Raw genomic sequence first — 57,671 nt, 5'->3', positions numbered from 1 at the left:
ACTGGAAGCCTATCACGACACACCGACTTTTCTAACCGAAGCGTTGACGTTGGAGGCCAAGAAGGTCGTGAGCGAAACCGTGGAAACTGGCAAGCCGTTTTACTTGTACTTCGCTCATTACGCCGTGCATGCTCCGTTTGATTCCGATCCGCGCTTTGCCGATCGTTACAAGGATTCCGGTAAGCCTGCCAACGCTCAGGCGTTTGCGACTCTGATTGAGGGGATGGACAAGAGCCTCAATGACATGCTGGATCATTTGGACAAGATTGGCGAAGCTGAAAACACACTGGTCCTGTTTCTTGGTGACAACGGCAGCGATGCCCCGCTGGGAAATCAGCACACCGTTGCTTGTGCAGCGCCCTTGCGTGGCAAAAAGGGAGCTCATTACGAAGGCGGAATGCGCGTTCCCTTCATCGCCGCTTGGGCCAAACGCAATGATGACAACCCGTTGCAAAAGCAGTTGCAGATTCCTGCGAATGTCATTCAAGACCAGGTCGCGTCGGTTTGCGATTTGTTTCCCACCATCGCGCAGGTTACCGGCACCAAGATGCCAGCCGGTCACGTCATCGATGGCAAGCCTCTCCAGACTTTGTTAACCGGTCAAGCCGATAGCAGTCGTGATGAGCAATTCTTGATGCACTATCCTCACGGCGTCCATCGCAGCAACTATTACACGGTTTGGCGAAACGGGGATTGGAAAGCGATTTATCACGCCCTGCCGAGTGAAAAGTCCACCGGGGGCAGCATTCAATCGACCAGCCACTATCAGCTGTTTCACTTGAAAGACGACCCGTTCGAATCCAATGACTTGGCCAAGAAGCAGCCTGAAGTGCTCAAGCGGATGATTGGCGAGATGGCCGAGCAGTTGAAGGCTCACCAGGCGGTCTACCCAGTAGACGCCGCCGGCAAGGAACTGCCACCTGTGTTGCCTGAATAAGGCTGGCTATGAGAAGCTGACCCGCACCGTGGTTGGGCCGCCGGATGCTGATTCGACGGTCAATCGGTAGCCCACCAGTGCGGCGCGACCCTTCATCGAGCGGATGCCGAAGTGTCCGCTGGGAACACTCGCAGGATCAAAGCCGTCACCGTCGTCAACGATCACTAAATGATCGTGATGACAGCGCACCGCAATGCAGCTTGCGTTGCCATGCCGAAGAGCGTTGCGTATCGCTTCGATGATGATCCGGTACGTGGCCGCGGCTTGATCGCGATCCCACGAGGAGTCGCAGACCGGGCTGTCCTCGGCAAAGTGCCAAATCAATTCGCACTGTGATTCGCAAATGCGTTCGGCTGCGTCTTTGATCGCCGCGACAAAGGGCCAACGCTCTAACTCGGGCGGATAGATTTGCGTCAACATCTGGCGACCGTACTGCAACGCGTCGCGCAAGAAGTCTTGAGCGTGCCGGATCTGGGTCGCTGCTTTCGCGTCCGCCTGAGCGATGGCGTCAACATTCAGAGACGAGAGATTTGCCGAAGCCGCAAAGATCAGCGGCAGGAGAGCGTCATGAATTTCATGGCCGATCTGACTGCGTTCCAGATCAATCATGCGGTTGACATCTAGGCCTGACGCTTCAGGCTCACAGGGCTGGTAGGAGCTCCGCTCGGGGCCTGCTTTGTAGGAGCTCCGCTCGGGGTCTGCCTGATTCGCTCTCGGGGAGCTTTCCTCGGGCAGAGCGTCGCCGTCCATTCCAGCGCCGTTCATCTCAACCGAACCAGCCTTTCTTGTTGAAGCTCTTCACGGCTGCTGCTTCGTCGGTCTGGATGTCAAACATCTTGTTCAGATTGGTGATCCGAAACACTTCCATCATGTTTGGCGAGATGTCCGAGAACTTCAGCGTCACGCCGGCACCCTTGCAAGCTTTGTGAAGTTGCAGGAGCTTCGTCACCATGGGTGAGGACATGAAGGAGACACCGCGAAAGGAGCAGAGCAACTTTTTGTCGGTTGCCTGCGCGATGACCTTCTGAAGCTCGTCTCCGATCTGCTCGATTCGTTGACTGTCTAGGATTTTGGTGTCGGTAAATCCAACCACCAAAATTTCGCCGATTTTTTCCGCAGTGATCGCCGACATGAACGCTCAGTAGATTTAGGAATAGAGAGATGGGGAAACGATGGTGTTGCTGCAAGCTCGCAAGGACAGTCCCCTTGAACAGGCAAAGGGACTCTCACCGCCAGAATTTGGATTCACCAGACGGTGAATCGCTGGTGGGTTCGTTGCCATAATTTTAGCAAGTTTTGCGTGGCCATGTTGACGCTTGACGCGACTTGTCGGCAGGATTTGTGTCAAAAACGCTGGATTGAGCCGGCTAGAAAAAATGGCGCGGCCTTACGGTTTAGAAAGGCCCGTGTTGGCGGGGCTGACCACATCCGGGTGGCATCGAAATGAAAACCCTTCGGCACATGCGGGCTGGTCCGCGCTGCGCCACATGCTGGCGAATCCGCCCTGGCAATGCTAGCCCTAGGGGTGCTGATAGACCGCCGTCGCCTGAACCTCGACCACCTTTAAGTCGGGGTTGAACGTCGCTTTGCCTTCAACCAGAACAGCGTCACCTTTCTTGACGCCCAGGGCCGTTCTGGGGTCGCCACTGCGGACGGTGCCTGAGGAGTCGGTGAAGTTGACGATCACTTTTGGGGCTCGAGCCACAGACATCGCGCAAAAGGGGCAGTTGTCCGCGTGGTCGGGGTCACCGTCAGCGTGTGAAGCGTCCGGCATCTGACTCATCATGAACGTCATCTGCCCCGGTTGGAAGACCTCTGCATCCGCACCGCTGTCGATGCGTCCAGAGACCAGCACGACCTCAGGAAGCGACTCCGAATCCTTGACTTCGGTCGCATTCAAGACCGACAGGTCTGATTCGGGCGCGGCGGGCAAGGAGACGGTGCTGGCAGGAACGGCTGATTTCGTTTCGCCTTGGCAGCCGGTCAGAAACAGCGCCAATGCGAGCGTCGCGAGTGAAAGACCAGAAGTTTTCATCACATCACCTGTGTTATGACTGTCGATCAAGAAACGATTCATCATGAATGTGAAAACGGTCGGCCATCAAACGAGGACCGACCGATTGCAGGTTCACTCGATGGCGCGGCTTTATTCAGCGGCTGGGCCATCCTTCTTATCGGAGCTTTCTGCCAGTTTCTTCAGTTCGGCGAAGGCTTCCTCGGCGGGCTGCTTGGCTTTGTCCCAGGCCGCTTGGATGTCTTCCATGGGTTTGCCGTCATGAGCCAGGGAGTGGAGTTCGTCGAAGGCTTCGCGGAATTTGTCCAAGGCATCCTTGGTGGCTTCGCCTTCAGCTTCGGCCAGTTTGTCGCTCATCTCGTATCCACCATGAATGACCGCTGCCATGTGGTGAATCACGTCGTCGGCCAGCTTGCCATCTTTGGCAGCGATGGCGTCGCCGAGTTGGGTTTTCATGGACTCCAGTTCTGGGAGTGCTTCGGCCAGCGTTGCATACTCGTGCGTATGTTCTGCGTGCCCTTCCTCTTGGTGGCCTTCTTGCTCGGTGGAGCCTGATTTGTCAGCGTCCGTTGGGCCGCCATTCTTGCAACCGGGCATGCCTGTCAAGCAAACTGCCACAGCGAGCGTGCAGACAGCGGTAAGGAAACGTCGAGTCATGGGTTGGGTCTCCGTGGAAGGACGCTGGTGTCCGGAGTGAGTGGGTTCGGTGGGGCGGCGGTATTGGCCGTCGGTGGCAATGAACGTCCGTGCCATTGATCACCTGAACGCCCTGACGCTGGGCCGTTCCGTCCGGCGGGCATTCGGCTGACGTCAATGTGTACGTCGGGCAAACGCAATGGTTCGGCGCCATGCACGTGCATCGCGTGAAGTTCGGCAAAAACAAGGGCAGACCGTCAATCGCCTGCCGTCATGCAGGCTATCGATTGCGATTGTTGCGGCGTCGATCGGATTCCTTGAGCAGGATTTTTCTTAGCCGAATGCTCTCGGGGGTGACTTCGACCAATTCATCGTCCTCGATGTATTCCAGGGCCGCTTCGAGTGACATTTGGCGTGGCGGTTTGAGGATCACGTTTTCATCGCTGCCCGAAGCACGCATGTTGGTCAGCTTCTTTTCTCGACAGGGGTTCACGTTCATGTCGTTGTCGCGCGCGTTCTCGCCGACCAGCATGCCTTCGTAAACGTCGGTGCCCGGAGCGACAAACAGATCGCTGCGATCTTGTAAGCCAAACAAGGCAAAGGGCATAACCTTGCCGGCAACCATTGAAATCAGCACACCATTGCCACGGCCGGGGACATCCGGCTCGACCGGGCGGTATTCGGCAAAGCGATGGTGAATGACTGCCGTGCCTCGTGTCGCATTCAGCAGTCGGGTTCGCAATCCGATCAAGCCACGTGAGGGAATGATGAACTGCAGCAAGCTGTACTCGCCCCGCTGTGTCATTTCTAGCAAGCTGCCGCGACGCAGTCCAACGAGCTCCATGACAGGGCCCATCGATTCGGTGGGCACTTCAACTCGCAAGCCTTCAAAAGGCTCGTGGGGTTTGCCGTCGATGTCACGATTGATCACGCGCGGCTTGCCGATGCTAAGCTCATAGCCTTCGCGACGCATGGTTTCAATCAGAACTGCCAAGTGCAGGATCCCACGGCCCTTGACGGCATACGATTCGGTGCCAGGAATGGTTTCAACACGCAACGCAACATTGCGTTCCAGTTCTTTTTCCAGGCGGCCTTTGATTTGTCGCGTCGTGACATACTTGCCTTCGCGGCCAGCAAACGGAGACGAGTTGACGGCAAACACCATTTCCAGCGTTGGCTCGTCAACCGAGGGCCGTTCAAAGGCGTTGTTCGCCGCGACCAAGGAGACAGTGTCCCCGATTTCGACGTTCTCTAAGCCTTCCAGGGCAATGATGTCTCCGGCCTTGGCATGTTCTGCCGGGGCGCGTCCCAGTTTGTCAAACATGTACAGGCCCGAGATCTTCTGTTTGACAGGGCCATCTTTCTGATGCAACTCAATCGTTTGACCGGCACTGATGTCGCCGGATTGAATCCGTCCCACAGCGATTCGGCCAACGTACTCGCTCCAGTCCAATGTCGTGACCAGCATACGCAAGGGCGCGTCGGTGTCCACGACCGGTCCGGGCAGATGGTCGACCAAGAGGTCCATCAGTGGACGCATGTCTTCGCCAGGCGAATCGGGGTCAGTGGTCGCGTACCCAGATTTGCCACTGGTGAACACATACGCCACTTCGTCCAGTTGATCTTCACCACCAAGTTCCGCCAGCAGCTCCAACGCCTCGTCCAAGGCTTCATGGGAGCGAGCGTCGGGGCGATCAATTTTGTTGACCACGATGATGGGTTTGACGCCCGCAGCAAGCGCTTTTTCCAACACGTAACGCGTTTGTGGCATCGGACCTTCAGCCGCATCGACCAACACCAAACAACCGTCAGCCATGGTCAACACACGCTCAACTTCACCGCCAAAGTCCGCGTGACCCGGGGTGTCAATCAAGTTGATCTTGGTGTCGCGATAAGGGATCGCAATGTTCTTGGCCAGAATCGTGATCCCACGCTCTCGCTCCAAGTCATTCGAATCCAGAATGCAGTCGCCCTGCAATTCGGTGTCGCGGAATTGACCGCTTTGACGCAGCAGGCAATCAACCATTGTGGTTTTGCCATGGTCGACGTGAGCAATGATGACAACGTTGCGGATGTCGTTGCGACGTTCAGTTTCAGTAGTGATGCTCACGGGACTTGATTCTTCATAGCGTGTTACGGTGGTGACCAAGAAAAACTCGGACGTTGAGATGCGTCAAAGCCTAGCGAACTCGCACGTTTTTGTGCAGTGCGACTGGCGGGTTAGGAACGATTAAGAAATGGACTCGTTTCGCTGTGGAACCTGTGTGTTAGGCCTTTCGGTCGCCGCCTGGACCGCCACGCGAGTTGAGCATCATTCCCCGCTTACCTCCGCCTGGACCAGAGTCCGATTCGCTGTTGACTGAATCGGGTTTCAGTGACCGGACCGATGACTGACTTAACGAAGGCTTGCAGGCGTCGATTGTCACCGTGAAAGACCTAGCAGGTCCAGCAAGACTGTCGTCCGGGTTGTGCCGACGCTCGCTCGTTGGTGACCGATCGCAGTCAGGTAACCATCTCGATCTGTCGTTCAGGCGAGTCACCGAAAGCTGGCCTCAGTCGCTCGATGACGGCGGCACTTTTCACGGCGTTACGATTCCTAGATCTTGCATCGTCGGGCGCAGCATCTGGTAGGTTCCCATTGACCCTTTCGTCGTAACGCGAGGTTTGAATGGAAAGTCCGCATTCGGACGATGACTGGCCTGGAACATGGCGAGCCACTAACGGTGGTTTACAGGGGCTCCGTTTTCCCTAGTCGAGAATGATTGGATAGGATTTGCCGTAGTCTGCCGCCTGCCGTTGCCAGTTTGGGTCTGCTATGTAATATTTCCCTGCGAAACGTTGTGAGCAGTTCGCGATGCCCGCGGAAAGTTTTCGGCTGATGGAGCACCAAACCCGACCGCGGGCTTGTTGTCCGCCTTGCCTTGTGAAAAAATTCACAAAGTAGAGCCGGTTTGTTGTGGCGTCGTGTGGTTGTTGGGTGTTGCCCAATGGGCTGGTTTACAGTTGTATTGTTGTGGCTTGGTGTCGGGGGATCGGTCGAAAATTTCGCCGTCGATCCCGTCCGCTGCGACCAGCATGGCCAATGATTTGATGTTCACGACGCGACAGCGAAAGCCGCCGTGGCCGCCTGCTCGCTGGGCCGTGCCAGGTGCTTGCAAAGCCAGGCACTTGCAAAGCCAGGCTGCAATAAAGAAATGGGGTGAACGAAGTGTTCGTTCTGTCCCACCTTTCATACACAATCAATTCTTGTCCGTTCTATGATCACGATTAAAAAAGGGCTGGATCTGCCGATTCTGGGCACCCCCGCTCAGCATATCGAAGTCGCCCGACCGGTAACCAAAGTCGCGTTACTGGGTGATGATTACGTCGGGATGAAACCGACGATGCTGGTCGCCGAGGGCGACACGGTCAAGCTTGGTCAGCCACTGTTTACTGACAAGAAAACCGCTGGTGTGACGTTCACTTCGCCGGCTGCCGGCAAAGTGGTCGACGTCATTCGCGGAGCCAAACGGAAGTTTGAAGCGATCGTCATTGAAGTGAATCCTGATGCGGGTGAATCCGACCAGGTGACTTTTAACGTGGGCGACCTGGCTTCATTCGACCGCGAAAGGACGGCGGAGTTGCTTTCCGAGAGCGGTCTATGGACCTCGCTTCGCACACGTCCTTACGGCAAGGTACCTGCCGTTGGTTCGGTGCCCAGTTCGATCTTCGTGCAAGCGATCGACACCAACCCTTTGGCAGCTTGCCCGGTGGTTGCGATGGCTGATCGCCGCGAAGAGTTCCGCATTGGTTTGTCGGTTTTGACGAAGTTGACCGATGGGCTGGTTCACGTTTGTAAGCAGAGTGGAGCAGAGATTCCTGGTGACGCCGTTGATGGGGTGAAAGTCACTGAGTTCGGCGGTCCTCACCCAGCCGGTTTGGTCGGCACTCACATTCACCAGTTGGATCCCGTCGGACCGCACAAGACGGTTTGGTACTTGGGCTACCAAGATGTGATCGCGATTGGCGCGTTGTTTAACACGGGACGTTTGGACGTTCGCCGAGTGATTTCGCTGGCCGGTCCATTGGTTGGCAAGCCTCGTTTGCTGGAGACACGCGTCGGTGCCAGCGTTGATGAATTGATTGCGGGCGAATACGACGAATCGGTCAAGATTCGGTCCATCAGCGGATCGGTTTTTCACGGCCGCATTGCGACGGAACCCCACAATTTCTTGGGTCGTTATCACAGCCAGATTTCAATCATCGAAGAAGGGGACGAGCGTGAATTCCTGGGCTGGCAGAAGCCCGGATTTGACAAGTTTAGCGTCACCCGCGTGTTTGCCTCGGCGATGTTCCCCGGACAGAAGTTTGCTTTCAGCAGCACGACCGCTGGCAGCAAGCGAGCGATGGTGCCCTTGGGGACTTACGAAAAAGTCATGCCGTTGGACATCATGCCAACGCAGCTGTTGCGTGCATTGATTGTTCGCGATACCGATCAAGCTCAAGACTTGGGCGCTTTGGAGTTAGAAGAAGAAGATTTGGCACTGTGCACGTTTGTTTGCCCTGGCAAGTACGAGTACGGATCATTGCTTCGCGAAAACTTGACCACCATTGAACGCGACGGTTGATCGTCGCCTTGCATTTTGCGTTGGTCGCCTGCACGTGGCGTCTTGATCGCAAACCGACCATTCAAATGTTTGCCGCCGATGGGTGGCAGCAAAATCACTGACAGGAACCGTTTAACCGGCAATCTGACCAATGAAAGCACTTCGCGCTGCTCTGGACAAAGTCCATCCGCTGTTCGCCAAAGGCGGACCGCTGCAGATCGCGTACCCGATGTACGAGGCGTTAGATACGTTTTTGTACACGCCGGGAGAGGTCGCACATGGGAACACCCATGTGCGAGACAACATCGATTTGAAGCGGATGATGATCACCGTGGTGATGGCGCTCGTGCCAGCCACTTTATTCGGCATGTGGAATGTTGGGCACCAAGCCAACTTGACGATTGAAAAAGTCAAGGCGGCCAACGAGGTCTACCAGGGTGATTGGCACAACGCCATTCACAACTGGGTGGGCTTCACCAACGATGCGGCCAGCATTGGCGACTGCATGGCATTGGGATTGATTTACTTCCTGCCGATCTACATCGTGACGATGTTTGTCGGCGGTCACATTGAATTAGTCTTCAGTATGCTGCGTGGCCACGAGATCAATGAAGGCTTCTTGGTCACCGGCTTGCTGTTTCCGCTGACATTGCCGCCCACGATCCCGCTTTGGCAAGTCGCCTTGGGGATCGCCTTTGGCGTCATCATTGCCAAGGAGGTCTTCGGTGGAACCGGCAGGAACTTCCTCAATGTGGCCTTATCCGCGCGGGCCTTCCTGTACTTTGGTTACTCCAGCGAAATCAGCGGAAACCAAGTCTGGACGGCTGTCGATGGATTCAGCGGCGCCACCGCCCTGGGGCAGATGGCAAACGCGCAGGCGGTCGGCGAGGGTGGCGGATTTGCAGTCAAATCGCTTACCAACATCAGCCATGCTTTTGGAACCGCTGATCCGATCACTTGGACCAGTTCAATCTCCTGGATGGATGCCTTTGTCGGCAATATTCAGGGCTGTATCGGCGAGACCAGCGCGTTGATGTGCCTGGTCGGTGCTGGCATCTTGATCGCCGCCGGAATCGGATCCTGGCGAGTCATGCTGGGCGTGTTGCTTGGTGTGACCGGGACCGCACTGCTGTTAAACGGTGTCACCACCGGTGTCAGTAACCCAATGACGCACATTCCGTTCTACTGGCACTATGTGACGGGTGGATTGGCGTTCGGACTGGTCTTCATGGCGACTGATCCGGTCAGTGCCTCGATGACTGACAAAGGAAAATGGATCTATGGCGGGCTGATCGGTTTCATGACCGTACTGATTCGTTGTATCAACCCGGCGTATCCAGAGGGCATCATGTTGGCCATTTTGTTTGGCAACGTCTTCGCTCCATTGATCGACTATTTCGTCGTTGCCGTCAACGTTCGCAGGAGGAAAGCACGTTATGTCACAACGTGAATCTAATGCACAGACTTTTGTTGTTGCGACCGTGCTATGCGTGGTTTGCTCGCTGTTCGTCAGCGGCGCTGCGGTGGCACTGAAAGAACGTCAAGCGGCCAACGCGCTGCTCGACCAGCAAAAGAATATCCTTGATGCCGCCGGTCTGGCAAAAGGCCAGTACGGTGTCACTGCCAGTGGTTTGACCACTGATCAGATCAAAGACTTGTTTAAGCAAGTCACACCGTACATCGTCGATTTAGACACAGGCGAGTTCGTGACGGATGTCAACGGACTGGATGTCGACAACTACGATCCCCGTGAAGCAGTCAATTCGCCTGACTTACGCGAAGACATCGTGAACCCCGAGTTCAATCCGGGTGAAAAGTTTCGCGAAAAGTACGCCAAGGTGTACGTCGTCAGCGATGCGAAGACGAAAGAGTTTCAGCAGATCGTGTTGCCTGTCTACGGGAAAGGCCTGTGGTCGACCCTGTACGGCTACTTGGCTCTGAAGAAGGATCTCAACACGATCCAGGGTTTGACCTTCTACAAGCATGGTGAGACTCCAGGCTTGGGCGGCGAAGTGGACAACCCAAGCTGGAAACTGCAGTGGGAAGGCAAAACACTGTACAACCCCGAAGGCGTGCCAGCTGCTGGTCTCGCCAAGGGAACTGCCCCCCTGGGCAATAAGTATGAGGTCGATGGCCTGACTGGGGCCACGATCACAAGCCGCGGTGTCACCAATTTGATCCGCTACTGGGCCAGCGATGACGCTTACAAGCTGTTCCTGACCCACATTAAAGAACATGGAATCGACACGCCAAAAGCGGGGTCTTAAGTCATGGCTGAACAAACAACAAAGAAAGTCCTGGTCGAACCGCTGGTCGACAACAACCCCATCGCGTTGCAGATCCTTGGGATTTGTAGTGCGTTAGCGGTCACGACCAAGATGGAAACGTCGGTCGTGATGTCGATCGCTGTGATCGCGGTCACCGCCTTCAGTAACTTGGCGGTCAGTGCCATTCGGACCTATATCCCCAGCAGCATTCGGATCATCGTTCAGATGACCGTGATCGCATCGCTGGTGATCGTGGTCGACCAGTTTTTGAAAGCGTTCCTGTACGACATCTCGAAACAACTGTCGGTCTTCGTCGGTTTGATCATCACAAACTGTATCGTGATGGGGCGAGCGGAAGGTTTTGCGATGAAGAACAAACCCGGAATCAGTTTCTGGGACGGTGTTGGCAACGGGATGGGCTACGGCTTCGTTCTGCTGTTCGTCGCGTTCTTCCGCGAACTGCTCGGCAATGGATCGATCTTCGGTGCAACCGTGTTCAAGTTAACCAAAGATGGTGGCTGGTATGAGCCAAATAACTTGATGCTATTGCCCCCCAGTGCGTTCTTCTTGATCGGAATTCTGATCTGGTTGATTCGCAGTTTCAAACCCGAACAGAACGAAGAAGCCTAAGGAAGAAGTCATGGAATTGATCATTCAAGATCACTTAAGCATCTTTATGAAGGCTGTCTTCGTAGAGAACCTCGCGCTGGCGTTCTTCTTGGGAATGTGTACATTCCTGGCCATTAGTAAGGACGTCAAGACAGCCCTCGGTCTGGGCGTCGCGGTCATCGCGATCGAAGCCATCACGGTACCAGCGAACCAGCTGATCAGCAGTCTGTTCCTGAAGAAAGGAGCCATGACGTGGGTCAATGACTTGCTCAAAGTTCCCACTGACATGGTTAATTTCGCCGAAGTTGATCTCAGCTTCCTCGCGTTCATCAGCTTCATTGGTGTGATTGCGGCGATGGTTCAGATCTTGGAAATGTTTTTGGATAAGTTCGTTCCCACGCTGTACAACACGCTGGGGATCTTCTTGCCTCTGATCACGGTGAACTGTGCCATTTTGGGTGCTTCGCTGTTCATGCAGGAACGAACGATGACCTTTCCACAGTCCTGCACCTACGGATTGGGATGCGGTGTTGGCTGGGCACTGGCGATCGTGGCCTTGGCCGGTATCCGCGAGAAGATGAAATACAGTGATGTACCACCGGGACTTCGCGGTTTAGGCATTACCTTCATCACTGTCGGCTTGATGGCTTTGGCGTTCATGTCCTTCAGCGGCATTCAGCTTTAAGCCCGGCGGTTGGATTCGTCTGGCTTTTGATGTTACCCGGCTTTTGTTTCTCAGAGCACTGAACTTGGCGTCGCTGTTAAAGCCTGTTCAGTCACCTAAAATGCGACAGCTAACCTAGCGATTTAACATGCAAACGATCATTCTTGGCATTGTCATGTTCACCCTTGTCATTCTGGCATTGGTGGCAGTGATTTTGTGGGCCAAAAAGTTGCTGGTCGCCTCAGGGCCAGTCAAGATCACGATCAACAACCAAAAAGAAGTTGAAGTGCCTGCCGGTGGCAAGCTGTTGGGAGCCCTGGCAGATGCCGGTGTGTTCGTCTCCAGTGCTTGCGGCGGCGGCGGTACCTGTGCCCAGTGCAAAGTCAAAGTCCTTGACGGTGGCGGCGAGATTCTGGCAACCGAAACCGGTCACATCAACAAGAAGGAAGCCGCCGAAGGCGAGCGACTTTCCTGTCAGGTGGCGGTCAAGCAAGACATGGAAGTTGAGGTTCCGGCGGAAGCATTTGACACCAAGAAATGGGAATGCACCGTCCGAAGTAACGAAAACGTCGCGACCTTCATTAAAGAGTTCGTGCTCGAACTCCCCGAAGGCGAAGAGGTTGACTTCAAAGCCGGTGGTTACATTCAAATCGAATGCCCACCGCACACCGTCAACTACAAAGACTTTGAGATCCAGGAAGAGTATCACGAAGATTGGGATCGGTTCGACATCTGGCGATTTGTCTCCAAGGTCGACGAACCCGTCGTGCGTGCTTACTCCATGGCAAACTACCCCGGCGAAAAAGGCATCATCATGCTGAACGTGCGTGTTGCCACGCCACCGCCGCGGAATCCAGAGTTTCCACCCGGCAAGATGAGTAGCTTTATCTTCAGCTTAAAGCCTGGCGATCATGCAACCATTAGCGGCCCGTACGGTGAGTTCTTCATCAAGGAAACGGACGCCGAAATGGTTTACATCGGTGGTGGTGCCGGGATGGCTCCGCTACGCAGCCATATCTTTGAACTGTTCAAACGCCAGAAGACCGATCGTAAGGTCAGTTACTGGTACGGTGGACGGAGCATGCGAGAATTGTTCTACGTTGATCACTTCCGTGGCATCGAAGAAGAGTTCCCGAACTTCAAGTTCAACATCGCGTTGTCTGATCCCATGCCGGAAGACAACTGGGAAGGTTACGTCGGCTTCATTCACCAAGTCTTGCTGGACAATTACTTGAGCAAGCACCCCGCACCCGAGGACATCGAATACTACATCTGTGGTCCACCGATGATGAACCAAGCCGTGTTCAAAATGCTCGATGACCTGGGTGTTGAACCTGAGAATATCGCATACGATGACTTTGGTGGCTGATCCGGCCTTTAGGTTTTAATCATGCACAGCTCACTCATGCGGTCGACTTTCGGGTCGACCGTTGCTGTTTTAGCACTGCTCGTTTTCCGTCCGCCAGCTGACGCACAGCCGCAGCCCGCCCTCGGTACGGACAGTCAGTCGATTCGCCAATTCGACGGCCAGACAATGGGCACGACATATATGGTCAAAGTCGTTGGCGGCGAATCCGTTGACGATGAAACCATTCGGCTTTCGGTCGACGCGGAACTGCGTGCCGTCAATGACGAGATGTCGACGTACCTGCCGTCTTCTTTGTTGTCCAAATTCAATCAATCAAAGTCCACCGATTGGATTGATGTCAACGCCAACGTGGTCGACGTGGTGCGCTATGCTCAGCAGGTGTCCAAGGCAACCGATGGAGCGTTTGATGTGACCGTTGGTCCGTTGGTCAACGCCTGGCATTTTGGTCCAGACGAAAAGACAAATCAGATTCCCAGCGATGAAGCCATCGCCACACTGCTGCAACAAGTGGGCTATGAAAAGCTTTCCTATCGCGAGGATCCGCCGGCATTGAAAAAGTCGGTGGCTGAATTGCAAGTCGACCTCTCTTCGATTGCCAAAGGCCATGGAGTGGATCGTGTCGTGGATCGGTTGGCGGGACTGGGCCTCGAAAACGTCTTTGTCGAAATTGGCGGCGAAGTCCGAACGTCTGGATCGAAACCGGACAAGCCTTGGGCTGTTGGGATTCAAATGCCCGACGCTGCGTCCAACACGGTGCTGATCGCGCATGCGATGAAGCCAGAGAGTTCGCAAACCTCGATGGCGACTTCCGGTGATTATCGGATTTTCTACGTCGTGGATGGCAAGCGATATTCGCACACCATTGACCCCAGGACTGGACGACCGGTTGAACACAGCATGGCTTCGGTCACCGTGGTTGCCGAAAACTGTATGGCGGCCGACGCGTGGGCGACGGCGATTAACGTCGTCGGCCCCGATCAGGCAATTCAACTGGCTCAAACGAACGAACTGGGTGTCCTGACGGTGTGGCGTGAGGGCGATGATTACCTGTCGGCCGGAACCGGGACACTGGCCCAGTATGCCAAGGAAGTCGAGCCCAGTGCTGCCGGTGTTGCGAACGCCGATGAGGGGCAATCGTTCTTGTCCCAGATGATCCCCGTCGCCATTCTAACGGTTTGCGTCGTCGCGATTTTGCTGTTGGGAATGTCGGTTGGCGTGTTGTTTGGGCGTCGAGCGATCAGCGGTTCCTGTGGAGGTTTGGCCAGCAAGACGAACCCCGACGGCAGCAGCAGCTGTTCCCTGTGCAGCAGTCCTTCGGACGCCTGCAAAGAACTGCGTGACAAAATGGCCGAAAAGCAGAACGCCTCTTAAACAGGGCAACTGATTTCACAGCCAAGGTCGCGAAGCGCACCTTGGAGCAGTGGGCCGAATCAACCTCCCAGCGGCCTCGGTGTTCTCCATTCGGATTCAGGCAAACCGCTCAGAGAGCAGACGCCATCCTCTGCACAGGCGTTCGCCACAGGTTGCTCTACCAAACGTTGTCAGTGGCGCTGGCTCATTCAGCCAGCCCTCACTTGCCAAGGCCCCGTCTCATCGGTTGGGCGCACGTTGGGGCTTCACAGCGTGAACGTCATGCTGCTTGATCTGGCAGCGACGCCTAAGGTTTTCGTTCCGTTGACTCGATGACTTCATCAACCAGGAGCAGCGGTGAATAGTCCACTCCGCGCAAGATCACCGCTTGGTCTTGAGAATTGCCAAGACGATCGCGACTCATGACCAGTCGAAATTCAGCTCGGCGGGCGGAGCCTAGCTGTGGCTCCCTGGTGCCAGACTTGCCAGATCTCAATTGGCCGCGTCTGATCGCGATCATCCGCAACAGGCCGCCCCGGAGCCCGCGGAAGTGGTCGCGATAGCTTGGTTTCGCTCCACCGATGCGAGCAAGATTGAGGCCTAGAGTGACATCCAGGCGTTGTAGTGCGGCGAGTGCGTGTGTTCTCGCTGAATCACTTTCAGGCTTGTCGAGCTCAGCTTTAAGAGCCTCAAGCGCGGTCAGTCGAATGGAGGGAGCGGTTGGTAAGCGTTCGATCAATTGATTGGAGTCACCGTATGATAGCGATTTTCCGTAGTGCTCCAAAGTCCTGTGATCCGCCCGATCTAAAGCCATTGCGCTCACGACTGCCGTTTTGAGGAAGTTCGTGTCCAGCAGTTTGCTTTCTAGAACATCCAGGTCATCGGGCGTCCATTGGTTGATCGTCAACATCTTCCGAATCAGATTTAACGGAACCTGTATCGTACCGTTGATCACCAAGTGATCTGAAGTGGCCAATTCGATGGCTTGCTTCACGTTGCCACGGTCCATGCATTCGATGCACAGCAACTCTGGATCGAGACGGGCCAGCGGGTGCTGCAGAATCGAATCTGGCCTGCCGGTCGATTGGTCAGACGGCAGTGCACCGAGCTTGGCAATGTAATCTTTCAGTTCCTGTTTTACCTGGGAATTGCCATAGATGTAGCCAAACCAGCGATCCTTGGGATGGTACTCGCTAGAGAACTGCTCCATTGCGTGTCGATACTGAAGGTGTAACTCTGGCGCTGTCGTGATGACTGCGGTGTTTGTCGTGTCCCGTTTCCAGCGTATCTTGAAAGGGACGTTGCCGGGATGACTTGCTGGTGTCAGTTGGCGTTGGCGCACTTGTTTGATTTGCTTTGCGCGGACACGTTCAACATCCGGATGATGGTAGATGTCATTGGCAGCGCGGGCGACTTGCGCGGCCCGGATCTGCCACTGAATCGCAGCGATCGCCAGCAACGCCAGGCAGCCAATCGCAGGCGCTATGATTACGGCAAGGACGGTCCAGTCAGGTTTTGTCCATCGATTGAGCATCGTGATTGCCTCGCAAGGATGCGAACGGTCGGCAGGAGTGCCGTGATCGCAGAGGATGTGATTGCGAATGAAGGGGACGAATGATCTAGGGAGCGACACGTGTTGCCGGGCTAAGCGATTCCCATTGGCCGCCCCATAGCGATGACAGTCTCAAGAAGTCGGTGTCTTGGGAAGTCGTTCGTTCAGGGTTGGGCTGGAACGGTTGGTTGTTCTCCGCGGCGGTGATTTTCTGCAGCAGCTCCTTGTACATGAATTGCTGTAAACGGGGCTGGACCCAGTGGATCAGTTCAGCGGGGTAATTTTCTAGCGAAGGCGTCGGAAACAATCGGTCTCGTCCACCCAGGAACTGGTCCTGTCCCCCCAGTGATCTGTGGAACTGGCAATACAGCGCGTGCTTCCTGGCCTGAGCACGACTGCGGCGAGTGCCGATCGCTTCAACGAGTTCCGCGATCTCTTGGGTTTGGCGGCGCGAATCAAATTCAGGCTCCTGTAACGCCAACACCCAGAGCGCAGATAAGGCATCGGCGTCTGCCTGCGATTGCAACATGTCCGACCGACGCAAGCCGCCGATCATGCGGCCCGAGCCAACGACCCAAGGCTTCAGTTCGTCCCAGTTTTGATCAGCGGGTGCTGACAAGTATGCGGTGATCTTGTGTCCGCAAATGTCCAGCCACGACTGCACCAGGCTTGTCCGGGAAGTATTGGGCTGTGCGTAGGAGAAGGTTGAACTGCGGTACAGGCCTGAATCACTCAGCAGCGCGTGGTCGTTGGGAATCTGCAAGTCCGCGCGCAGGGCGTAGGCCGAAACTCTATCGCCTCTGGGAGCGCCGTTGAGTGAATCTTGGTCGGAATCACGTGGCTCCATCACGCTCATCGGCACCAGCTGTTTGTGCGATCGACGGCGCCTGAATTCACGCTGGCCGTTTTCAATGAAGCTTAACCGTTCGGCGTCTGTCATCCTGGGAGCAGACCTTACAGCGTTGATCGCAAAACCCGTCGGAACAAGGAAGATCAGGACGGCAAAGCTGCAGAGCAGAACCGTGCTAAGTTGGCGATCACCACCGTCCATGAATCGCCGCATCATCATGGCCGTTGCCAGGTACGGGAGGACAGCGAGCAGTCCAACCACCACAAACGGCGTGCCGACTTGAGGCATGAAGATCAGGCTAATGGTCAACAGGAATGCGATGATCGGTCCGCCAATCGAACTGATGAACAGGTTGCTGCTAAACTGGCTGAACCATTGGCACATGCCATAGGCCGTCAACACTAGCCCAAGCATTGCAATCGGCGATGCCGAGGCACCCCACTGCGCTGGGGACGAGGCGTACCAAAGACTGTAGCCTAAAAATAACGTGCAGATGATCGCCATCGGCACCGCGTGAATCGCTGCATAGGCTTGCAGGGGCGACACACCACGCTGGGAAAGGAAGCGGATGCTTTGCCGTCCGCTCGTGCCTTGGAACGAGAGCGAAGCGAGGCCAAAGAATGAGAGTCCCGCGATCATGACGGCGAAAGCGCGTGCCCCTTGCGCTGACGAATACTGAAGCAGGATGGCCAGTCCTAACGCGCCGACCACGATCGCATATTTCAAGCGGGCGCCCCAAATGATCTGCCAGACCATGGCGACAAAGCTTGAGCCGAAACGAGGGGTGGCGGCAACGGTGGTCGCGTGTGGAACCGCCGCAGCGTTCTCGCTGGCCAACCCGAATCGGGGCGCACCCAAGGGATTCAGAGCGCGGACGCCCAGTCCGTACATCAGTCCCGTCGCGATGACGGTCGCCCCAATCAGCATCGCTAGCAATGAAGTCGCTGAAGGCTCCTGTCCTTCGTTCGGATCAAAGATCGCCTGAGTGATCGCCCAGACAACAATCGGAAAGAAGATCGCGGCAATCAGTGCCACCAACGTCAGCACTTGATCGCGGATCCACCAGCCCACAAAGTATCCCGACGTCAACAGATACAGCGAACCGACTAGCAGAAGTTGAACAACGTTGGATCGATACAGATCCGCGACGAATGACTCGGTGGTCTGCATCGCGCTTTGCTGAACCCGTTCCGTAAACGTTACACCAGTCAAGGCCGCCATCGTCAGGCTGATGATCCAGATCGCGACCAGAGAGATCAAACCCACCAGCCATTTCGTGGTAATGATGCGGTTCGCACTGATTGGCAAGGTTCGCAGCCAATACATGCTCTTGGTGGACCATTCCTGGCTGACCAGCATGGGCCCCGCGCCGATGGCAAACAACATGGGCATCAGTAGGATCAAGTGTCCCGAAAAGTTCGGCGGTTGGGATGTCGCCAGCAACTCGACCACTTGCTGAAACACAATCATCGCTAGCGTCAGCGAGACCAGTAAAACGAGCAGCGGTTTCAGTTGGCGAATCTCCTTCCAAATCAACCAGTGATTCGCTGAGTGACCCGCTGGGGAAACCGCTGCACGGGGCGTGGAAACTTTGGGCGTGAGTGGCACGTCGGTGGCCATGGTGTGACCTGTGTGTGAGTGATGACGGCAGTGCAAGAAACGCAAACGGGACGGGGATACGAGGCACTAGCGACTGCTCGCCCACAGTGCGTCGTGTGTTTCTGTGTCCCCTAATTCCTGCTCATCGTAAGGCTTGGTGTGTTGGCCGAACGATGGGCCATCGTCCGTGGTGCAGGCAACAAAGATCTCTTCCAGCGTCGCTTGCCGATGATTGACCGAGACGACGCCCGAGAGGTCGCGCAGTTGGGCCATGTCGTTGGGCTGAGAGTCCTGGAGATACATTTGCACCGACCGGCCAGAGCGTTCTTCAGAGAGTACCTCGGCGCCGCTGGAAAACGTTGGAATCGTTCGCAACGGGTCGTCCAGATTGATCGTCACCTGCTGGATGCTCGCGCGAATCGTATCCAGTGCACCCACGAGGCGAATCTTTCCTTGGTGCAAGATTGCGATGTGATCGGCGACCCGTTCGACTTCATTGATCTGGTGGCTCGAAAGGAGAACCGTTCGTCCGGTGGCGGCCCGGTCAATCATGGACTCTAGAAAATTTCGACGCACCTTGGGGTCCAGGCCAGACGTTGGTTCGTCCATGATCAACAGTTCCGGGTCATGAGCCAACGCCAGCGACAAAGCAACCTTCGCACGCTGTCCCTTTGATAAGTGCTTGACCTTTTGGTCCATCTGAATCTGGTATCGCTTGCACAGGTCTTCGTAAGTGGGCCAGAATGAGTTTTCATAGAATGATCCCGCAAAGCCACCGATCTGAGAAACCGTCATCCAGTCATACAGCGGTGGGGAGTCGCTGACATAACCGATGCGGCGACGGATCTGCTGGGCGTCCCGTGTTGGATCCAGTCCACAGGCTCGGCACGTTCCCGACGTCGGTTTTTGAAACCCCGTCAGAATCCGAATCATGGTCGTTTTGCCTGCACCGTTTTCACCCAACAAGGCAAACACGGTCCCAGCGGGGATGGTCAAGTCAACGCCTCGCAACGCATGGCAGCGCCGAAATCGCATGGTCAGTTGGCTGATGTCGATGATCGGATCCATGAGCTTGTCTCCCGGTTATGAATAGAAAAGACTGGGCTTGGTGGAAAAAGGCAAAAAAGGGACGGCTTGCGGAGTTAGTCAGCGGACTGACCGTTCGTTGAGTCCGCGGATGATTGCAACGCAGTCGGTGTGCGCTGCGCCAGATCATCGAGATGCGATTGCACGTAGCTTTCGATCTGAGTGCGGCTGAGGCCAGCGTTCCAGGCTTCGGTCATGATCGCACCGATCCGTTCGTTGACCACCATTTCGCGATCCTTGCGGCAATGCTTGGGCGCTTGCTCGCAGACCACCATGCCGCGTCCTCGCAACGCTTCGATCACTCCGTCGGTTTGCAATTGATTGAAAGCACGGGAAACCGTGTTTGGATTCAAAGCCACCTGCTGGCTAAGCATTCGAACGCTGGGCAAGAGTTGTCCGGGCCTTAACGTTCCAGACGCAATCGCGAACTTGATTTGTCTGACGAGTTGCAAATAAATCGCCGTATCGCTGTGGACATCGATCGAAAAGTACATGGCATTGCCTGTCGGTGTTCTGGAGTACCAGTGTGCTAGGTGCGTAGTACACCAGCCAGGTGAGTCAGGTCAAGCTTTTTTTCAAAAAATTGGTCGCCTCCCCAAAGCCGTTGCATTGCCGCGCTAGTCCCCAATGGAATCCCGCACCTTTCAACGTCGGGTGCGTGCAAGCACGGCAACCTACAGGCTGCGTTTAACTTGGTGCGTGCGGGCACCCCGCAGGGCGGTGATGGAATACAATGTGTTTCCTCCCCATCACGCTTCTTTTACTGGAACTGTGTCGCCACTGTCTGCTATGCGGTCTCTACCTTTCTACCCCAAGCCTTTTGATGCTTCGAAGTTTGTTTATTGTTTGTTTCGGGTTCCTGCTTCAGGTGACGTTGATCAACGTTGTTTCTGCGCAGGCTGCTGAGGTTCAAAGCGGTGCAGCGACTCAATCCGCCAAAGCGAAGAATGTCTTGTTCATTGTCTGTGACGACTTGAACACGCATGTGCAGCCGGCTGGCTATTCTCCGATCACCACGCCAACCTTGTCGGGGCTGGCTGCCCAATCGCTGACGTTTACGCATGCGTTTTGCCAGTATCCCGTTTGCGGCCCCTCCCGAGCGTCAATGCTATCCGGGCTGTACCCGCAGTCTTCCGGTGTACTGAATAATACGGACGATATTCGTCGTCAGCGTCCCGGGACGGTCACTCTGCCACAGCACTTTAAAGAGCACGGTTACTGGACCGGCTGTGTTGGCAAGGTCTTTCACAGCCCCAGGCATGAACATGGCAATGTGGCTTGGAACGAGTTTCATCGTTTTAGCAATGATGAATTGCCCGTGGTGACGCAAGCGCGGCTAGCCTTTGAAGCAGACAATGGTTCGGTCGAAGACCCCAAGAACCGCCGCCGATGGCGCGAGATCCAGAAACAGGTGGCGGCCAAGCTAGACGCTCAAACACCGCCAGGTTACGGGCCCAGCGGGTTGCAGGACGATCAGCACAAGGACGGCAAGAATGCGCGGCAGGTTGCCAAATGGTTGACCGACGATGCCTTTGGTGACAAGCCATTCTTCATTGCCTGCGGGATTCAAAAGCCGCACGTGCCGTTTCTGGCGCCCCAGAAATACTTCGACATGTACCCACCGGAAAAGATTGAATACACAGCGGATCGTAGAAATTTGTGGGACAGTCTTCCCAAGTCGGCGATCAGCAAACGCTATGAAGCGTTCGGGTTTGAGCTGGGCGTCGAAAACGATGCGCTGCGACGCGAGTACATGCAGGCCTATCACGCGTGCATCTCTTTCATTGATGCACAGTTGAGCATCGTCGTCAACGCTTTAAAAGACAGTGGTCACTGGGAGGATACGATCATTGTGTTTACCAGTGATCATGGTTATCACTTGGGCGATCACTTTTTGTGGGGCAAGGTGACCTTGTTTGACATTGGTGCCAAGGTGCCGTTTATCATTCGAGTGCCCGGGTCCACTCAGGGCGGGACCAAGAGTCAAGCGATGGTAGAGTTGATCGATGTTTATCCGACGCTCAGTGATTTGGCCGGGTTGCCATTGCCAGCGCATTTGCAAGGCCGTTCGCTGCGTCCCCTGCTTGCCGATCCAGTGCGGACGGGGCAAACGAAGTTCGCCTACAGTGTTGTCAGTCGCGGTCCAAAGCTCGGTTACGCGATCCGCAATCAGCGTTGGCGGTATGCCAAGTGGCCCGATGGCGAGGAGTTGTATCATCTGACGCGTGATCCAATGGAAAAGCACAATCTGGCCGGCAAAGAGCATGTCAGCGAGCGTCTGTTGGAGATGCGTGAAGTCCTGGCACAGCGGCAAAGGGAAGCTGCCGCGCGGCGCAATCAAACGCAGTCGGTTCAGCCGTAACCGTTTCCCAAGCTCGCAAAACACGACTCCGAGTCGTACACCCCTATCCTGTTTCTCATCGAATTTCGCCATGGTTGATCCAATGACAAAGCTATTCTCCTGCATCGCTACGGGGTTGCTTCTGCTGATGAATTCATGGTGCTCTGCTCAGCAACAGGGTCCCGGCATGCGCTCGATTCCTCACTGGGGAATGGCCTTTGATTTGGCTGGCGACTGTGAGTTCATTGCGGAAAGCGGCAAGTTATCCATCGTTGTGCCTGGCTCTGCGAAGCCACATGGGCTGAGTCCCAGTTTAGGCAGCGATAAGGCACCGCGTGTTTTGCAGAGCGTTCGGGGTGACTTTACCGTGACGGTACGCGTTGACGGCACGTTCGAACCGACGAAGGAATCGACACAGCGTGCGCGGATCGGATACAACGGTGCGGGGCTATTGGTGATGGCAGATGAACGCAATTTTGTGCGAATTGAGCGTGCCGGTTTACATCGCCCCAATGGCAGCGAGGCTGACTTCATCAATTTTGAAATGCACGTTGATGGAAAACTGCAGCGTTATGGTTTGCCAAAAGATTTCCCAACCGATGGCAGCAAGCCCACTTGGCTGAGGCTTGAACGAAAGGGCGATGTGATGCTCGGATCGATGAGCCATGACTTAGAGACCTGGCATGCAGGAGAGCCCAAGAAGCTAATCGCCGAGGCATGGCGAAACGAAGAGGCCTTAGTGGGCGTCGTGGCCATCAGCAATTCGCGAATTCCGTTTCGTCCGAGCTACTCAAGCTTGTTGATTAAACGGGACAATCGATCGGTCGTGCAAGACCCCAGTGTCAAGCCGGTCGCAAAGCCAGCAAGTCCGGGGTCTCGGCTGCGATTTATAGATCGCTTGCGTTTGAGAGTCCGTCGCTAGTTTAGGCTTGTTGATTGAGCGTCCTCGGTGTGCGTGTCAACTTCATCGGTGCGTGCAATCACGGCACCCTGCGAACTGGCAACTCAGCCTGCGGGATGATTAGCAGTGCTCTGCCAGAGCCTTTGCTGTCAGGCTGACGTCTTGCGAATGGCTGATCAACTGTTGCGGCGTTCCGGAGGCAACAATTGATCCTCCCTTGTCGCCGCCGCCGGGGCCAAGGTCGATGATGTGATCTGCAGAGAGCATTAGTAAGGGATTGTGTTCGATCACGATCAGTGAATGGCCGTCGTGAATCAGCGCGTCCATGCAGTCGACCAGTCGCACCAAGTCATCGTCATGCAGTCCGGTCGTTGGTTCATCCATCACAAACAGCGTTCGCTTGCGTGAGCTGGATGCCAAGAACTCCGCCAGCTTCAATCGTTGTCCCTCGCCACTGGATAATGTGGAAGCGGACTGGCCGAGGCTAAGGTAGCCCAGCCCGACGTCCAGCATGCGCTGCAGTTTTGTTTGCACTTTTTCCGCGCCGCGAAAAAATTCGAACGCTTCGGCGGCACTCATGTTCAGCGCGTCGGCAATCGATCGGTCACGATAAGTGGCTTTCAGGATGTCGCCTCGATACCGAGTGCCGCGGCATTCAGGGCAGCGCATTTGCACGTCGGCCAGGAAGTGCATGTCGACTTGCAGCACACCGGCACCTTCGCATTCGGGGCACTGGCCCTTGGCATTGTTAAAGGTAAAGTGGCTGGCGGTCAGCCCGCGTCGTTGGGCTTCACCGGTTGCGGCAAAGACCTTGCGAATCGGATCAAAGACCTTCAGGAACGTTGCCGGGCAGCTGCGCGGTGAGCGGCTGATGGGCGATTGATCAACGGCGATGCATTGTTGAATCTGCCCGACTCCGGTGAGCGATTGGTAGGGCAGGCAGGGCAGGGTGGTTTGTTTCTTGCGAGTCTGAATCGCGGGCAGCAGGGTGTCCACGACCAGTGAGCTCTTGCCGCTTCCCGAAACACCAGAGACCACACAGAGCACGCCCAGTGGGAATGCCACATCGACCGACTGAAGGTTGTGGCCGCTGGCGCCTTTGAGTACCAATTCGGCAGTGGATTCACGCGGCGAGTGTGACCGCAGCGTTTGTCCGCGATCGCGTCGCAAGTACATGCCGGTCAGGCTAGTCTTGCTCTTGGCGATCTGCTTGGGAGTGCCTTGAAAGACGACCTCACCGCCACCGACTCCCGCACCTGGCCCAATTTCTACCACCTGATCGGCCGCGCGAAGCATCTGCTCGTTGTGTTCGACAACGATCACGGTATTGCCACGATCACGCAAACCATGAACGCAGTCGATCAGCGGAGTCACATCACTGGGGTGGAGTCCAGCGGTGGGCTCGTCAAGAACGTACAACATATTGACCAGGCTGCCGCCGAGCGCGGCCGTTAACGCCACCCGCTGAGTCTCACCGCCAGAGAGCGTTCGCAACGGTCGTTCAAGTTGCAGGTACCCCAGGCCAACCGACTGCAGGTAGCCCAGTCGATCGCGGATCTGCCGCAATGGTTCAGCTGCGATTTGTTGCTCGCGCGATTCGATCTCCGTGCGATCCAGAAAGCTGGCCGCTTGGTCCGCTGTCATCGCAAACAGGTCGGCAATGGTTTTGCCTTGCAAGCGATACGCCAACACACTTGGCTTGTAGCGTTTGCCATCACAGACGTCACAGGTTCGGTAGCTGCGATAGCGAGACGCAAAGACACGCACGTGCATCTTGTATTTTTTGCGATCAAGCCACTTGAAGAAACCGCTTAGCCCGCCGAACTGACGTGCGGGTACACCCTCGTGGATGAGTTGAAGGTGTTTCTTTTTGAGCTTGCGATACGGGATGTCAACGGGGATGTCGTAATCATCGGCCAGTTCCAGCAGTTCTTCGCGTTCATGGGAATAGGACGGCGTGTTCCATGGTTCGATGGCGCCTTCTGCAAGCGTTTTGTCCTTGTTCGGGACGATCAAATCCATGTCAAAGTCAATCAATTCACCAAAGCCTTCGCACTGAAAGCAGGCACCGAGTGGATGATTGAAGTTAAACAAGCGCGGCACGGCATCCGGGTAATCCAAATCGCAAGCGTCACAGCGCCGTTGTTCGCTGATGATTTGCTGTTGCCAGGTTTGATCATCGATCGAGACCAAGCGATCGCCCTGATTGACTTCGGCGTCCTTGCTATCGTTCTCATCGAGTTCAGTTCGATTGCCGCCAATTCGATGGTCTTCAGTCAGGCCGCTCGGTGACAGTGAAAGGATCGTGGCGCGTCCGTGCCCTTCGCCCATCGCGGTCTCCAGGGATTCCGTCAATCGCGCCAAGTCCGTGCTGGCGGAAACGCGATCGACAATCACGGTTGCTTCGACGCCCTCGCGCTTGATTGCTCCAGCGAGCGTCTTTCGATCCGAGTCAGTCAGGTGATACGTTCGCTGGCCGAGAATGAGTCGCTGATAGCCGTCTTGCTGCAAGCCCAACAGGATCTCGCCGCCAGCGGTTCGGTCGGGCAACCAAATCGGAAATCCAATCATGTGCCGCGAGCCACGCCCTTGTAGCTGCGCGGCGACTTCGGAGGGATCGTCTGCCCGGACCAGTCGCCCGCAACGGTAACAGGACAGGGTCGCCGCTTTGGCGTATAGCAAACGCAGGTGGTCTGCGATCTCGGTCGCTGTGCCAACTGTGCTGCGATTGGTTTTCGAGCCGCCTTGTCGCGTGACAGCGATCGCCGGTGGGATGCCCGTGATGGAATCGCAGTCAGGTTTATCCAGCCGCGCCAGGAATTGCCGTGTGTATGCCGTGAAGCTTTCGATGTACGCGCGCTGGCCTTCAGCGTACAGCGTGTCCAGAGCCAGCGAAGTCTTGCCGCTGCCGGACAGACCACACAGGGCGATCATCTTGCCGCGCGGTAAGTCCAGGTCGATCGACTTTAAATTGTGCACTCTGCACCCGCGGACCGAAATCGTGTCTTGCGCAGTCAGTGCGGTGCTCTTGGTTGCAGATCTCTTGCGTGCCACTGCCGGGTGTCCGTCTTCAGGAAATGGATGGTCGCGTCAGTGTAAGGCGACGTGGTGGCTGGCACCATGAACCCTTGGGGGGCTAGACGCTGTTTTTTGATCCAGGCGTGGTTTCATCAGTCCGTCATGGCCCTTTGGGTCGCTCTCTGTCGAATTCGCCGTTGGCGATTGGGCCGCTGGTCTCCGCTCGTGGTCAAGCGGCAAATGCCTGGGCACCATCGCTGCTGGCTGTCTGTTAATCCCCCGAACCGACAAAAAACGCCTAGAGTTACGGTCGAGTTGTTTCTCTGCCTGTCGCAGGAACCCGAAAGTCGAGCTAAAATGAACCGCGGAGTCCACACGCGGCAAACACTTGTTGGCCGGGAATCACCACAGTGAGCCGGTGCAAATGTCGATCCTGGTTCAGTGCTCAAGCCAAAACACGGCGGAATCGTCGCGGTCAGGCTGCGGGTCGTGGCGTCCCCAAAGGTCGATCCAATGCAGATCGTTCCGCTTGCGGTTGCCAGTGTGTCTTCCAATCAATCGAATTCGCGTGTGCAGATGGATGCTGCCAAGCGATCGATCTCGTCTCATCAAAGTTGTCTAACCAGCGAAAAAGGCCCTCCATATGAGCCAAGTCAGTCAAGACTATCCAGACCTACTGTTGCGACGCGGTACCATCAGCCTGGATCAGCTCTCCGAAGCCGAAGGCGTTGCCAGAGAGCAGGGCCTTGACGTCGGTGAAATCTTGGTGCAGATGGAATATGCCTCGCCCGAGCAGGTGACCTCGGCGATGGCCGAGTTTCACAAAATCCCCTTTGTTGACCTTCGCGAGCACCGAATTCCCGACGAAGTCATCGAATTGGTCCCCGAAGCGGTCGCGCGCGAAAACCTAGTGCTGCCCTTTAGCAACGAAGACGGCGCACTGCAGATTCTGATCTCCAACCCCTTCGATCTGGAGACCATCGAAAAGCTGCGATTCATCCTGAACCGGAAAATCGAAACCGCACTGGCCCCCAAAGAGGCGATTCAGGGGGCGATTCACCATTATTACGGGCAGATTGAAGGTGAATCGGCTGACTCGATCCTGCAAGAATTCACCGACACCGCCATCGACTTCACCGAAACCTCCGGGATGGAAACCGAGGAAGCGGACGATAACGACGACTCGGCAGCGCCCGTGATTCGGCTGGTCAACCTGATGATCCAAGAAGCCGTTCAGTTGCGGGCCAGTGACATTCACGTCGAGCCGTTTGAAGATCGCATTCGAATTCGCTATCGAATTGATGGCGTCTGTGTGGAGCGGGAAAGTGCCCCCCGGCGGATGCTCTCCGCATTGATCGCCCGCATCAAGATTCTGTCCAAGATCGACATCTCCGAAAAACGACGCCCCACTGATGGGCGGATCAAAATCACCGTCGGTGACAAGCAGCTTGACCTTCGCGTCAGCATCATTCCCACCAACCACGGCCAGTCCTGTGTGATGCGGGTCCTGGATAAAGACAACATCAAAGTGGGGGTGAGGCAGCTCGGTTTGAGTCAACGCGATTACCGAACCTTCAACTCGCTCATTCGTCGGCCCAACGGGATCATTTTGGTCACCGGGCCCACGGGGTCTGGAAAGACCACCACGCTGTATGCGGCGATGAACTCGCTGAACCGGCCCGACCGCAAGATCATTACGGCCGAGGACCCCGTTGAATATTACCTGCCGGGGATCAACCAGGTCGAAGTTCGGCACAGCATCGGACTGGACTTCGCGCTGATTATTCGAAGTATGTTGCGGCAAGCCCCAAATATCATCCTCGTCGGCGAAATGCGAGATGAGGAGACAGCTTCGATGGGAATCCAGGCGTCTTTGACAGGACACCTGGTATTCAGTACACTACACACGAACGATGCGCCCAGTGCTGTGAGCAGGATGGTGGATATTGGAGTGCCCGGTTACATGGTCGCCAGCTCGGTGATCGCGATCCTGGCTCAGCGTTTGGTGCGGACGATTTGCCCTCGCTGCAAGGTTCGCTACCAGCCCTCCGAAGCGGTGATTGCCGATTCGCAAATGCCGCCGGAGATGGTTGAGCAAGCAGAATTCTCGCGCGGCAAAGGCTGCCCGTATTGTGCTCGCAGTGGCTACCGCGGACGGATCGGGATTTACGAGTTGATGATCATCAATGGCAAGATTCGCGAACTGATGTTCGCCGGCGCCGATACCAACACGCTGCGAGTTGAGGCGATAAAATCCGGGATGTCGACGCTTTATGCCGATGGCATGCTGAAGGTGATCCGTGGCGTGACAACCTTTGACGAGGTGAACCGGGTGGCCAAGCGAACCGAGCAAGAAGAGCTGGCGATGAATCACTTGGTCAAAGATTTGGACTCGCTCTAAGCCCGTCGCATCGCTTGGCTGCGCGGCTTGTGTGGGATCTGCCGCTGGCAGCAAACAGGCTGGCCTTGCCGGCGGAGCGAGTCGGATTGGCTGTTGTCCTGCACCGCGGGGCAAAGGCCGAAGGGACCGAGTTCAAACCGGGCCAGCCAGCGAGCGTTTGCAGGCCTGGCAGAGGGGGGTAAGTGATTGTGTGGCGGATCGATTGGGTCCGTTTTTTGAAGTTTTCCAGCAGCCGTGTGATAATGGCTGCACCGGGAGCCAGATCGGCTCTCCTTTTCCTCTTCTTTTCATCACCAATGGCCTACTGTACATCCTCCGGTATCGGTCTAGCCCGAAGCGGTCCGATTCAGCCACCTCGCTGTGTACCTCGCTGGCGACCTCAGCCTGTATTTCAGCGGAGTGTTAATGCGGTGCTACCGTTTTGCAGCGGCGCTCGGTTTTTGGCTGCTCCGCTGGGGCCGAATCCAGCGATCGGGCCAGCCCCGAAGGATTCTGGGCGCGGCTTGCTGATTGGCCGGGGGGACACGGTTGCGACCGAGAAGGGATTCGGTAGCATTCCCCACGAAACAACCTTTGGAAAGACGCTGAGGTAATTTGGAATGGCTGGGATCCTAATTGACAAACTGTTGCAAGCTGCTGTGAAGCAGGGTGTCAGCGACATTCACATTGTCGTGGGGCAACCACCGGTGTTTCGCTTGCATGGTCGCATGCGAAAACTGGAAACCAAAACGCTTGAAGGCGAAGACGCAGTGGCGTTGATGAAGTCGATCACGCCTGAACGTTGCCAGCGTGAATTGCAAGAGTCCGGTAGTGCTGACTTTGGTTTTGCCTTTGGCGAACTGGCTCGTTTTCGGGTCTCGGTTTTCAAGCAGCGCGGTTTCATTTCCATGGTGCTGCGTCAGATTCCCAATGACAAGCTGACTCCGGAACAACTGGGCCTGCCCGATTCGGTGGTCAAGATGGTGCACCGGCCTCGCGGCTTGTTCTTGGTCACCGGTCCGACCGGTTCCGGGAAATCGACCACGCTGGCGAGTCTGATCAACTTGCTCAATGAAACGATCGATCACCACATCATCACGATCGAAGATCCGATCGAGTTTTACCACGACCATAAAATGAGCACGATCAACCAGCGTGAAGTTGGTGTGGACGTGCCCAGTTTTTCCGAAGCCATTCGGCGTGCATTGCGACAAGACCCCGACGTGATTCTGGTCGGTGAGTTGCGTGACTTGGAAACCATCGAAGCGGCGATCAGTGCTGCGGAAACGGGACACGTGGTCTTTGGCACGCTGCACACCAACAGCGCTCAGGGGACGGTCAACCGGATCATTGATGCTTTCCCCGGGAACTTGCAGGACCAAATTCGGACTCAGTTGGCCAGTACCTTGATCGGTGTGGTCGCTCAGACCCTGCTGCCTCGCGTCGGTGGCGGTCGTTGTGCGGCTTACGAAGTCTTGGTGGTCACCCCCGGTGTCTCCAACTTGATTCGTGAAAACAAGACCTTTCGGATCAATAGTGCCATGCAGACTGGAGCAAAGTTTGGCATGCAGCTGATGGACGATGCTTTGTTTAACCACTGGAAAGCAGAGACCGTTTCCATTGAAGATGTCTTGGCAAAAGCTCATCGCCCGGATGACTTGGCCAAGCGAATCGTCCAGGCTCGCAAAGGCCTTGCCGATGTATCGTCGCCGGTCGGCGATGACGATAACGCTCGCTGATTCAACAAACAACTTTGACGCAAGACGCATTTAGACACCTTCTCCTCCCTAAGACAGCATTATGGCCCAACGTCGTATCGGACAGATTCTGGTTGACCTTGGTTTTTTAACCGACGAGCAACGTGACATCGTCCTGGAAGAACAGGAACAGCAGCCTGGTGCGCTGTTTGGAAAAGTTGCTGAAGAGATGCAATTGGTCACCGAAGATCAATTGGTTCAGGCATTGGCAGAGCAGATGTCGATGCAAACCGTCTCGCTCGAAGAGATCGAGCTGTCGGCCGACCTGTTGGGGCGAATTACCGAAACCATGGCACAGCTCTACCGAGTCGTGCCGATTCGATTTGAAGACAATCTGCTGACGGTCGCCACCTGCGACCCCCAGAACTTGAGCATCCAGGATGAGCTGCGAACGTTCCTCGGTCACGACATCGAAATGTTGGTCGCCACCGAGCGGGACATCGACCAAACCATCGGACGCTACTACGACAGTGAATCCGAAAGCGTTGAGAAGCTGGTTCAGCAACTGGCCGAAGACGAAGAGCTGAAAGCAGCGATTTCGGCACTCGATGGCGAAAAGTTCAACATCACCGACGCCGAACAGTTGGCGGATTCCGCCCCCGTGCGGCGGCTGCTGAACATGGTCTTGCTGTTGGCCATTAAAGACCACGCCAGTGACATTCACATGGAGCCGTTTGAAGACGAGTTCCGGATTCGCATCAAGGCGGAAGGCGTGCTTTATGAAATGGTTCCGCCGCCACGTCACTTGGCGTTCGCGATCACCACGCGGATCAAGGTGATGGCGAACCTGGACATCGCCGAACGCCGCCTGCCACAAGACGGACGAATCGAACTGATGGTCGGTGGCCACCCGGTTGACTTGCGAGTCAGCGTGCTGCCAACCATGTTTGGCGAAAGCGTCGTCATGCGAGTGCTTGACCGCTCGGTCGTCAACCTGTCACTCGAAAACGTCGGGATGGATGAAGACACCATCAACACGTTCCGCAAAGTCATCGATCGCCCCAACGGCATTATCTTGGTTACCGGGCCCACGGGATCTGGTAAAACCACCACTTTGTATTCGTCCTTGTCCGAAATGAACGACGTCAAGGACAAATTGATCACCACCGAAGACCCCGTCGAATACGACATCGATGGGATCATTCAGATCCCGATTGATCATGATGTGGGCGTGACCTTTGCTTCGTGCCTGCGGGCCATCTTGCGGCAAGATCCAGACATCATCCTGGTCGGCGAGATTCGTGACTTGGAAACCGCCGAGATCGCGATCCAAGCCGCGCTGACCGGTCACTTGGTGTTCAGCACCCTGCACACCAACAGCGCACCGGCAACCGTCACCCGTCTGAAAGACATGGGCATTCCCACCTTCATGACCTGTGCGACCGTCGAAGCCATTTTGGCACAACGCTTGGTTCGGAGGATCTGCACCAAGTGCCGTGAAGAAACCAGCCCCAACGTTGAACTGTTGATGGAGCTGGGGATGACCAAAGACCAGATTGCTGGCAAATCCTTCTTTAGAGGTTCCGGTTGCGATCAATGCAATAACACCGGCTACAAAGGACGGATTGCTTTGTTTGAACTGATGATCATGAACGACAAAATCCGTGACATGATCATGTCCAATTGCTCAACGGATGATTTGCGTGACGAAGCCGAGCGCGACGGAATGGTCACGCTGCGTGAGGCCGGTTTGAATATGGCCTACGATGGCGTCACCACCTTGGATGAAATCGTTCGCGAGACTGTTTCCGATTAAGGTTTGCGTTTGCAACCTATTTAAGTTCCTGACACCTTTTATTAACTTGAACCCGATAACGAACTGATCAACCAACCGGCCCAGCGAATGACGCAGCGACTGGCCCAGCGACTGGCCCAGCGACTGGCCCAGTCCACTCGCTGCTGAGCAAGCCGCATTCGCTGTGTTGCGAATGCCGCCTTGCAAGGGGCTGCCTGAGGGTAGCCTGACTGCCCTGTGGCAGCGTTGTTTGATCCGTTCCCGTTCAAAGGCGAATCACTATGCCTACCTATTTATTCGAAGCGATGGATGCGGCCGGACAGGAAATCCGGGACGAGATCGATGCCGCAACCGAAGAAGAGGCGCAAACGACTATTCGGCAGATGGGATACTTCGTCACGAAGATCTCCGTCAAGAAAGAGGCTGCGACGGCTGCCTCTGGGCCGAAGAAAAAACGCGGGTTCGCCATCGGTGGCGCCAAAACAAAACACATCTGTGCCTTCACTCGCCAGTTGTCCATTCTGCAGGATGCCGGCCTGCCAATTCTTCGCTCGCTGAAGATCCTGGAAAATAACCAGAAGCCCGGCAAGTTGAAGTTCGCCTTGATGGACGTCTGTGAAGAGATCGAAGGCGGGGCCACGCTCAGTGAAGCGATGGCCAAGTCGCCCAAAGTCTTCAGCCGACTGTATGTCAACATGATCAAGGCTGGCGAGGCCGGTGGTGCGTTGGAAACCATCCTGCAGCGGCTGGCAGAGTTCCTTGAGCAAGCCGAATCGCTCAAGCGTAAAGTCAAAGGCGCCCTGATCTACCCGATCGTGGTGGCGATTGTCGCGGTCGGCATTCTGGCTTTGATCATGATTTTGATCGTGCCAACCTTCAAAGAGATGTTTGAAGAGTTCGATCTAACACTGCCCGCCCCAACGTTGCTGTTGATCGCCATCAGCGATTACCTGGCCAAGTTCTTTTGGCTGCTGTTCGTGATCCCGGTGATGTTCTTGCTGTTCGTCAAACTGCTACGAAAATTCAGGCACGGGCGGATGGGCTTTGACATGTTTATCATCAAAGTGCCGATCTTTGGTGGCCTGATCGAAAAGAACATCCTTGCCCGTACCACGCGAACATTGGGCACCTTGGTCAGTAGTGGTGTGCCGATTTTGGAAGCGCTGAACATTACCCGTGAAACCTCGTCCAACGCGATCTTCGAACGTTTGTTCACGCGGGTCAGCGACGCGGTGAAAGAAGGTGAAGTGATCAGTAAGCCGATGAAGGAGAAAAGCGAATTGGGCTTTCACCCAATGGCGCTGTTCTTCTTTGCCCTCTTTGGCAGCTTTCCCGGGCTGGTCTTGCTGTCGGTGGCCTTGACCAGTCGCTCAAGTGCCCTGGCTGAGACGCCGGGAACGTTGGAGCTGCTGAACCAAATGGCTGCCGGTGGGGCCGCTCTGGGTGCCGTGGCCGCATCCCTGTGGTACATGCTGAAGATCAAGTCTCGGATCGTCAACGATCTGGTCGTCAACATGGTCGACGTCGGTGAAGAGACCGGCGAATTGGACACCATGCTTTACAAAGTGGCGGACACCTACGACGAAGAAGTCCGCACGATGACCGATGGTTTGACCGCGCTGATTGAACCATTGATGATCGTGTTCCTCGGTCTGACGGTTGGTTTTATCGTGATCAGCTTGTTCCTGCCGTTGATCTCCCTGATCACCAGCCTCAGTTAAACCATTCAAGCCATTGGCGGCCTTGCCAGGCACAACGTCCTTGCCTGGTGGCCGCAGAGTCAATGCTGACAAACTGAATTCAAATCCTAGCGGTCCGATTGAGTCGATTTGATCAGCCCGCTGCACACCGGAAACGGTGCCAGAGACAAACTACGCTTCCTTAACCGGGGTCAAGAAAACGATGAACGTTCTACGAAGCACGATAGCGCGGCGACAGGCTGGCAAGCCGAATCGACACGCGTTCACCTTGGTCGAATTACTGGTGGTTATCGCCGTGATCGGCGTGTTGGTTGGATTGGCGATTCCCGCCATCGCCCGTGCTCGCCGAACGGCGATCGCATCTGCGATGAAGGCCGAAGTGACCAACATCGAAAACGGGATCAATTCGTACAACACCAAGTACGGAGACTATCCGCCAGACATGATGTCCTGGCCGATCGTGCGTCGTCACTACTTGAAAATCTTCCCCGACATCGCCCAAAGTGAACTCAATCTGCTCTTCCGTCTCTGTGATACCTTGCCCGATAACGACGCCAACCAGATGAGCGCGATTTCTGCGTTGACCTGGAACGGTGCCGTGCTCGATCGAGCGGAAGCCGTCGTGTGGAACCTGGGTGGTTTCAGCAGTGACCCGCAGTATCCATTCACTGGCAGCGGTGGCCCGCTGTTGATCGTCGATCCGGCGGTAAGCCGCGAGAATCCTTTGAACGTGGAATACAACCCCAGTCGGGTTGCCCCCATCGTTGAGTTCGAAGCCAGTCGTTTATCGCTGGTTGCCAAGGATCCCAGCGTTGTTGGATCGCGGTACTTGAGCTTGGACGACGACTTGCTTGGGAACGACGTTTTCCCAACCTATGTTCTGCGTGAAGGCCAAAGTCCCATTGTTTACTTCGACTCACGTACCTACCGCTTTAACGCTGGCGATGAGTCAAACGGGAGCTACCTGTTTAACGCTTACGCTCGCACAACATCAGACACGCCGTCTGGCTTCGACGCCATTCGTCCGGTCGTTTCCATTAACCCTGGCAAGAATGCGACGGCTGCATCCTATGGCACCGCGGCCAATGCCTTGACGGCCTGGTTGTTCGAGAACCCACGGACCTTCCAAGTGCTGGCACCGGGTCTGGATGGTTTATACGGCGGGGTTTCGGACTCTGATCTTGGTGCCGACGCATCGAATGCCCCACCGGTTTATTGGCAGTCATCTGGCCAGCTGGTCGATACGGGCTTGGCGGGTTCCGCATCAACGCCTGCGGAGCTGTTGGCTCGTACACCTGGCGGCGCCTTGATTCAGCGTTTTGACGTCACTGGTCTGAGTGGTTTCGGAGTCTCCGGCAATCCGTTCCAAGACAACATTTGCAACTTCCTCTCCGGCACATTCATCGACAGCATCGAGTAAGCGGATGACATTCGGAGCACGCAAGAGAAGGTTGAACATGGAAATTAATCGACGCCTAACGACAACACCGCCAGCGCGCCCAGTGCGTTCGCGCTTGGCAACCGGTTTCACGCTGGTCGAGTTGCTGGTCGTCATCACCATCATGGGCATCCTGGCCGGTGTACTTGCTCTGGCTCTGGCTTCGGCGATGAGTGACGCCAAGGCCAACCGAGCCAAGACTGAATTGGCGACCGTTGGTACGGTGATCCAAGGGCGGATGAGTGAAATCTCGTTGGCACCAATCAATTTCGTTTACGGCCCAGCCGGTAGCATTGGTGTTCCATTTGGTGGTGGCGTGCCTCCGTTGTCTAGCACTGCCCTAGCTGGCTGGGACGCGTTTGCGGCTCAAGAGCGTGCCAGAGCAATCATGTTAGCCCGACGAGATGTTGCGCGGATGGCGTTGCCCGAGTGTCAGGCGGATTTGCTTTATCCGCCCGCCACGATTCAGTTCCGATCGTGGAACAATTCGGTCCAGAAGTTAAGGGATCTCAATGGGAACAATGCTCCAGTGAGTTTTGTGACGAACGCTGTTCAGGTGAAGCCACCTTCACAGTGGAACCAAATGCGTAGCTTGGTCGGATTGTTGTCCGCCGAAGAGCTTGACGCGCAGTATGGTGCTGCGAATCCCGCCACGCGTCCCGAAGATGACGCAATCGCAATTGCCACCAATGACGCGACGTTCAACACCTTGGTGCGCACGCGCATTGATGGCACGTTGATGACCTGGACTCGGCAGCACGAATCCGCTGAATGCCTGTATCTCATCCTGGCCACAACCAATCTGCACAACGGCAAGGCGATCGACAACATTCCCTCCGACCGAATCCGCGACACTGACGGCGATGGCATTCCCGAGATCTTGGATCCCTGGGAGAAGCCTTATGCGTTCATTCGTGAACCGATTGGACTCCGTTCACCCGCGATCAAGAACTTTCGCCCCTCCGGCGCGAATGTCGCCGAGCAATTCCCGGTGGATCCAGATCCGATGGATTTTCTGGTCAGCGACGTGCGCTACGAAGCTTCAGTGGTTTCTTCGGAATGGCCGATTTATTTGCCTCCAGTTGTGATTAGCTCCGGTCGTGACAAGGCCTTTGGAATCCGTTTACCTTTTTTGGATGACGATGAGGATGGTGTACCGGAGAGTGGTGTGTCGGCGCAGTACAGCAGCTCGGTGGTTCACTTCGAATCTGGATCGGTCGGCCCAATCTATCCCTTGGAAACCGGTGGTGGCACGTCGCTTTGGCGATACCCGGACCCGTACTACAACGTTTCTCTGACAGACGTCACATACAACGGTGCATTCAATTTCAGTGCTGCCATGATTGCGCAGTCCAAGCAAGGTGCTGGACTTGGTGGCATTCTCGATCCCGAGACAGCATCGGACAACATTACATCGCTTGACGCAGGATTCTGATTGATGATCAAAAACTGGACGGGCGATGGTCCTCGACGCATTGCCTTTACGATTATTGAGCTGCTGGTGGCGCTAGCGATCGCGACATTGCTAACCGCGATCGCGTTGCCTTCACTGAAAGAAGGGATGCGTACATCATCTTTGTCTCGCAGTGCTGGGATCGTGCAGGGCGCGTTCGTCAACGCCCGGGCTCAAGCGATTCGTACCGGCCGGCCGTTCGGCGTTGTGATTGAACGGATCCGCCGAAGTATTGGTGATGGAACTGCGGATCAGTTGGACTTCTTTGCCGCAAACTATGCGACTCGAATGTATTACGTTCAGTCGCCAATCGAGTACCGTGGTGATACCGAAGATGCGGTCTGCTATCCCGTCTTTCAAACCGCTGCGAGTACGCCTTTGCCAGGCATTGCGGCGCCGCAGTTTTTGGTTGCCCCACGGATCTTTTTCCCGCAGCGTTCGGCTGGATTGCTGTATGCCGCCGCTGGCCCCTCGCCATCGTTGGCCGCACAGAATTTGCTGACGGCGGGCACTCGATTTTCTCTGGGCGATTCTGGTTATGTGTTTGAGATCGAGCGTGCAGAGAAAGTAACCGGTTACACGACGGACATGGTCGACCGTTTGACAGGGGCGTCGGTGTTTCAGTTCAACGAGATCGGAACGCTCGTTGACTTTAACTTTGTTGGAACAACGCCCGAGACGCGCACACAAACTGGTGTCTATCGACCAACCAACCCACTGTTGACGGCGGATTTTCCCGCCGCGCCGCAGCCGGCACAGTTCCATGAGGCTCGATTCCCCGGTGGTATTGAGCCATATCAGGGTATCTCGTTTCGATTCCTGACCAATCCGATCCCGGCTGCATTGGCTCCGGTGACTTTGGTTGGTAAGTCCGTGATTGACTTGTCGATCAGCGGCCCCACCGAAGATCCGTTGGCCTTCGGCACTCAGGCGATTTTTGATTCGACTCCTGGCGTGGATGCCCCCGCCATGGCCGCCAATGTGCAGTTCAATAATATCGCCGTCATGTTTTCCCCCGATGGGAAAGTGGACTCGGTTTACTATGACCAACGGCTTGTCGCTGGAAACACGGTGACCGGTTTTGTGCCACAGCGATTGGTCACCGGAACCACCTTGGCATTTAACGTGGGTTTCGTCGACGGAGTTTTAGATAACATTGATGACGGAGCCCGGTTCCCCGAGCATATTGATGGAACGGACTATCAGGTCACTGGGAATGATTTCCCGCTGAATGATCCGCAACCGCCGTTGGCCTTGGAAGTGTCTCAGACGCCCAACTTTGCCAACACCGATTGTGTTTGGATCAATATTCAGCCCAGCAGTGGGGCGGTGACTCAGGTGGGCGTCGCTGGTCAACCACCACCAGGCGTGTTTTCGAATTATTACGGTTTGGGACCCGTCCCCGGCCAAAGTGCTCGCAACGTGATGCGCTATCGGTTGCTGCAGGCCCGTAAGTTAGCAAGTGGAGGGACCGTCCAGTGAGTGATTCAAATTCGATGCCCATGTTTCGGGTTTTAAGTGACGCATCGCGCCGTGGCATCTCCATCATGGAAGTGCTCTTTGCGGTTGGTGTGTTAACCATTGGTTTGCTTGGCGTGGCAACGATTTTGCCTGTGGCAACCAACAACGCATCCTCATCGCTGCGGGATGACCGATCGGCTGAAGAAGTGAGCAACCGAATTGCATCGGATATTGCCAAACTGAGTCGTTCCATTGATCAATTGGTGATTCCGTATTCTTCCAATGCAGTGGCGGTCGCCAACGGCAACCGTCGTTACGGCAATCTTGACTTTTCACAGCTGCCGGATGCATTCTGTATTGATCCCTGGTTCGTTTCAGCAACAAACAATCTGCGTCTCGTTGGAAACGCGAACGGTTACGATCGGACATTGTTTCCCTGCTATGACCGGAATCATGTTCCCATGGTGGATCCTGCCTTGCCGATTACGGTTTCGCATGGCGTGACGTGGCAATTTCCAGACACCAACGGTCCTAACTTGGTATGGAATACGCCTCGAATGCCTCGTGTTGCGCTGCCCGCTTCGGTCCAGAACTTGGTGCCCGGATTGGCAATGTCGCGGTTGAGTGCATCGACGACGGATGACATGTCGGTTTCGGTGGCGGAAGACTCAACCTTTGGTGCGGGTTTGTTTGTGGTTCGCAGTGATAACGCCATGCGTTCGCTCAGTCGCAGCAACACCGTTGGCCGTTTCTCTTCGATGGTCATGATGAGTCGAATCGCGCCGGGTTCAAACCAATTCAATGCGGCTGTTGTCACGATGCAAGATCGTGAAACGGTGATCGTGCCTGGCGGCGAGACACTTGGAAATGGTGACAGTCTGAAACACCAGTTGCAGCCTTACGCCTCTTTCTATGGTGACGTCCGTCAGCCGCGAGATGAAGAAGCGACCTTTGCTGGCGAAGTTGTCGGTTATGTAACTTACGCCCCGAAGCCCTTTATCGGTGGCGGCGGCGGGGAGTTTGTCTTTTGCACGTCTGCGGCAACGCCACCGAATTTGAAAGAGGGCGGCTGGGTTTGCTTGATGCGACAAGACCACCCACAAAATCCACCCGCGGCGTTTGCCGCATCTCCGTTGGCTTCGATTACCGGCGGTACCGTTCCCGTGTACAACCCGAATCCAGCTGGGCAGTTGAAATTTGGCTGGTTCCAGATCACCGACGTGCCGGAAGACCCGCTGTTGGTGCCTGATGCTGTCCCCTATTACAAAACTCGGATTGCAGTACGGGGTCCGGACTGGGTGTTCCATCCCGCGCAAGTGACAGACGCCTCGCGCACCTTGGGCTCAGGCCCCTACGCGTCGCGCTTTGGAGCACCGCCTGTTTACACCTTTGATGATGAGTTTGGGCATCCGGACTTTGGGACCATCCTGGTATCGATGCCTGATGTTGTCAGCGTCTACCAATTTCCGTTTCGATTCGAATAGTCGAACCTACAAAACACGCACTGCGACGCAATGATTCGTTGCTTATTGATCCCCGCCCGATGCTTCGAAGATTGAAGCCTGCAGGTGTTACACACGGTTTTCCCGCGTCTGTTCAGTACGATGATCAGCCCGCGGGACTAACAGAAATAGTTGTTATGCAAAGATCACCCAACAACCCTCGTCGCGGCATTGTCTTGCTTTTAGTGCTGGGCATGCTTTCGTTGTTCACGGTACTGATCATCAGCTTTGTTGTGTTTAGTTCGCAGAGTGCTGCGACGTCCGCATCAAATCGTGTGAAAAGCGAAACCGTGATCCCAATCAAGATGGCAACTCAAACCGCCCTAGAACAGTTAGTTTCGGGGACGTCAAACCATCGTTCGGCGCTGTATCGCAACAGCTTGCTGGAGGACGTATACGGTGGTTCCTATCAAATGCGCGTGGGCCATTCTCGGCCGAATCCCTCTCGACCGGCTAATGCTCCGCTGGCGGCTCGGACGCCCGGAGGTCTATTGTTGCTTCCTCTCGATGAGGGCACAGGCGAACCTCAAACCACCTTGTTCAAAGTTCCCACCAACTTGGTGCCTTGGAATGAGCCCGGTGCGGCGCCAGCCCCTGGTGCATCCACCATCACCCCAACCAATCGTCTGTTCTTTATGTGGGAACAGCGTCCCGATCTTGATGATAGTTTTACCGGGCGACTGGTCACGTTTGATGAAGGGCCTTTGCGTGGGAGCACCTTCCGCGTGATTCGTTCGTTTGGCAATCGCAATGGTGAGCCTCAGGTTCCGCGACAAGGTTTCTCAGGTCCGCAGACCCAGCCAAACAGGAACGACCTTTGGCCAAACCCTGCTGGTGTGCCGACTCATCCCGACTACGCGGATCCAAGCCTTTACTCACAAGCCGAGTATGACTTAGCTGGCAACTTCGTGATTGACCTCTCGGAACGACCCGAAGAGACGATCGAAATTGATGGCATCATTCAGCAGTTGTACTTAGTTGCCAACAACACTCCCAATGCCTTGCTGTTCCATCCTGGACCTGATGGCGCACCAGGCGCGTTGGGTGTCGATGACAATGGAAATGGGACGGTTGATGACTTGGGCGAACTGGGACGGCCCGGCAGCGATGATTATGGGTATCGCTTCACGCTAAACGGCGCACCGTTCCGAGGACGTGGACGCAATGCGTCTGGAAATAATGGTCTCGTTCGAGAAGACGGTAACAATATTGACCCTGCCGCCGCGATTGAGCTGCAGTTCAATGACCGCTTGATCGGTCCCGGTTCGCATGCCGACGTGGATGGGTTGTTAGAACGCGCCGAGCCCAACGAGTCACATGATGCCGCGGACTTCGACAACCTGTTCTTGGCCTTTCAGCCCAGTGATCATCGCCGTGAACTCAATAGTCAGGTTTACGACCCGTTGCGCGTCTTCGACGCAGAGAAGTTTAACCGCAACATTGGTTCCAAGATCATTCCTTCGTTCCACCGTCCGTCGGTCATCAATTACTTGATGAATGCCCCAATCTACCTGCGTGGTGAAAACCCGAATACCGCGCCGCGACGCAATTTCGCGTCGATTGAAACCAGTCCGGATACTTCTGCTCCGGCATTGGACCACGAGCGTTTGGCAGTTCTGATTCAGCGGATTCGTCGTGCGACGATGCGTCCGCTGAATGTGACCCACTTTGCAAGTTATTTGCCCAACGGTCCCGACCTGGACGGTGATGGCGAAGCCGACGACTACGACCCAGACCTGGACGGTGATGGCGAAGCCTACGACGGAGCGCCTGGATTTACTGGATCTTCCGAGCATCCCTTTTTGACCAAGACTCTCAATCTGGCGATACCAGACCCGACGGATCCTGACTTTGGAAACGCGTTTAGCACGTTGGTTGCTGATACTTACAACCTGGCGACTTGGTTGGTCAATGGACCTTGGGACATTGATAATGACGGGGACGGTTTGCCTGACAGTGTTTGGGTCGACCTGGACGTCGCCAACACCGTCGCTCCGGATGGCACATTGATCCGGCCGATCTATGCGTTCTTGATCGAGGACGTCGATGGCAAAATTGATCTGAATCATGCCGGTAGCTATGCCCACGCCGTTGAACCTGCGCACCAAGACGGCCCCTATGACACCTCTGATTTCAGCGATTATCGCCTATTGCGTCGCTACAATGAAACTAACTATGGGCTGGTGGCTCGCTCGTTGGACTCATTCGGATTTGGTGGCGGTCTCGGGCCCGCTGAGATTAACTTCAGCCACCTGTTTCAGGATCATGATCCGCGGCTTAGCATTGCTGCGGCGGATCCATACAACGGTCCCTTGACTCTTAATCAGCTGTCGCCAAGAGCAGCGTTTCTAAACGACAATTCATTTCCGAACGTACCGGCGAGTTCCAACTTTGGTTTGCTGCGAACGCGTTACGGTAACTTGCTGAATACACGTTACGGCGGTAATCCTTACGACTACCTGGGCAAGAGTAATACTTCATATCCCGGGCCAGATGGCATCTACCTGCCAGCGTCAGGCACTGGTGCGAACCCTTTGGTGCAGACCAGTACGCTTTCGCGAATCATGTTCCCCGCTCGTCGGGGCAACTTGGTGGGCGTCACCAACCGGACGGCCTATGGACGTCCGATGGATATGCACGGCGTTGTCAAAACGCGACCAAGTGTATTGGGTGATGAAGAGATCACGGTGCCGTCGGTTTTGGTGGATCGGCCCACCGGTACCGGTGTCACTAACATTGGAATCAACAACGTTGCTAACCAGCCTTATGAGTTTGGTGCCACGCAGGCTTACGGCGACGATAAGCCGTTCACTCCAGCGGAATATGTCGACTTCCTACGAGGTGGCCCGTTGGGTGGTCGCTTAAGTCAATTGCTAGGGGATGCCGCTGAACGCAATCCAGCGCTGAAGAATCAGTTGGGCATCGACAGTCGTAGTTTCGATGTGCCGGAAATTCCCGGGCACACTAGTTTCGTGCAGTTGTTGGCCGCGCGGCTTGGAGAAACCGGACGAGTTGCTGGTGAAGGCCCCGCACTGGCTCCTGCGGTTCAACAATCACACCTGGATCGCATGCTGGCGGTTGAACTTCGCAAGGGGAGCAAGTTGAACTTAAATCGCGCGATCGGCAATGGGGCCAATGACAACCCTGGGGCCAACACGATCGTTGATGAGTCGTTTGAAACGGACCCTCTCTTGCCGACGTCGCTGTTTTATGGTGCACCCCGGATGAGGCAAGCACAGGAGCTGGCATTTCAGCAGTTGATTGGGATCAACTTTACAAATGTCAACGCGAACTACACGCCGTACTACGTGCCGCAAGCAAACTTTGGAACTCCGGATTTCCAAGATGATGTGACTGATTTGACCTTGGCGCAACCGCAATACAAGGCGGCAACCGGCGGTGAACTCTTGGCGCGACATTTGTATGTCTTGATGTTCACTTTGATTGTCGACCGAGATTCAGTCGATGGCGTTCTGGTTCGAAACTTCCCTTATCCCAGTGCGAATTTCTCCGACGCGAATGCGAGGAACCTGTTCGTCGCTCGCCGACTGGCACAGTGGGCGGTTAACGCCGTCGATTTTCGTGACACCAACGCTGCCTGCACTCGATTGCGGTTCGATCCGAACCCGTTTGATGGTTGGGACCCCGCAGTTGCGGCACGCAATACGGTGTGGGGCATGGAGCATCCCGAGCTAGCGATTACCGAAGCGTTTGCGATGCATGACAAACGAGTCAAAAGCAACATTCCCGAACTAACCGCCGGCGGTGCGGTCCCTGAGTCGCCAGAGAACGTTGATCAAGACGCTGATAACGATGGCGATCCACGCACCGGAACGGTACCGGATTCGGATATGGATCAATTCCGTGCTCCAGAGGCAACTGCGATTGTTGAAATCAAGAATCTGCGGACGCCGCGCGCCGGAAGGCTGGATACCGCGACAGCACGGGGGGGTCTTAATCAGACCTTGTTGCCGCGTGATTTGTATGACGCGAACGATCGCTTGGATCTCTCCGCGGTCGCGGTTGATCCTGCCAACCCCGACTTTAACTCTCCGGTCTGGCGGTTAGCTGTCAGTGAACCGATAGATAACGACGGTAACAAAAGCGTTCGTTGGTTGTATGACGCTCGGCGATTGGGTGGAGACCTGGAAGTCTTCCTGAACGGTCGCGAGGATGAATTGAATCACTTGCGGATCGACAGCTCGGCGGGGAGTGCGATTGATTGGTTAATGGATGACGATTCAGATTTGCAGGACGCACGTGATTTACTGGATGAAGGTGCGTTGCACGGCTTGGACGTTCGCAATGTCCCCTATGACGCGGCAAACCCGTTTCCAGAAGCGGTCACCATCGCCGACGACTTTCAAAATTCCAACACCAATGGCGAGCATCGTTTGCAATTGGAGAGGTTTGTCTGGTTCACGCCACGAGCAACGCTCTCGCCCGCAAACGCAAATCTAAATATCCTGACAGCGGCGCAAAGTGCGATGCGTCAGAACAACGTCTATGTAAACCAGGGAGAATTAACTCCTGGTGGCGATTCCACCACCGACGGCGCCGGACGTGTCTTACTGGAGCCGGGTGCCTACGCCGTTGTCGCCCCGCGTGCCAGTACCATCATGGGGCAAACCAATCAGTCCAACCAAGCCAATAATTATCAGTACTATCCAGTGCGACAGCGATTTGAGTTTCGCAACCTGGGCGGCGTGATCAACGGGGCCAATGCCTTTGGCTTTGATTACTTTAACATCGGGACGAACAATCCGATGACGCCAACCTATGTTGATCCATCGGATCTAACGGCGAATCACCGCGTTCAGAATGTCGTTCCGATCATTGCTCAATCGTTGTATCCGCATGAAGTGGGCGCGCCGGCTCCTGCGGGATCGATCGTTGAAGGTTGGGCAATGAGCCCGACACCCGTCGCTGAACGCGTTGACATGGGATTCAATATCAGTGCTCCACTTCCAGGTGAAGCTTATTATCCCGTTCCAACCAACCGCATTAACTTGGCGGGAGTGGACCCCGATGGCAATCCTAATGCGGGCTACCCGTTGGTCGATGGCTACTACGACTATGACGCGCCCGGTGCAGATCGTCACCCTGACATTCCCTTCGATCACCAAACCGGCCGCCCGCTTGCTGACAATGCCTACGACGTTCCCGACGATTCAGGGAACCTAGTTTCAGTTTCTTGGAATTCTGTGGGGACTCACCAGGATGCACGGGCAGTCTTCTTACAGAGGCTCGCCGATCCCACTCGTCCTTGGCACCACATCGACAATCCGTACCTCACCATGGATTTTTCGCCAATCGACTTGACGACGATGAATGGCGAGGAAGACGTGACTCAACTGGTTGATCGCAACAATGATGGCGACACCAATGATCCGGAAGACCATTTTGTTGATGCGGGACGTGGGATTAACGGGGCGGGCAATGAACTCGACACGACCGGCGGAACGAAGTACGACGGCAACTTCTTTGCCCCGTACGTGAAGTTTGACTCACGTCGCAAGATTCCCAACGTGGACAAGGACCGCGTTGCCACTCAGATGCAATGCTTGGGCAGTTCGGACCCAACGGACATCAACAACTATCAGCATGTTGAAATGGTCAAGCGATCGTGGATGACCACGCGGTACAACGTGTTGCGTCGGACTGCAGATGCAGGCACAAGTGCCTACTGGGACCGTGAAGTCGGTTCCATGTGGGACAATGGTGCGATAACGCCTGCCGCAGGCGGGCTTGATACACGGCATGCCGTGGATCTTGCCGCAACGATGGATGCTCGCAACGCTGGCTTTACTCAGTCGCTTGGGTTTCTAAACCGCGAGTTTGGTATCCCAACGGCACTAGACGAGCAGACTCTCAGTCTCTCGGGCGTGAGTGGGCAAATCATTGATCTGTCCAATCCAGCCTTTGGGCGACACTTTGTTGGATCGCCGCAAGGGGTGATGCTGACTCTGCCGCATTGGTTGGATCGTGATTTTGAGAGCCCCTTGGATCTGATTAACGTCCCAGCCGTTTCACGGATTGGCATGAGTTATAGCTTCGGTCCCGGTACCCGCTATGACGACGTGAATACGAAACTGCGAGAGCTTCCGGTACGCTTCGGACACTTGCTTGGGTTTGAATTTGAGTTCAACATCGAGCGTGGCTACGATACCGACACCGATAGCTCTACCAACACGACCCGCTATCAATTCTATTCACCTCAGGACGTTCGCACCGTTGATGTCGATGGCGACAACCAATACTTCACCGGTGGCCGGGCTGGGTTTGAACAGATCTTCGATTACGTCGATGTCGGTCCGGTTTGGTTTGATAGCCAGCGATGGTTCGATACTGCAAAGGTGACCGCCAGAGATCAGAGCTTTGTGGCTGGAAAGCCCGCCGGTGTGCAGGCTCGCTACCAACTGGCGGTGCCATTATTTAACCGTGCTGTAGCAACCTTACAGCCACCGTACAACTACATCAGCAAGCATCGGACCCCAGGGAAAGTCAACCTGAACACGATGCCCGATTATGTCACCAAGGGGCCGGGAGTCTTGAACGATCCCACGTTGGTGAACGATTTCTTAGACTATGGCGAGAGTGCTGAGAATCCCAAACTGCTATCGCCTACGGGTCAGCAACCTCTGTATCTGTCAAGCAGTCCCTACAACAACAACCTTGATTCGAATTTGCTTTCAGCAGAGTATCGGGGCAACTCGCGGTTGTTTGGCAGCGGATCGATCTTCCGAGCCTTAAACTGGGCCGGGTCAACGCCCTTCGAATTGGACTCATTCATTGATGACAACGGTTTTGAACGACCAATCTATGGATCTCCATCGATTATCGGTGACCACAACCGATACGAAGAAGCCGTTGACACTCAGTTTGGGCGATCGTTCAAAGCGTTTATTGAAAGTCGCCGAGGTTACGATGGGACGCAGCGTGTTGCCGGTGCGACTGCAGGCGCGGTTGGCTTACGGAATCCGTACTTGGATTGGCGATACCCCACGCAGTTCGCTGGACTATTCTCTGTTGGTCGCGCTAGCTCGTCGGGTTCTGTTCAGCGCTTCATGCGGACACCAAACGCACCCGATCCGGTTCCCGGCAATCCGAATCCTGGTGTGGTACGACGGGTCAGTGAAATGGGCTTGTTGCGTCCTCACCCCGATTTTAGCAATCGCCTGATCACTGATGCAGTGAGAACTGCACATGGCGATTCAGCAACCACGCCGCCGCTGTACTCTCTTGGGGTTGGTAAGCTGCCAACCGCCGACGGGACATTGAACAATACGTCTGGTACCAAACCGGACTTGGCGTTTGCACAGCCACGGCCACTGGCGGAGGACTTGGAGATTTCGATGTTGAAAACTCGCTTGTTCGAGCGACCTCAGGCGGAACTTCATTCGAACTTCCGATCCCTGGATCACAACCCTTACTACAAATACAAAGACACGGCTCGATTGGCGAACCTGACCACGCACCACAGTAACGTTTACTTGGTTCGCATGACGGTTGGTTTCTTTGTGGTTGATCCGCGTTCAAATGCGATCACCACGGAGTATGTCAATTCGACCGGGAAACCGATTCGCTCAAAGTCGACCTTTATGATTGACCGATCAATCCCCGTCGGATTCGCACCCGGCAAGGCGCTTAACTCTCTCAACACTGTCATTTATTCGGAGGTGGACCAGTGATCGGAAAGCGAACTGCATTCACCATTTTAGAAGTCCTTGTGGCGCTGGCTGTGGCATTATTCTTGATGCTCGGCTTAGCAAGGGCTTACAAACTGATCAACGCGCGAATCTCAGAGCGTCAGAGTGAACTGAAGCTCAGCAGTGAACTGCGTGATATCGCGGTACGGTTGCGCAATGAGTTGCAACAGGCAACGAGCACGATGAATCCGCCGGCTGATGCGAATGCAGCCGAAGGCTATCTGACGTATTACGAAGGAGCGTTTACCTCCGCGACGACCACGCTTGGTAGCAACGAGAACCCCGCGCCGATTGATAAGTCGTTCTTTCGTGATTCACGGTTTGGAGATATCGACGATTACCTAGCGTTTACAGCGCGCAGCAGCAAGGACAGTCCCTTTGTTGGATTCATCCCCTACGGGGTTCTGGCCGCTAGGCGATTGGCGAACAATCAGTTGACCGCTGCTGAACGCGCCGCCTACACGCACGCCGATGCGACTCGATTGGTGCCCTTTTACTCCAATGAAGCAGAGATCGTTTACTGGGCTTCGCCGCGCTTTCAACGGGACCCCGGCGATGGAACGTTGCTGTATGGCGGTGCCACTCCATCGACGACGCGTCCACTGCCGATCGATCGCAATGCAGATTATTTGCCGGACCGCATTGACCTGCATCGGCGGGTTCTGTTGATTCGACCTGACCTGAACATGACCGTCGATGAGATGACGTTGGTCAATACAAACTATGGACTGGCTGGCTTTGCCAACACGACGCCCGACTTGGCACGCGTGAAGATGTTGCCCTTCTTGACACGAAACTCTGGTGGTGATCTGACTTTAGTGCCTCTCTCAGGTTTCGTAACCGGACAAGGGAATCATCAGTTCAATCCGACTCAGACGGTCAATGCTCCCGCTGACAACGTGCCGCGATTGAACGCGCCTGGACCATGGCAGTCACCGGCAGCGGAGGCGACTAGCAACGCGCCGAGCTGGTTGGTCGGATTGGCACGCGTTCAGCAGTTCATGGATCTATCGCTGCATCGTGTTACCGACAATTGGTCGGTCGATGACACGACGGGAGTCACTGGAGTCAACTATGGTCAGCCGACGGAATACCTGGCCTGCAATGACTTGGGGGGGCTCACGCGACCGGAAAACCGATTTGCTCACGTGCGTGTTCCTTCGCTCATCACCGACGGTGCTGCCGGGGCTTCGACGATGCCCGTTTTGGCACTATGCCCGCCACATGCGTATTTGCATAGTCGATTCACCTCGGCACCGCTTCCTCCGGCTGACAGTACGTTAGGCGATTCGATTCAAGGACCGCCTTGGCCGGCGACCTTTCCCGCACAAGCCAATGATCCTCGGCTTGACCTAGGAGTTGGAGACGTCGACTTCATTAATCCCTATGGGCGTTTCACCCTGATGGGTTTCTTGCGGCCTGAGTTTGGTTTAGCTGATCGCGTCTCCGACCAAGGGGCTGGTTTGCGAGCTGCTGGTGAGCCGGTGGCAATCAGCAATCGAGGCGGTTCAGATATAATTGCGACCGACGTTGTCGGCTTCGACATTCGCATCTACGACGAGAATGCTCCAAAGTTCATTTGGGTCGGTGCACCTGCTGCCGGCAACCCAGCGCCGGGGGCTTCTGGTGTCGACGATGATGGCGATGGCGTGACCGATTTTATTGGGCCGGGAATCCCTGATCCGGAAGAGCTTGGTGCTCCCGACACCGATGACGAAGCGATCACCATCGATAGTTTGCGAATCACTGATGCCCTAATCAATAACGGCACACGTACTGCAAACGGCGAGTACATTTTTGGTGGTGCACAGAGCCCCTTTTATGTTGTCGATCGCGGGGACTTTGTCGATCTAAACTACATGCGATTGGCGGGCGGCCCCATGCGTGGCTTGATCCATCGTGATTTGGTTAGCGGCACTCAGTTGCCCAATGGAAACCTTGCGGTGTTTAGCAGTCCTTACAGTGGCGTCCAGTTGCCGCTGCGTACCGATCCAATCACTGGAAATACCTTTGTCCCTTACCCCGAGAAGTGGATGGACAGCGGGCGGTTTATTTTCCGCGGTGGATCTGGCTCAGCGACATTGTCTAGCTTCATGCAACCGGTGTACGACACTTGGACCAACTCATACCAGAGTGACGATTTCAATCAGGAAGGTTGGGACGCGGCTCAAAACCTCTTCGTCCGAGGTCCACTGACCGCCGGGGGGCCCCCGTTCATTCTGAGCGGCGTTTATCAACAGCGACGCGTCGCTCAGAACAACGCTGCGACGGCACCGTCAAAGACGGTTGTGGATAGTGATTTTGCGCTGAACTTGTCGGCCGTGATTTGGGGCAACCAGTTACCCAGCATTGGCAATACAGGACGCTTTGAGGGTTCTAGCGCTGGTGTTTTGCCAGTCAACGGTGTCAGTACCAAACCTTTTGTTCCGCCAGCGCCGATTGAAGAACCTTTGCGAGCGTTGAAGATTACCATCCGAGTCAATGACTTCGGCGAGAATGCGATTCGTCAGCAGACGGTGATTCAGGAGTTCTAATGGTGCCGCTGCGAGTTGGTTTTGTCTTCGTCGGTGGTATCGTGCTGCTGTGTTTTGCCCGGCTCGGGATCGCCGCTCGCTATGATGTGCGCCCCAACGCTACACTGACGCGGCAGGAAGTCCTGGTCGATCCCGATCTCTGCCGCCCCGCGGCCGCCCATCGATTCGATGACTCAGTGCCCGTCGTCATCACCACTGGAAGGGACCAGCAACCAGGCATCGCCCAACATGATGACAACAAAAACGAACTCGTCGACGATCGATACGAAACCGGATCCCTCGGCAGCGATGACCTGTGCCTGGGACCCGTCAATGGCAACCCACTCTTGGATCACATGTATCGCCAACGCCTCGATGATCCCTCCTCGATGGTCCTCTCGCACGGGCAATTCGTCCCCATCCATGCAGACGACTCACCCAATCCGCCCGCCGAACGCTATCTCACCAAACCCTACGGCTGGCTGATCGTCAACGAATCGCTTTCACATTAAACCCCGCCAATCGCTGTCAATGTGGAACGCTCATCAGCACTGATCAGAACGAATCCATTAGTGGGAATGAGTGAAGATGAGTGTTCCTGATCCGGGGCTTTGAACCTTGCGGCTTTTGTAAGACGAAGCTGGGCGACCCTGGGCCGTAGATGGGGAACGCTAATAAGCACTGATCAGAACTAATTCATTAGTGGGAATGAGTGAAGATTAGCGTTCTTGATCTGGGACATTGAACCTTGCGGCTTTTGTACGTGTTATGGGCCGGGTTGCTGAACGCCGAAGGTGTTCCATTATCAAAGCCCTGGGTCGCGCAGCGCACCCAGGGTTCTCGTTGTGATGCGGGTTCCGAACGCCGAAGGTGTTCTACAATGGTTCTGCATACGGCAAGCCGATGGGCCGGCGATTGTGTTCAACCCCTTCGGGGTAGGTGGTGCGCGCTTGCTGGCTTTCCCAGGGTGCGCTGTAGATGGGGAACGCTAATAAGCACTGATCAGCACTAATCCATTCGTGGGAATGAGTGAAGATGAGTGTTCCTGATCTGGGACTTTGAACCTTGCGGCTTTTGTAAGTGTTATGGGCCGGGTTGCTGAACGCCGAAGGTGTTCTATTATCAAAGCCCTGGGTCGCGCAGCGCACCCAGGGTTCTCGTTGTGATGCGGGTTCCGAACGCCGTAGGTGTTCTACAATGGTTCTGCATACGGCAAGCCGATGGGCCGAGGATTGTGTTCAACGCCTTCGGGGTAGGTGGGGTGCTTGCTGGCTTTCCCAGGGTGCGCTGCGCGACCCTGGGCTGTGGGTGTGGAACACCTTCGGCGTTCGGCAGTTTGGTTTTGCGATGTTTCCCAGGGTGGGCTGTAGATGGGGAACGCTAATAAGCACTGATCAGAACTAATCGATTCGTGGGAATGAGTGAAGATGAGTGTTCCTGATCTGGGGCCGCGGACCTTGCGGCTTTTGTACGGCGAAGCTGCGCGACCCTGGCCTGTAGGTGTGGAACACCTTCGGCGTTCGCTGAAAGGTGCTGGGGCGTTGGGCGATGCGGCGGGCTAATTCTGTGGTTCTGGGTGGCTTTGGCGGCCGTGCACGAGTGCATAGACGCACGGCACAAGTACCAATGTCAACACCGTTGAGACCACCATGCCTCCAAGCAAGGCACGTGCCAAGGGAATCATGGATTCATTCCCCGGCGCCAAGTGAAATGAGAGCGGCAACATCGAGGCAACCAAGGTGAGCGAGGTCATCAGGATCGGCCGCAAACGCACTTGTGCCGCCGCTAACGCTGCATCACGCGCGTTGGCACCCTGCTCGCGCAGGCGGTTGGCGAACTCAACCAGCAGAATCGAATTGTTCACGACCACGCCGATCATCATCAGCGTTCCCATCAGTGACTGGATGTTTAGATAAGTGCCGGTCGCCCAGAGCACCAAGATCACACCGCCGACACCCAATGGCACTGCCAACATGATGATCAGGGGATCGGTCAGTGAACGGAACTGAGCCATCAAAACCAAGTAGACCAACAGGATGGCAACGGCCAGGCCGATCCCCAGCAGGCTCATCCCGGTTCGCATTTTCTCGACGGGGCCGCGTAACGTGACCGCGACACCGTTTTCAAATTCCATGGTGGCAAGTTCAGCTTCAATGTCCGCAGCGACGCTGCCCAGGTCGCGGCCCGCGACATTCACACTGACGTCATTGACGCGAGAGATGTTGTAGTGAGCGATTTCGCCGGGGATATTGACGCGTTTGACGCTGGCGATGTTCGACAGTGGCATTGTCACCGGACCGGATTTCGTTTGCAACGAGATCGGCATGTTGTTGATGTCGTCGATGGATTCGAAACGGTTGTCTTTGTATTGGACGCCCATAAAGAAGTCGACTCCGGTGTCGGGGTCGATCCAAATGGTCGGTGCGTAGCCAACGCTGGAGCCCAACGAGGTGAGAATGGTCTTGGCGACTTGTTCTTGATCGACACCCAGGAATTTGGCTCGCGTCCGATCCACTTGCACGTCGTATTGCGGATAGTCCAATGACTGAGCAATCTGCACGTCGGCGGTGCCGGGGATGGTTTCGATCGCCTTGACGATCCGTTCGGCTGCATCTCGGCACTGCGGCAACGTGCCGGCAGAAACTTGAACGTTGATCGGAGTGGCAACGCCTTCATTCAAAGCCATGTTGACGATGCCGCCGGTGACGAACAGAAAGTTTTCCATCGGATACTGATCGGCAAAGTGTGCTCGTAACTTGCTGACGTAATGGTCGGTCGACTCCCGGCGGTTTTCCTGCTTTAGATTGACCAAGAGATAGGCCGTGTCGGGACCCGAGTTTGAGCTCAGGACCGTGGAAAAGCCAGCGCCTTTACCGACCGGTAAACCAATGTTCGAAATCAGCGTCTTGATCTGTTCCGGCGGGATGATTTCTTTGATCGATTCTTCAATGTCGGCGACCAGCGTTTCGGTGTCTTCCAGTTTCGTCCCAGGAGCGGTTTTCAGGCGAATTTCAAAGGAACCTGAATCCACGGTCGGGAACAATTCGCTGCCCAGTGCAGGCCACAGCAGAAAGGTACATGCCACGGCGCCAATGATGACGACAGAGGTCAGCAAAGGGATCTTGAGTGCCATGGCGAGTGAGCGTCCATAGACCCCTTTTGCGATGTGACTGTTCGCTTGATCACTGTCCGTGTCGATGGTCTGTTGCTTGGAACGCATGAACGTCGCACAGAAGGCCGGCACGACGGTCATCGCCAAGAAGTAGGACGCAGCGATGGTGAAGGTTGCCGCCAGAGCCAGTGGCAAGAACAGGTACTTAATCATTCCGGTCAAAAAGACAGCCGGCAGAAAAACCGCCAGTGTCGTGATGGTCCCGGCCAGGATCGCTCCGGAAACCTCTGACGCACCATCCTTTGCCGCGTCGACGATACGCTTACCTTGAGCTTGATGGCGGATGATGTTTTCAACCACAACAATTCCGGCATCGACCACCGTGCCGATGGCCAAGGCAATTCCGCCAAGCGTCATGACGTTGATCGTCTGACCGGTGAAGGCAAATCCGAGCGCACCGATCAACATGGCAAACACAATGGTGGCCACGATGATCACCGTCGGTAACACTTTGCGAAGAAAGACCAAGACGACCGCGCCAACGAGAAGTGCACCGAGGCCGACCTGCTGAAACAGGCTGGACATTGCATTGCGAATGTAGCCGCTTTGGTCGGAGACCAATTCAACTTGGGTCGCTTCCGGGATGTCACCGCGTTCCTTCATCTTGGGGATTTCGCGTTTCAAGCCCGCTTTGATTCGATCCACGACCTCGATGGTGTTTTCGCCCGGCTCGCGAAGCAACGGGCAGTAGACGCTGCGTTCTCCATTGACGCGGACGATGTTGTACTGAATCGCGGCATCGATTTTGACTTCGGCAACATCGTGGATGAAGATCGGTTTGCCGTCTCGGACAACGATCGGAATCTCACCAATTTCTTTGACGTCTGGCAAGGTGTTTAGCGGATGGATTTGATAATCCGTTTCACCGATGCGAGCGGAACCGGAAGCCATGACCAGGTTTGATTTTGTCAGGGCATCCACCACGTCGGCAGCGCTCAGTTGATGCGCTTGCAGCTTCAGCGGGTCGGCATAGATCATCATCTGTTTGAACTTGCCGCCAAAGGGGTGTGGAATCTGCACACCTTTGAGCCCACCCATTTTGTTCCGCACGGCGTAGTAACCAATCTGATACAGTTTGGATTCTTCCAAGCCTTCTCCGGAGATCGCCGCTAGAACGACTGGCAGGTTTGCGGGTTCACTGCGCAGCGTGAAGGGCCATTCGATTCCCGGTGGCAGGTGAAACATGTCACTGGCTTCTAAGTTCACGATGTCATTCATCGCCGAACTCGGGTCGGCCCCAGGCTGAAAGAAGACCTTGATGACCGAGGCACCTGGAACGGTGCGTGATTCTTGGTGTTCGATCTTACCGGCCAGAGTCAACGCTCGTTCGACACGCGACGTGACGGACTTTTCCATGTCCATCGTCGGCAAGCCCGGATAGGAAAAGAAGCTGACCACAACGGGCTTCTTGAAATCCGGCAGAATGTCGATGGTGATGCCGGGAACCACTGCCACACCGAGCACGCAAAGTGCAATGACGCCAGAGAGGACGCCGTAGCGGTTCTTGAGAGCAAAGTTTACTAAACCCATTGTTGGTCTTTACGGTTCGATCTTGATTGGGCGGCGAGACGCGGCACAGTGACTGAGGCAGTGGTGCACGACTGGGAGAGCGGAAAGTCGATCGCAGAACAGAGTCATAGCGGACGGATGGTCTGATCGGTCTCAAATCGCTGGAGATGATTGTCGATCACTTGTTGGCCGGCTTCTAATCCGACCAAAATGCGTACTTGTGTCCCAGTATCACCAGCGACGGTCACTTGACTGACGGTGACTTTGTTCTGATCGTCGACCAGATAAACGTAAGCGTTCCCTGACTCGTCGTAACGCACCGCACGCGACGGTAACACCGTTGCGGCCAGCTTGTTGCTGATCGTGATGGTGGCGCTTCCAAACATCCCCGGTTGCAACTTGCCATCACGGTTGTCGAGTTCAGCTTCGATCATCATCGAACGTGTGCTTGGATCCAAGGCACCGCTAAGCCGAGTGACTTGGCATTCAATGGCTGGCTCGTCAGCGAATGCGGGCAGATTCAGCGAGACTGCATCGCCGGTGTTGATGGCGGCCGCTTGCACTTCGGGAACGGCGATGTGAACGCGAAGTTTATTGGTTTGATTGATGATAAACAGCATCTGGCTCGCTTGCTGCAATGTTCCATCCAACAGATCGCCCAGTTGAACGGCTCGTTCGGTGATGACGCCATCGATTGGCGCTTTGACGTTGCAGTACTGAATTTGAAGCTCTAATTCATCCAAGAGTCGGCGTTGGACGTCGGTTTCTGTTTTGGCGGCATCGGCTTTGGATTTCGCAGAAAGCATCATCGCGTTGGACACAGCCACATCCGCAGTGGCGGCCAGAACGGCTGACTGAACGGCCTTCTTGGCGGCCAATTGCGAGTCACGTCGCATCAGTGTTTCGTCCAGCACACGTCGCTCCAAAGCACCACGCTCCACCAAGTCAGATGTGCGGTCGTACTCTGACTGAGAAGCTGCCAGTGAAGCGTCAACGCGGGCGAGTTCCGATTTGGCTTGTTCCAAACCCGCTTCGGCTTCTTGAACTTGGGCGTTGGCCAGTTGCACATCGGCAAGCGCCGCCTGCTCCTTGGCGGTCAGCATGGCGACCTGACTTTGCTGGGTCGCTCGTTGTCGCAGCAACTCGGGGGCAACAACGGTCAACAAGGTCTGTCCCGCAGTGACGCGGTCGCCGATGTCAAACGAGATGGTTTCGACATGCCCCGACACACGAGCTTTGACTTCCGTGTGGTAGAACGCGTTGACGGTTGCTGGTTGGGTGGTGGTACGAGCAATTTCGGTCTGCTGTGCCGTGACCAGTTTGACCGGCGTCGGTTGACCGGGCTCGCGTTTGGTGCCGGACGAAATAGTGTCCGCCGGACGCTGGCAGCCAAGACTGCCCAGCAGCATGGCTGCGATGATTGTGAACGGAAGTGACCAGCCAAATCGTGTCATCGAGTCTTTCTCCAATTGGTTTGATGCAGGCCTGGCCGTGAGCACCGCGGGGGCGCGTTGCTGCGAAGGTCCATTGCCAGATCCCATAGGTCCGGAACCCAATTGCGGGCTCAGGTACCGTGATCACGTGGTGGGTTGTTCGGAGCCTCAATCAGGCGGTGAAGACCAGACGATACTCCCGGTGTGGCCCCGGTTGCGCTCGGTTGTTGCCCGCAAAGTCAGCCCAGAAAACGCATCTGCCGTGAGCGCTCCATTAGTTCTAGGCTCTCCAAAGCACGCTGATAACCTTGCCGTCGCTGCAACGGGCAAGTTTTCCCGATTCCATTGCCCTAATGCTCAGCATTGGTCACACCGGGCGCCGAATGCAAAGTCTGTAATACCGGTACGTTCGCTAAACCTGCGGCAACGGTGTTAATCGCTTGCTTCAAGGATAAAAGGACCGTGTTACGTATTCGAACCTCAAGTGCGCTTCAAGCCAGTTGGGTCTTGGCAACCCTGACCGGCTGTGCAGGAATGCCTGGTGCCAAGACACCGCCCAGTGGTGACCACCGAGGCCAAGTGATTGCTGACATGATTCGCGCAAGCGCTCGAGACGAGGCGGCCAGGATTCTGGGTGACGCCCCACAGGGTAGCGCCATCGTTGATGCCAGTTCCAAGGATCAGCCGGAATTCGGTTCGGCAGTCTCACTGTCGGATCAAATCGCCGGGACAGCCAAAACTCAGCTGCTGTCTCCGATCCCAGCGGAGTTACCAAGTCCGGCGACACATGCAACTCAGGTGGCGCCACCGCAACTGGCGGGTCACGATCAAGCGGAGCCGTTAACGCTCTCAATCAATGGTGTCGCTTACCGGCTGACTCCGGTCAACGAGACACTTGTCAGCGAAGTTCAGCAGGCCTCCGGTGTCGCTGTACAAGGCCTCAATCCAAACGCCTTGGCCTGGGTGCCGGACGAGTCTGCCGCGACATCATCGGAACAAGTGGCCGTGTTGGATCAGGATTCAGTGTTGGATCAGGGGCCAGTGGTGCTTCCCGAGAACGTGATCCCGATGAACCTGCCGTCCGTGCTCGCTTCGATCAATAGCCAGCACCCATTGGTTGGACGTGCTCAGTGGGAAGTGCGCCAAGCCTATGCGGAGCTTGATGCAGCCAATGCACTGTGGCTGCCATCGATCCAACTGGGGTTCAGTTGGCACCGACACGATGGAAACTATCAGGCAAGTGACGGAGACATTGTCGATGTCAATCGAAACTCATTTCAATATGGAATGGGCGTTGGAGCCACCGGTGCGGGGACGACGGCTGCCAGGCCGGGGATTCTTGCTGAGTTCCATTTGGCCGACGCGATCTTTCAGCCTCGCGTCTCTGAGCGTCGAGTGTGGGCGGGAGGACATGCAGCCACGGCAACAATGAACCAACAGATGCGCGATGCATCCGCTGCTTACTTTGAATTGTTGCGTGGCCATCAGACGATGGCGATCGTTCGCGAGTCCAGGGAACGCATCGCGGATCTCAAGAAAATCACGGTCGACTTTTCCGAAGCGGGACAGGGGACGGAGGCCGACGCGGATCGCTTGCAAACGGAAGTCGCGTTGATGGATGGCCGCTTGATCCAAACTCAAGAGGACGCGCAAGTGGCTGCGGTTGCTTTGGCACGCAGCATCAGTTTCCCCAGTGATGGGACGACGATCGAGCCCATGGACATGACCATCGTGCCACTGGATTTGACGACGCCCGACAGTGATCGTGGTTCGCTCGTCGCCACAGCGCTGCGCAATCGTCCAGAGCTAAAGAGCGAACAGGCCTTGGTTGCCGCGGCTTGCGAAGCGTATCGCCGTGAGAAGTTTGCCCCGTTTGTTCCCAGCGTTTTGCTGGGCTTTAGCAGCAGCGGATTTGGCGGCGGTCTGGGCAGTGACACCGATAACATCGATGGTCGATACGACTTCGATGCAATCTTAAGCTGGCAGATGCGGAATTTGGGCTACGGCGAACGCGCCGCTCGTGCACAGCAATCCGCACGCGTGCAACAAGCCAAGTACAGCAAGCTTAGCCAGATGGACTTGGTTGCCGAACAAGTCAGCACGGCTCACACGCGTGTTCAGCATCGATTC

Annotated in this window: 34 protein-coding genes (2 of these 34 cut by a window edge); 22 read left to right on the top strand and 12 right to left on the bottom strand. The window is 55.6% G+C overall.

Going from position 1 to position 57,671, the window contains the following annotated elements:
* On the top strand, nt 1-937 hold the 3' portion of the coding sequence (locus SV7mr_RS13105; protein ID WP_145272727.1) for a sulfatase-like hydrolase/transferase. It extends 626 nt beyond the left edge of the window; 937 of the gene's 1,563 nt are visible here — the last part of the coding sequence; its start codon lies off the left edge, out of view; its stop codon occupies nt 935-937.
* A gap of 6 nt (nt 938-943) precedes the next feature.
* On the opposite strand, the gene SV7mr_RS13100 is transcribed toward SV7mr_RS13105, so the two are convergent.
* The 5 genes from SV7mr_RS13100 to typA all read right to left on the bottom strand — a co-directional run bounded on the left by SV7mr_RS13100 (nt 944) and on the right by typA (nt 5,697).
* Entirely contained in the window at nt 944-1,702 is a 759-nt protein-coding gene (locus SV7mr_RS13100) for a sensor histidine kinase (RefSeq protein WP_145272724.1), read from the bottom strand.
* 1 nt (nt 1,703) lies between these two features.
* Nucleotides 1,704-2,069, bottom strand: a complete 366-nt coding sequence (locus tag SV7mr_RS13095) for an STAS domain-containing protein (RefSeq protein ID WP_145272721.1) — start codon at nt 2,067-2,069, stop codon at nt 1,704-1,706.
* A 387-nt stretch (nt 2,070-2,456) separates the two neighbouring features.
* Nucleotides 2,457-2,972, bottom strand: coding sequence for a hypothetical protein (locus SV7mr_RS13090; RefSeq protein ID WP_145272718.1), 516 nt, complete (start codon nt 2,970-2,972; stop codon nt 2,457-2,459).
* A gap of 111 nt (nt 2,973-3,083) precedes the next feature.
* Nucleotides 3,084-3,608 carry a hypothetical protein gene (locus tag SV7mr_RS13085; RefSeq protein WP_419187341.1) on the bottom strand — a complete coding sequence of 175 codons (525 nt, stop codon included), beginning with the start codon at nt 3,606-3,608 and terminating at the stop codon, nt 3,084-3,086.
* A gap of 259 nt (nt 3,609-3,867) precedes the next feature.
* The gene (gene typA, locus SV7mr_RS13080) at nt 3,868-5,697 is read right to left on the bottom strand and encodes a translational GTPase TypA (RefSeq protein WP_145272712.1); all 1,830 of its coding nucleotides are present in this window, start codon (nt 5,695-5,697) and stop codon (nt 3,868-3,870) included.
* A 1,147-nt stretch (nt 5,698-6,844) separates the two neighbouring features.
* On the opposite strand from typA, the gene SV7mr_RS13075 reads away from it, so the two are divergent.
* From SV7mr_RS13075 to SV7mr_RS13045, 7 genes are all read left to right on the top strand, one after another.
* Complete coding sequence (locus tag SV7mr_RS13075; RefSeq protein WP_145272709.1) at nt 6,845-8,194, top strand: Na(+)-translocating NADH-quinone reductase subunit A; 1,350 nt, start codon at nt 6,845-6,847, stop codon at nt 8,192-8,194.
* 130 nt (nt 8,195-8,324) lie between these two features.
* The gene (locus SV7mr_RS13070; protein ID WP_145272706.1) at nt 8,325-9,623 is read left to right on the top strand and encodes an NADH:ubiquinone reductase (Na(+)-transporting) subunit B; all 1,299 of its coding nucleotides are present in this window, start codon (nt 8,325-8,327) and stop codon (nt 9,621-9,623) included.
* Nucleotides 9,610-10,440, top strand: coding sequence for a Na(+)-translocating NADH-quinone reductase subunit C (locus tag SV7mr_RS13065; protein ID WP_145272703.1), 831 nt, complete (start codon nt 9,610-9,612; stop codon nt 10,438-10,440). The genes SV7mr_RS13070 and SV7mr_RS13065 overlap by 14 nt, the downstream gene beginning before the upstream one ends.
* A 3-nt stretch (nt 10,441-10,443) precedes the next feature.
* A complete protein-coding gene (locus SV7mr_RS13060) occupies nt 10,444-11,070 on the top strand; it encodes an NADH:ubiquinone reductase (Na(+)-transporting) subunit D (RefSeq protein WP_145272679.1) in 627 nt (208 codons plus the stop codon).
* Nucleotides 11,071-11,080: 10 nt separating this feature from the next.
* Nucleotides 11,081-11,734, top strand: a complete 654-nt coding sequence (gene nqrE, locus SV7mr_RS13055) for an NADH:ubiquinone reductase (Na(+)-transporting) subunit E (RefSeq protein WP_145272676.1) — start codon at nt 11,081-11,083, stop codon at nt 11,732-11,734.
* 127 nt (nt 11,735-11,861) lie between these two features.
* Nucleotides 11,862-13,082, top strand: coding sequence for an NADH:ubiquinone reductase (Na(+)-transporting) subunit F (gene nqrF / locus SV7mr_RS13050; RefSeq protein WP_145272673.1), 1,221 nt, complete (start codon nt 11,862-11,864; stop codon nt 13,080-13,082).
* A gap of 21 nt (nt 13,083-13,103) precedes the next feature.
* Complete coding sequence (locus tag SV7mr_RS13045) at nt 13,104-14,453, top strand: FAD:protein FMN transferase (protein ID WP_145272670.1); 1,350 nt, start codon at nt 13,104-13,106, stop codon at nt 14,451-14,453.
* 286 nt (nt 14,454-14,739) lie between these two features.
* Here the strand turns inward: SV7mr_RS13045 and SV7mr_RS13040 are convergent, their stop codons facing one another.
* The 4 genes from SV7mr_RS13040 to SV7mr_RS13025 form a co-directional block, all read right to left on the bottom strand.
* Nucleotides 14,740-15,966, bottom strand: a complete 1,227-nt coding sequence (locus SV7mr_RS13040; RefSeq protein WP_145272667.1) for a hypothetical protein — start codon at nt 15,964-15,966, stop codon at nt 14,740-14,742.
* Between the two features lie 85 nt (nt 15,967-16,051).
* Nucleotides 16,052-18,454: an ABC-2 transporter permease gene (locus tag SV7mr_RS13035; RefSeq protein WP_145272664.1), complete on the bottom strand. Its 2,403-nt coding sequence runs from the start codon at nt 18,452-18,454 to the stop codon at nt 16,052-16,054.
* A 66-nt stretch (nt 18,455-18,520) separates the two neighbouring features.
* The gene (locus tag SV7mr_RS13030) at nt 18,521-19,501 is read right to left on the bottom strand and encodes an ABC transporter ATP-binding protein (protein WP_145272661.1); all 981 of its coding nucleotides are present in this window, start codon (nt 19,499-19,501) and stop codon (nt 18,521-18,523) included.
* 74 nt (nt 19,502-19,575) lie between these two features.
* Nucleotides 19,576-20,013 carry a GntR family transcriptional regulator gene (locus SV7mr_RS13025; protein WP_145272658.1) on the bottom strand — a complete coding sequence of 146 codons (438 nt, stop codon included), beginning with the start codon at nt 20,011-20,013 and terminating at the stop codon, nt 19,576-19,578.
* Nucleotides 20,014-20,342: 329 nt separating this feature from the next.
* Here SV7mr_RS13025 and SV7mr_RS13020 point away from each other — a divergent pair, with 329 nt between their 5' ends.
* Nucleotides 20,343-21,881, top strand: coding sequence for a sulfatase (locus SV7mr_RS13020; RefSeq protein WP_419187340.1), 1,539 nt, complete (start codon nt 20,343-20,345; stop codon nt 21,879-21,881).
* An 82-nt stretch (nt 21,882-21,963) separates the two neighbouring features.
* Nucleotides 21,964-22,782: a DUF1349 domain-containing protein gene (locus tag SV7mr_RS13015; protein ID WP_145272652.1), complete on the top strand. Its 819-nt coding sequence runs from the start codon at nt 21,964-21,966 to the stop codon at nt 22,780-22,782.
* 99 nt (nt 22,783-22,881) lie between these two features.
* On the opposite strand, the gene uvrA is transcribed toward SV7mr_RS13015, so the two are convergent.
* Entirely contained in the window at nt 22,882-25,815 is a 2,934-nt protein-coding gene (gene uvrA, locus SV7mr_RS13010; protein ID WP_145272649.1) for an excinuclease ABC subunit UvrA, read from the bottom strand.
* A 607-nt stretch (nt 25,816-26,422) separates the two neighbouring features.
* Here uvrA and SV7mr_RS13005 point away from each other — a divergent pair.
* The 11 genes from SV7mr_RS13005 to SV7mr_RS12955 all read left to right on the top strand — a co-directional run bounded on the left by SV7mr_RS13005 (nt 26,423) and on the right by SV7mr_RS12955 (nt 49,939).
* Entirely contained in the window at nt 26,423-28,180 is a 1,758-nt protein-coding gene (locus SV7mr_RS13005) for a GspE/PulE family protein (protein ID WP_145272646.1), read from the top strand.
* A gap of 599 nt (nt 28,181-28,779) precedes the next feature.
* The gene (locus tag SV7mr_RS13000; RefSeq protein ID WP_145272643.1) at nt 28,780-29,898 is read left to right on the top strand and encodes a type IV pilus twitching motility protein PilT; all 1,119 of its coding nucleotides are present in this window, start codon (nt 28,780-28,782) and stop codon (nt 29,896-29,898) included.
* 61 nt (nt 29,899-29,959) lie between these two features.
* Nucleotides 29,960-31,672, top strand: coding sequence for a GspE/PulE family protein (locus SV7mr_RS12995; protein ID WP_145272640.1), 1,713 nt, complete (start codon nt 29,960-29,962; stop codon nt 31,670-31,672).
* Between the two features lie 260 nt (nt 31,673-31,932).
* A complete protein-coding gene (locus SV7mr_RS12990; protein WP_145272637.1) occupies nt 31,933-33,372 on the top strand; it encodes a type II secretion system F family protein in 1,440 nt (479 codons plus the stop codon).
* Between the two features lie 181 nt (nt 33,373-33,553).
* Entirely contained in the window at nt 33,554-34,771 is a 1,218-nt protein-coding gene (locus tag SV7mr_RS12985; RefSeq protein ID WP_145272634.1) for a type II secretion system protein, read from the top strand.
* Nucleotides 34,772-34,808: 37 nt separating this feature from the next.
* Nucleotides 34,809-36,224 carry a type II secretion system protein gene (locus SV7mr_RS12980; RefSeq protein ID WP_419187339.1) on the top strand — a complete coding sequence of 472 codons (1,416 nt, stop codon included), beginning with the start codon at nt 34,809-34,811 and terminating at the stop codon, nt 36,222-36,224.
* Nucleotides 36,225-36,227: 3 nt separating this feature from the next.
* A complete protein-coding gene (locus SV7mr_RS12975; RefSeq protein WP_145272629.1) occupies nt 36,228-37,724 on the top strand; it encodes a pilus assembly FimT family protein in 1,497 nt (498 codons plus the stop codon).
* Complete coding sequence (locus tag SV7mr_RS12970; RefSeq protein WP_145272627.1) at nt 37,721-39,187, top strand: type IV pilus modification PilV family protein; 1,467 nt, start codon at nt 37,721-37,723, stop codon at nt 39,185-39,187. Before SV7mr_RS12975 ends, SV7mr_RS12970 begins: the two co-directional genes overlap by 4 nt.
* A gap of 155 nt (nt 39,188-39,342) precedes the next feature.
* A complete protein-coding gene (locus SV7mr_RS12965; protein WP_145272625.1) occupies nt 39,343-46,896 on the top strand; it encodes a hypothetical protein in 7,554 nt (2,517 codons plus the stop codon).
* On the top strand, nt 46,893-49,448 hold the full coding sequence (locus SV7mr_RS12960; RefSeq protein ID WP_145272623.1) for a PulJ/GspJ family protein: 2,556 nt from the start codon (nt 46,893-46,895) through the stop codon (nt 49,446-49,448). Before SV7mr_RS12965 ends, SV7mr_RS12960 begins: the two co-directional genes overlap by 4 nt.
* Nucleotides 49,448-49,939, top strand: coding sequence for a hypothetical protein (locus SV7mr_RS12955; RefSeq protein WP_145272621.1), 492 nt, complete (start codon nt 49,448-49,450; stop codon nt 49,937-49,939). The genes SV7mr_RS12960 and SV7mr_RS12955 overlap by 1 nt, the downstream gene beginning before the upstream one ends.
* 1,046 nt (nt 49,940-50,985) lie before the next feature.
* Here the strand turns inward: SV7mr_RS12955 and SV7mr_RS12950 are convergent.
* Entirely contained in the window at nt 50,986-54,129 is a 3,144-nt protein-coding gene (locus SV7mr_RS12950; RefSeq protein ID WP_145272619.1) for an efflux RND transporter permease subunit, read from the bottom strand.
* 104 nt (nt 54,130-54,233) lie between these two features.
* Nucleotides 54,234-55,562: an efflux RND transporter periplasmic adaptor subunit gene (locus SV7mr_RS12945; RefSeq protein ID WP_419187338.1), complete on the bottom strand. Its 1,329-nt coding sequence runs from the start codon at nt 55,560-55,562 to the stop codon at nt 54,234-54,236.
* Nucleotides 55,563-56,003: 441 nt separating this feature from the next.
* Here SV7mr_RS12945 and SV7mr_RS12940 point away from each other — a divergent pair, with 441 nt between their 5' ends.
* Nucleotides 56,004-57,671: the 5' portion of a TolC family protein gene (locus SV7mr_RS12940; RefSeq protein ID WP_145272615.1), read on the top strand. It continues 222 nt past the right edge of the window; 1,668 of the gene's 1,890 nt are visible here — the first part of the coding sequence; its start codon is at nt 56,004-56,006; its stop codon lies off the right edge, out of view.

It is taken from the genome of Stieleria bergensis (assembly GCA_007745635.1).
Classification (GTDB): Bacteria; Planctomycetota; Planctomycetia; order Pirellulales; family Pirellulaceae; genus Stieleria; species Stieleria bergensis.
The sequence above is the reverse complement of the archived record's forward strand: the minus strand, read 5'-3'. Positions and strand labels throughout refer to the sequence as shown.

Coding starts and splice junctions, on each gene's coding strand:
- SV7mr_RS12995 (WP_145272640.1), top strand. CDS start 29,960: ATGGCCCAACGTCGTATCGGACAGATTCTGGTTGACCTTGGTTTTTTA.
- SV7mr_RS13070 (WP_145272706.1), top strand. CDS start 8,325: ATGAAAGCACTTCGCGCTGCTCTGGACAAAGTCCATCCGCTGTTCGCC.
- SV7mr_RS12955 (WP_145272621.1), top strand. CDS start 49,448: ATGGTGCCGCTGCGAGTTGGTTTTGTCTTCGTCGGTGGTATCGTGCTG.
- SV7mr_RS13000 (WP_145272643.1), top strand. CDS start 28,780: ATGGCTGGGATCCTAATTGACAAACTGTTGCAAGCTGCTGTGAAGCAG.
- SV7mr_RS13030 (WP_145272661.1), bottom strand. CDS start 19,501: ATGGATCCGATCATCGACATCAGCCAACTGACCATGCGATTTCGGCGC.
- SV7mr_RS13090 (WP_145272718.1), bottom strand. CDS start 2,972: ATGAAAACTTCTGGTCTTTCACTCGCGACGCTCGCATTGGCGCTGTTT.
- SV7mr_RS13065 (WP_145272703.1), top strand. CDS start 9,610: ATGTCACAACGTGAATCTAATGCACAGACTTTTGTTGTTGCGACCGTG.
- SV7mr_RS13015 (WP_145272652.1), top strand. CDS start 21,964: ATGACAAAGCTATTCTCCTGCATCGCTACGGGGTTGCTTCTGCTGATG.
- SV7mr_RS12965 (WP_145272625.1), top strand. CDS start 39,343: ATGCAAAGATCACCCAACAACCCTCGTCGCGGCATTGTCTTGCTTTTA.
- SV7mr_RS12980 (WP_419187339.1), top strand. CDS start 34,809: ATGGAAATTAATCGACGCCTAACGACAACACCGCCAGCGCGCCCAGTG.
- nqrF (WP_145272673.1), top strand. CDS start 11,862: ATGCAAACGATCATTCTTGGCATTGTCATGTTCACCCTTGTCATTCTG.
- SV7mr_RS12990 (WP_145272637.1), top strand. CDS start 31,933: ATGCCTACCTATTTATTCGAAGCGATGGATGCGGCCGGACAGGAAATC.
- SV7mr_RS13040 (WP_145272667.1), bottom strand. CDS start 15,966: ATGCTCAATCGATGGACAAAACCTGACTGGACCGTCCTTGCCGTAATC.
- SV7mr_RS13085 (WP_419187341.1), bottom strand. CDS start 3,608: ATGACTCGACGTTTCCTTACCGCTGTCTGCACGCTCGCTGTGGCAGTT.
- SV7mr_RS13020 (WP_419187340.1), top strand. CDS start 20,343: ATGCTTCGAAGTTTGTTTATTGTTTGTTTCGGGTTCCTGCTTCAGGTG.
- SV7mr_RS13035 (WP_145272664.1), bottom strand. CDS start 18,454: ATGGCCACCGACGTGCCACTCACGCCCAAAGTTTCCACGCCCCGTGCA.
- SV7mr_RS13045 (WP_145272670.1), top strand. CDS start 13,104: ATGCACAGCTCACTCATGCGGTCGACTTTCGGGTCGACCGTTGCTGTT.
- SV7mr_RS13005 (WP_145272646.1), top strand. CDS start 26,423: ATGAGCCAAGTCAGTCAAGACTATCCAGACCTACTGTTGCGACGCGGT.
- SV7mr_RS13095 (WP_145272721.1), bottom strand. CDS start 2,069: ATGTCGGCGATCACTGCGGAAAAAATCGGCGAAATTTTGGTGGTTGGA.
- SV7mr_RS13075 (WP_145272709.1), top strand. CDS start 6,845: ATGATCACGATTAAAAAAGGGCTGGATCTGCCGATTCTGGGCACCCCC.
- nqrE (WP_145272676.1), top strand. CDS start 11,081: ATGGAATTGATCATTCAAGATCACTTAAGCATCTTTATGAAGGCTGTC.
- SV7mr_RS13100 (WP_145272724.1), bottom strand. CDS start 1,702: ATGAACGGCGCTGGAATGGACGGCGACGCTCTGCCCGAGGAAAGCTCC.
- SV7mr_RS12945 (WP_419187338.1), bottom strand. CDS start 55,562: ATGACACGATTTGGCTGGTCACTTCCGTTCACAATCATCGCAGCCATG.
- SV7mr_RS13060 (WP_145272679.1), top strand. CDS start 10,444: ATGGCTGAACAAACAACAAAGAAAGTCCTGGTCGAACCGCTGGTCGAC.
- SV7mr_RS12985 (WP_145272634.1), top strand. CDS start 33,554: ATGAACGTTCTACGAAGCACGATAGCGCGGCGACAGGCTGGCAAGCCG.
- SV7mr_RS12950 (WP_145272619.1), bottom strand. CDS start 54,129: ATGGGTTTAGTAAACTTTGCTCTCAAGAACCGCTACGGCGTCCTCTCT.
- SV7mr_RS12975 (WP_145272629.1), top strand. CDS start 36,228: ATGATCAAAAACTGGACGGGCGATGGTCCTCGACGCATTGCCTTTACG.
- SV7mr_RS13025 (WP_145272658.1), bottom strand. CDS start 20,013: ATGTACTTTTCGATCGATGTCCACAGCGATACGGCGATTTATTTGCAA.